The organism is Microbacterium sp. NPDC079356 (assembly GCF_049545465.1).
GTDB lineage: Bacteria > Actinomycetota > Actinomycetes > Actinomycetales > Microbacteriaceae > Microbacterium > Microbacterium gawkjiense.
Genome location: NZ_JBMWDN010000002.1, coordinates 280,815 through 336,077 on the forward strand (window position 1 = coordinate 280,815; position 55,263 = coordinate 336,077).

The 55,263-nt window shown below is 71.0% G+C and carries 51 protein-coding genes and 1 tRNA gene (1 of these 52 cut by a window edge); 26 read left to right on the forward strand and 26 right to left on the reverse strand.

What is annotated here, in order from left to right; translation table 11 throughout:
• Positions 1-26: 26 nt before the first annotated feature.
• The gene (locus ACPEH0_RS06175) at positions 27-1,268 is read right to left on the reverse strand and encodes an HNH endonuclease signature motif containing protein (protein WP_366213789.1); all 1,242 of its coding nucleotides are present in this window, start codon (positions 1,266-1,268) and stop codon (positions 27-29) included.
• A 551-nt stretch (positions 1,269-1,819) separates the two neighbouring features.
• Between ACPEH0_RS06175 and ACPEH0_RS06180 the strand changes: the two genes are divergently transcribed.
• Together ACPEH0_RS06180 and ACPEH0_RS06185 are read left to right on the forward strand one after the other, a co-directional pair.
• On the forward strand, positions 1,820-2,443 hold the full coding sequence (locus tag ACPEH0_RS06180) for a hypothetical protein (protein ID WP_366213788.1): 624 nt from the start codon (positions 1,820-1,822) through the stop codon (positions 2,441-2,443).
• A 61-nt stretch (positions 2,444-2,504) separates the two neighbouring features.
• Complete coding sequence (locus ACPEH0_RS06185) at positions 2,505-2,879, forward strand: VOC family protein (protein ID WP_366213787.1); 375 nt, start codon at positions 2,505-2,507, stop codon at positions 2,877-2,879.
• Here ACPEH0_RS06185 and ACPEH0_RS06190 read toward each other — a convergent pair.
• Complete coding sequence (locus tag ACPEH0_RS06190; protein WP_366213786.1) at positions 2,800-3,462, reverse strand: hypothetical protein; 663 nt, start codon at positions 3,460-3,462, stop codon at positions 2,800-2,802. The genes ACPEH0_RS06185 and ACPEH0_RS06190 overlap by 80 nt on opposite strands.
• 31 nt (positions 3,463-3,493) lie before the next feature.
• Complete coding sequence (locus ACPEH0_RS06195; protein ID WP_366213785.1) at positions 3,494-4,045, reverse strand: helix-turn-helix domain-containing protein; 552 nt, start codon at positions 4,043-4,045, stop codon at positions 3,494-3,496.
• A gap of 67 nt (positions 4,046-4,112) precedes the next feature.
• Here ACPEH0_RS06195 and ACPEH0_RS06200 point away from each other — a divergent pair, with 67 nt between their 5' ends.
• Positions 4,113-5,042 (forward strand): NAD(P)/FAD-dependent oxidoreductase, encoded by a 930-nt coding sequence (locus ACPEH0_RS06200; protein WP_366213784.1) that lies wholly within the window; start codon positions 4,113-4,115, stop codon positions 5,040-5,042.
• On the opposite strand, the gene ACPEH0_RS06205 is transcribed toward ACPEH0_RS06200, so the two are convergent.
• Both ACPEH0_RS06205 and ACPEH0_RS06210 read right to left on the reverse strand, forming a co-directional pair.
• Entirely contained in the window at positions 5,025-5,663 is a 639-nt protein-coding gene (locus ACPEH0_RS06205) for a YdeI/OmpD-associated family protein (RefSeq protein WP_366213783.1), read from the reverse strand. The genes ACPEH0_RS06200 and ACPEH0_RS06205 overlap by 18 nt on opposite strands.
• Before the next feature lie 33 nt (positions 5,664-5,696).
• Positions 5,697-6,398 (reverse strand): NRDE family protein, encoded by a 702-nt coding sequence (locus ACPEH0_RS06210; RefSeq protein WP_366213782.1) that lies wholly within the window; start codon positions 6,396-6,398, stop codon positions 5,697-5,699.
• A 42-nt stretch (positions 6,399-6,440) separates the two neighbouring features.
• On the opposite strand from ACPEH0_RS06210, the gene coaBC reads away from it, so the two are divergent.
• Complete coding sequence (coaBC, locus tag ACPEH0_RS06215) at positions 6,441-7,682, forward strand: bifunctional phosphopantothenoylcysteine decarboxylase/phosphopantothenate--cysteine ligase CoaBC (protein ID WP_359920053.1); 1,242 nt, start codon at positions 6,441-6,443, stop codon at positions 7,680-7,682.
• 179 nt (positions 7,683-7,861) lie between these two features.
• On the opposite strand, the gene ACPEH0_RS06220 is transcribed toward coaBC, so the two are convergent.
• Positions 7,862-9,946, reverse strand: a complete 2,085-nt coding sequence (locus ACPEH0_RS06220) for a S9 family peptidase (protein WP_366213781.1) — start codon at positions 9,944-9,946, stop codon at positions 7,862-7,864.
• A 44-nt stretch (positions 9,947-9,990) separates the two neighbouring features.
• Complete coding sequence (locus tag ACPEH0_RS06225) at positions 9,991-10,563, reverse strand: cysteine hydrolase family protein (protein ID WP_366213780.1); 573 nt, start codon at positions 10,561-10,563, stop codon at positions 9,991-9,993.
• Between the two features lie 129 nt (positions 10,564-10,692).
• Here ACPEH0_RS06225 and ACPEH0_RS06230 point away from each other — a divergent pair, with 129 nt between their 5' ends.
• A complete protein-coding gene (locus tag ACPEH0_RS06230; RefSeq protein WP_423719428.1) occupies positions 10,693-12,348 on the forward strand; it encodes a RecQ family ATP-dependent DNA helicase in 1,656 nt (551 codons plus the stop codon).
• A 211-nt stretch (positions 12,349-12,559) separates the two neighbouring features.
• On the opposite strand, the gene ACPEH0_RS06235 is transcribed toward ACPEH0_RS06230, so the two are convergent.
• Both ACPEH0_RS06235 and ACPEH0_RS06240 read right to left on the reverse strand, forming a co-directional pair.
• Positions 12,560-13,444: an aldo/keto reductase gene (locus ACPEH0_RS06235; RefSeq protein ID WP_366213778.1), complete on the reverse strand. Its 885-nt coding sequence runs from the start codon at positions 13,442-13,444 to the stop codon at positions 12,560-12,562.
• A gap of 80 nt (positions 13,445-13,524) precedes the next feature.
• On the reverse strand, positions 13,525-15,234 hold the full coding sequence (locus ACPEH0_RS06240) for a long-chain-fatty-acid--CoA ligase (protein ID WP_366213777.1): 1,710 nt from the start codon (positions 15,232-15,234) through the stop codon (positions 13,525-13,527).
• A 107-nt stretch (positions 15,235-15,341) separates the two neighbouring features.
• Between ACPEH0_RS06240 and ACPEH0_RS06245 the strand changes: the two genes are divergently transcribed.
• Together ACPEH0_RS06245 and ACPEH0_RS06250 are read left to right on the forward strand one after the other, a co-directional pair.
• Positions 15,342-15,860 carry a DUF2087 domain-containing protein gene (locus tag ACPEH0_RS06245; protein ID WP_366213776.1) on the forward strand — a complete coding sequence of 173 codons (519 nt, stop codon included), beginning with the start codon at positions 15,342-15,344 and terminating at the stop codon, positions 15,858-15,860.
• 64 nt (positions 15,861-15,924) lie between these two features.
• Complete coding sequence (locus ACPEH0_RS06250) at positions 15,925-16,992, forward strand: sodium:calcium antiporter (RefSeq protein WP_366213775.1); 1,068 nt, start codon at positions 15,925-15,927, stop codon at positions 16,990-16,992.
• A gap of 7 nt (positions 16,993-16,999) precedes the next feature.
• On the opposite strand, the gene ACPEH0_RS06255 is transcribed toward ACPEH0_RS06250, so the two are convergent.
• Positions 17,000-18,046 carry an LD-carboxypeptidase gene (locus ACPEH0_RS06255; protein ID WP_366213774.1) on the reverse strand — a complete coding sequence of 349 codons (1,047 nt, stop codon included), beginning with the start codon at positions 18,044-18,046 and terminating at the stop codon, positions 17,000-17,002.
• A gap of 117 nt (positions 18,047-18,163) precedes the next feature.
• Here ACPEH0_RS06255 and ACPEH0_RS06260 point away from each other — a divergent pair, with 117 nt between their 5' ends.
• On the forward strand, positions 18,164-20,221 hold the full coding sequence (locus ACPEH0_RS06260; RefSeq protein WP_423719441.1) for a PhoX family protein: 2,058 nt from the start codon (positions 18,164-18,166) through the stop codon (positions 20,219-20,221).
• 74 nt (positions 20,222-20,295) lie between these two features.
• Here the strand turns inward: ACPEH0_RS06260 and ACPEH0_RS06265 are convergent, their stop codons facing one another.
• Entirely contained in the window at positions 20,296-20,619 is a 324-nt protein-coding gene (locus tag ACPEH0_RS06265; RefSeq protein ID WP_366213772.1) for a TetR-like C-terminal domain-containing protein, read from the reverse strand.
• A gap of 175 nt (positions 20,620-20,794) precedes the next feature.
• On the opposite strand from ACPEH0_RS06265, the gene ACPEH0_RS06270 reads away from it, so the two are divergent.
• Positions 20,795-21,208 (forward strand): protein-tyrosine phosphatase family protein, encoded by a 414-nt coding sequence (locus tag ACPEH0_RS06270; protein WP_423719442.1) that lies wholly within the window; start codon positions 20,795-20,797, stop codon positions 21,206-21,208.
• A gap of 261 nt (positions 21,209-21,469) precedes the next feature.
• Here the strand turns inward: ACPEH0_RS06270 and ACPEH0_RS06275 are convergent, their stop codons facing one another.
• Together ACPEH0_RS06275 and ACPEH0_RS06280 are read right to left on the reverse strand one after the other, a co-directional pair.
• A complete protein-coding gene (locus tag ACPEH0_RS06275) occupies positions 21,470-21,742 on the reverse strand; it encodes an LPXTG cell wall anchor domain-containing protein (protein WP_366213770.1) in 273 nt (90 codons plus the stop codon).
• A 194-nt stretch (positions 21,743-21,936) separates the two neighbouring features.
• The gene (locus ACPEH0_RS06280; RefSeq protein WP_366213769.1) at positions 21,937-23,727 is read right to left on the reverse strand and encodes a DUF2207 domain-containing protein; all 1,791 of its coding nucleotides are present in this window, start codon (positions 23,725-23,727) and stop codon (positions 21,937-21,939) included.
• 36 nt (positions 23,728-23,763) lie between these two features.
• Here ACPEH0_RS06280 and ACPEH0_RS06285 point away from each other — a divergent pair, with 36 nt between their 5' ends.
• The gene (locus ACPEH0_RS06285) at positions 23,764-24,192 is read left to right on the forward strand and encodes a MarR family winged helix-turn-helix transcriptional regulator (protein ID WP_064003846.1); all 429 of its coding nucleotides are present in this window, start codon (positions 23,764-23,766) and stop codon (positions 24,190-24,192) included.
• 74 nt (positions 24,193-24,266) lie between these two features.
• On the opposite strand, the gene ACPEH0_RS06290 is transcribed toward ACPEH0_RS06285, so the two are convergent.
• Positions 24,267-24,716 (reverse strand): Hsp20/alpha crystallin family protein, encoded by a 450-nt coding sequence (locus tag ACPEH0_RS06290; RefSeq protein WP_253035427.1) that lies wholly within the window; start codon positions 24,714-24,716, stop codon positions 24,267-24,269.
• 139 nt (positions 24,717-24,855) lie between these two features.
• On the opposite strand from ACPEH0_RS06290, the gene ACPEH0_RS06295 reads away from it, so the two are divergent.
• Entirely contained in the window at positions 24,856-26,907 is a 2,052-nt protein-coding gene (locus tag ACPEH0_RS06295) for a prolyl oligopeptidase family serine peptidase (protein ID WP_366213768.1), read from the forward strand.
• Between the two features lie 45 nt (positions 26,908-26,952).
• On the forward strand, positions 26,953-28,389 hold the full coding sequence (locus ACPEH0_RS06300; protein WP_366213767.1) for a DUF3459 domain-containing protein: 1,437 nt from the start codon (positions 26,953-26,955) through the stop codon (positions 28,387-28,389).
• Between the two features lie 40 nt (positions 28,390-28,429).
• Here the strand turns inward: ACPEH0_RS06300 and ACPEH0_RS06305 are convergent, their stop codons facing one another.
• Positions 28,430-28,852: an organic hydroperoxide resistance protein gene (locus ACPEH0_RS06305; RefSeq protein WP_217529333.1), complete on the reverse strand. Its 423-nt coding sequence runs from the start codon at positions 28,850-28,852 to the stop codon at positions 28,430-28,432.
• A 13-nt stretch (positions 28,853-28,865) separates the two neighbouring features.
• Complete coding sequence (locus ACPEH0_RS06310) at positions 28,866-29,288, reverse strand: MarR family winged helix-turn-helix transcriptional regulator (protein ID WP_422880344.1); 423 nt, start codon at positions 29,286-29,288, stop codon at positions 28,866-28,868.
• Between the two features lie 92 nt (positions 29,289-29,380).
• Here ACPEH0_RS06310 and ACPEH0_RS06315 point away from each other — a divergent pair, with 92 nt between their 5' ends.
• From ACPEH0_RS06315 to ACPEH0_RS06335, 5 genes are all read left to right on the forward strand, one after another.
• Positions 29,381-30,019 (forward strand): DUF6584 family protein, encoded by a 639-nt coding sequence (locus ACPEH0_RS06315; protein ID WP_366213766.1) that lies wholly within the window; start codon positions 29,381-29,383, stop codon positions 30,017-30,019.
• Positions 30,020-30,852: 833 nt separating this feature from the next.
• On the forward strand, positions 30,853-31,821 hold the full coding sequence (locus ACPEH0_RS06320) for an AAA family ATPase (protein ID WP_366213764.1): 969 nt from the start codon (positions 30,853-30,855) through the stop codon (positions 31,819-31,821).
• A gap of 44 nt (positions 31,822-31,865) precedes the next feature.
• Entirely contained in the window at positions 31,866-34,271 is a 2,406-nt protein-coding gene (locus ACPEH0_RS06325) for a S8 family serine peptidase (protein ID WP_366213763.1), read from the forward strand.
• Positions 34,268-34,600, forward strand: a complete 333-nt coding sequence (locus ACPEH0_RS06330) for a hypothetical protein (protein ID WP_366213762.1) — start codon at positions 34,268-34,270, stop codon at positions 34,598-34,600. The genes ACPEH0_RS06325 and ACPEH0_RS06330 overlap by 4 nt, the downstream gene beginning before the upstream one ends.
• Entirely contained in the window at positions 34,597-35,133 is a 537-nt protein-coding gene (locus tag ACPEH0_RS06335) for a hypothetical protein (RefSeq protein ID WP_366213761.1), read from the forward strand. Before ACPEH0_RS06330 ends, ACPEH0_RS06335 begins: the two co-directional genes overlap by 4 nt.
• A gap of 718 nt (positions 35,134-35,851) precedes the next feature.
• On the opposite strand, the gene ACPEH0_RS06340 is transcribed toward ACPEH0_RS06335, so the two are convergent.
• From ACPEH0_RS06340 to ACPEH0_RS06360, 5 genes are all read right to left on the reverse strand, one after another.
• Positions 35,852-35,924, reverse strand: a tRNA-Arg gene (locus ACPEH0_RS06340).
• Between the two features lie 62 nt (positions 35,925-35,986).
• The gene (locus ACPEH0_RS06345; protein ID WP_366213760.1) at positions 35,987-36,631 is read right to left on the reverse strand and encodes an asparagine synthase; all 645 of its coding nucleotides are present in this window, start codon (positions 36,629-36,631) and stop codon (positions 35,987-35,989) included.
• 49 nt (positions 36,632-36,680) lie between these two features.
• A complete protein-coding gene (locus ACPEH0_RS06350; RefSeq protein WP_366213759.1) occupies positions 36,681-38,156 on the reverse strand; it encodes a serine hydrolase domain-containing protein in 1,476 nt (491 codons plus the stop codon).
• Positions 38,157-38,185: 29 nt separating this feature from the next.
• Positions 38,186-39,139: an aldose 1-epimerase family protein gene (locus tag ACPEH0_RS06355; RefSeq protein WP_366213758.1), complete on the reverse strand. Its 954-nt coding sequence runs from the start codon at positions 39,137-39,139 to the stop codon at positions 38,186-38,188.
• Positions 39,136-40,170 (reverse strand): zinc-binding dehydrogenase, encoded by a 1,035-nt coding sequence (locus ACPEH0_RS06360; protein ID WP_366213757.1) that lies wholly within the window; start codon positions 40,168-40,170, stop codon positions 39,136-39,138. Before ACPEH0_RS06360 ends, ACPEH0_RS06355 begins: the two co-directional genes overlap by 4 nt.
• A gap of 52 nt (positions 40,171-40,222) precedes the next feature.
• Here ACPEH0_RS06360 and ACPEH0_RS06365 point away from each other — a divergent pair, with 52 nt between their 5' ends.
• Positions 40,223-41,467, forward strand: coding sequence for an FAD-dependent oxidoreductase (locus ACPEH0_RS06365; RefSeq protein ID WP_366213756.1), 1,245 nt, complete (start codon positions 40,223-40,225; stop codon positions 41,465-41,467).
• A gap of 3 nt (positions 41,468-41,470) precedes the next feature.
• Here the strand turns inward: ACPEH0_RS06365 and ACPEH0_RS06370 are convergent, their stop codons facing one another.
• Entirely contained in the window at positions 41,471-42,313 is an 843-nt protein-coding gene (locus ACPEH0_RS06370; protein WP_366213755.1) for a sulfurtransferase, read from the reverse strand.
• 233 nt (positions 42,314-42,546) lie between these two features.
• On the opposite strand from ACPEH0_RS06370, the gene ACPEH0_RS06375 reads away from it, so the two are divergent.
• The 4 genes from ACPEH0_RS06375 to ACPEH0_RS06390 all read left to right on the forward strand — a co-directional run bounded on the left by ACPEH0_RS06375 (position 42,547) and on the right by ACPEH0_RS06390 (position 45,088).
• Complete coding sequence (locus ACPEH0_RS06375) at positions 42,547-43,005, forward strand: hypothetical protein (protein WP_366213754.1); 459 nt, start codon at positions 42,547-42,549, stop codon at positions 43,003-43,005.
• Between the two features lie 81 nt (positions 43,006-43,086).
• Complete coding sequence (locus ACPEH0_RS06380; RefSeq protein ID WP_366213753.1) at positions 43,087-43,545, forward strand: hypothetical protein; 459 nt, start codon at positions 43,087-43,089, stop codon at positions 43,543-43,545.
• Between the two features lie 204 nt (positions 43,546-43,749).
• Entirely contained in the window at positions 43,750-44,451 is a 702-nt protein-coding gene (locus tag ACPEH0_RS06385; protein WP_359920117.1) for a hypothetical protein, read from the forward strand.
• 1 nt (position 44,452) lies between these two features.
• The gene (locus ACPEH0_RS06390; RefSeq protein ID WP_366213752.1) at positions 44,453-45,088 is read left to right on the forward strand and encodes a hypothetical protein; all 636 of its coding nucleotides are present in this window, start codon (positions 44,453-44,455) and stop codon (positions 45,086-45,088) included.
• Positions 45,089-45,241: 153 nt separating this feature from the next.
• Here ACPEH0_RS06390 and ACPEH0_RS06395 read toward each other — a convergent pair whose 3' ends face one another.
• Positions 45,242-45,865, reverse strand: coding sequence for a TetR/AcrR family transcriptional regulator (locus tag ACPEH0_RS06395; RefSeq protein ID WP_366213751.1), 624 nt, complete (start codon positions 45,863-45,865; stop codon positions 45,242-45,244).
• 66 nt (positions 45,866-45,931) lie between these two features.
• Here ACPEH0_RS06395 and ACPEH0_RS06400 point away from each other — a divergent pair, with 66 nt between their 5' ends.
• From ACPEH0_RS06400 to ACPEH0_RS06415, 4 genes are read left to right on the forward strand one after another with little or no spacing between them, the layout of a single operon-like run.
• Positions 45,932-46,966 carry an agmatine deiminase family protein gene (locus tag ACPEH0_RS06400; RefSeq protein ID WP_366213750.1) on the forward strand — a complete coding sequence of 345 codons (1,035 nt, stop codon included), beginning with the start codon at positions 45,932-45,934 and terminating at the stop codon, positions 46,964-46,966.
• Positions 46,963-48,675, forward strand: a complete 1,713-nt coding sequence (locus tag ACPEH0_RS06405) for an amidase (RefSeq protein ID WP_366213749.1) — start codon at positions 46,963-46,965, stop codon at positions 48,673-48,675. The genes ACPEH0_RS06400 and ACPEH0_RS06405 overlap by 4 nt, the downstream gene beginning before the upstream one ends.
• The gene (locus tag ACPEH0_RS06410) at positions 48,672-50,033 is read left to right on the forward strand and encodes a pyridoxal phosphate-dependent decarboxylase family protein (protein ID WP_366213748.1); all 1,362 of its coding nucleotides are present in this window, start codon (positions 48,672-48,674) and stop codon (positions 50,031-50,033) included. Before ACPEH0_RS06405 ends, ACPEH0_RS06410 begins: the two co-directional genes overlap by 4 nt.
• A gap of 59 nt (positions 50,034-50,092) precedes the next feature.
• Positions 50,093-51,475: an aspartate aminotransferase family protein gene (locus tag ACPEH0_RS06415; protein ID WP_366213747.1), complete on the forward strand. Its 1,383-nt coding sequence runs from the start codon at positions 50,093-50,095 to the stop codon at positions 51,473-51,475.
• Between the two features lie 15 nt (positions 51,476-51,490).
• On the opposite strand, the gene ACPEH0_RS06420 is transcribed toward ACPEH0_RS06415, so the two are convergent.
• The 3 genes in view from ACPEH0_RS06420 to ACPEH0_RS06430 are tightly spaced (each overlapping or abutting the next) and all read right to left on the reverse strand, a layout consistent with a single transcriptional unit that may run on beyond the window.
• Positions 51,491-54,346 (reverse strand): FtsX-like permease family protein, encoded by a 2,856-nt coding sequence (locus tag ACPEH0_RS06420; protein WP_366213746.1) that lies wholly within the window; start codon positions 54,344-54,346, stop codon positions 51,491-51,493.
• A complete protein-coding gene (locus tag ACPEH0_RS06425) occupies positions 54,343-55,062 on the reverse strand; it encodes an ABC transporter ATP-binding protein (protein WP_311285274.1) in 720 nt (239 codons plus the stop codon). The genes ACPEH0_RS06420 and ACPEH0_RS06425 overlap by 4 nt, the downstream gene beginning before the upstream one ends.
• A protein-coding gene (locus tag ACPEH0_RS06430; RefSeq protein WP_253035664.1) for a PadR family transcriptional regulator crosses the window boundary here: on the reverse strand, positions 55,059-55,263 show its 3' portion. It continues 413 nt past the right edge of the window; 205 of the gene's 618 nt are visible here — the last part of the coding sequence; its start codon lies beyond the right edge, outside the window — the gene reads right to left on this strand; it ends in the stop codon at positions 55,059-55,061. Before ACPEH0_RS06430 ends, ACPEH0_RS06425 begins: the two co-directional genes overlap by 4 nt.

The window sequence follows — 55,263 nt, forward strand, 5'->3', positions numbered from 1 at the left end:
CCTGGCTTCGGTGCGTCCGCTGATCACTAGAACGGTGGTGGTCCGGGTGGGTCGGTGGTGAATTGCGGGATGCGGCGTTCGGGCCTCACGAGGTAGACCCGGCCTGCGGGTGAGGTCCATTCGAGTGCGCCGCCGGGTTTCGCTTTGATCTGCCAGTCGGAGTGGTGTTTGAGAGTGTGATGCCCGCGGCACAGCGGGGCGAGGTTGTCGGCGGCGGTGGTCCCGCCGTGGTGCCAGTCGATGGTGTGGTCGAGGTCGCACCTGTCCGCGGGGATGCCGCAGCCGGGTGCCATGCACCGGGCGGCCCGCCAGGTGACGAGCCGTCGGAGGTCGGCGGGTGGCCGGTACTGCTCGCGTCCGATGGAGAGGACGACACCGGTTTCGGGGTGGGTGAGCACCCGCATCCACCCGGTTGCCGCTCCGCACAGTTCGCGGGCGCGGTCGAGGGGGATCGGACCGACACCGTCGACCTGGGCGGCCGGGCCGTCACCGGTGAGAAGCGTCAGGGCGGGGACGGTGATCGCGACGGTGGGCCGGATGCCTCGCGCGGTATCGGGGAGCGCGTCGGTTTCGTCGTCGAGGAGCAAATCCCCGAACACGTCCGCCCGCTTCTGGTCCAAAGTGCGCTCGTCGTCGGCGGAATCAAAGGTTTTCGCGATCGCGGTGAGCCTGCCGGTGATCGCGTGTGCTTCGACTGCGGGCAGGTGCGCGGTCAGCCACGCCATCCCATCCACCCCCGCATCCACACGCACGTACCGGTGCGCGACGGCGGCGGCGTGCTGTTCGGCGAGGGTCGCTTCCTGCTCCCGGTCGACGATCCGTTTCATCGCGCGCCGGAACGGACCCGTCGGGAGCTCTTCCGCGAGCGACAGAACCTCCGCAACCAGCCCCGCGGTCACGTCGTCGAGCTGATCCAAACCGTCGACGATGATCGTCGCGTGGGTGTCGGTGATGTCCGCACGGCTCATCGCCTCCCACACCTTCGGGTACCGACGCAGCAGCGCGTGCCCGACACCCATCAACCTGCCCGCGGCGTGCTCGGTGATCCGCAACGCGGCTGCGACCTCGAGCCGCACCGACCGTTCCACGAACGCGACCGGCTCGTCCCGGCGGCGCGCGTCGGCGATCGCGTCATCCCACAACTCGACAATGCACGCGTACCGCTGCGCGGCGTGCACGGTGGCCATGTCGGCGCACATCACCACCCAGTCCAGCGTCGTCGGGATCCCCTCCGGGACCTCATCGCGACGATCGACTGAACTGGACATAGTCCCAGACTAGGAGGGGGTTCCGACATCGCTTTCGGCACCGTAGCCTCGCGCCCGATACCTCGAACCGACCGCCTCGCCACCCCGGCATCCCCGTCCCCTGTCACGAACTGCAGGCGACCGCGGCACGTTGCGACAGGCGAGCAAAACTCGCGCCACGCCACCCTCCCTCACCCGTCGCAAAGTGCCGCAGGCGACGGCGTGTTGCGACAGGGGAACGCCACCCCCGGCATCTCCTTCCCCGGATCGGCAGCGGACCTCGCCGCCACCGCGCCCCTGTCACGAAGTGCAGGCCACCGCGGCACGTTACGACAGGCGAGCGAACCTCGCCTCACGCCACCCTCTCTCCCCCGTCGCAAAGTGCCGCAGGCGACGGCGTGTTGCGACAGGGGAACGCCACCCCCGGCATCCCCTTCCCCCGATCGGCAGCGGACTTCGCCTCCACCGCTCCCCTGTCACGAAGCGCAGGCCACCGCGGCGTGTTGCGACAGGGGAACGCCGCCCCTGCCCGAACCACACCACACCGCGGCGGGACGCGCTAGCGTGCAGGCATGCGCGGACGCAGACTCACCTGGACGATCGGCGGCGTCGGACTGATCGGCGCGGGTGTCGCCGGGATGCTGCAGGGTGCCACCCTGGGAACGCCCCTCACCGACACGCTCGCCCTCCTCGTCGACATCCTGTGGGCAGCGTCGGTCCTCGTGTTCGCGATCGGCTCGTCGTCGCACGACAGCGTCACCGCGCGGAGGCCGCTCGGCACGATCGCGCTCATCCTCCTCGCGCTCTGGTCGCCCTCGATGCGGGTCGTCGGCCTGTTCCAGGACCCGACGAACCCGACGCCGATCGTCCCGTGGGAGGTCACGATCCTCGTCCCCCTCGCGCTCAGCCTCGTCGCCGTCGTTCAGATCGCACGCGCGGGCGTCGTCCCGCGCCGGTGGCGGTGGATGCCGGCCATCGCCCTCGGTGTGCAGGTGGCATCGGTCGCCCTCGGCCAGCTCCTCATGATGGATCAGGCGACCGCGATGCAGACCGTCGGACTCGCCTCCGCCCTCGGGATGATCGGCTTCCTCGCCGGCACCCTCGGTCTCGGCATCGTCGCGCTCCTCGCTGTCGCCTCAGAACGACCGGCATCCGTGCCCGTGTTCTCGTCGCCGAACGACTCACCTAACGACTGACCCCGGACAACTCCCAGCCGCAGCGGGACCCTGGTCGCACACCTCGGCGAAGGAGACGACCATGTTCCAGGTAGACGGCGCGTACAGCGGCTTCGCGGTCGACGACATCGATGCGGCGCGAGAGTTCTATGCCGACACCCTCGGCCTGAAGGTCGTCACGCTCGACAACGGCTTCCTGCAGCTCCACCTGGCGTCGGGAGCCGCTGTGCTCATCTACGCGAAGCCGCACCACGAGCCGGCCGGCTTCACGATCCTCAACTTCCCCGTCGACGACGTCGACGCCGCCGTCGACGAGCTCAACGCGAAGGGGGTCGAGACCGCGATCTACGACGACATGCCCACCGACTCGAAGGGCATCATGCGCGAGACGGGCGGCCCGGTGATCGCATGGTTTCGCGACCCGGCCGGCAACGTGCTCGCCGTGCACGAGCGCTGAGGATCAGGCCTCCCAGTACCCCACCGCGCACAGCAGCCGCGTTTCGTCGTCGGCACCCGCGGGCGGTTCGATCGCCGGCGGGAACACACCCCACTGACGCCACTCGTCGGCGTGCGGCACGACGTGCTCGTTCAACCGCGATGAGCTCGGGCGACAGGTGGAACGGGATGCCGAGCCGTTTCGCGATCAGCCACGCCTGGAACGCGCGGTAGGTCGCCAGGTGCGCGTACCCCTCGTCGGCGGGATAGTCGCCGTACTGGAAGCGGAACACCGTCCCGGGCTCGGCACCGTCGCGCACCGCAGCGGTCGCGGTGTCGTTCAGCCGGTCGTACGACGCGATCGGGTCGTCGCCGAGCAGATCCGCGTCCCGGAACTCGTCGCCGTCGGCGACCGACTTCCCGGCGAGGACATCGGGGACCCACGCCTCGTCGTACGCGTGCGCGAAGAGGATGTCGCGGAAGGTGGGGTCAGGGGTGGACGTCCACTCCTGCGGCGCCGGCTTCGACAGGTCGGCCGGGTCGATGCGATCGATGACGGAGCGCAACGCGGCATCCGCCTGGAGGAACAGCTCATCGGCTTTCATGGCGACACCGTACGACCGGCCCCCGACACCGTCATGCCCCGTGCACGTGGATGCGCTCGCCCGACGCGCTGAAGATGCTCACCACCTCGGCCGGGCCGTCCGAGCTGGCGCTGATGCTGTGCGGCAGGCGCGTGTCGAACTCCGCCGCCTCGCCCGCCCCGATGAGATGCTCCCGCCCGTCGAGCACGAGCCGGATCGTGCCGCTCAGGACGTAGAACCACTCCACCCCGTCGTGGACCTTCGGCGACGGCGCGGTACCGGAGGCGGGGAAGCGGATCTTGTACGTCTGCACCGGCGAGTGCTCGAGCGTGAGCGGCGCGACCACTCTGCCGTGCCGCCGCTCGGTCGCCCGCCGCACCCGCGGGTCGGCGGGCTCCCCGCGCACGAGGTCGTCGAGACGCAGATCGAGGACCGAGACGAGCGGAAGCAGCAGTTCGAGGGATGCCCGGCGTCGCCCGGACTCCAGCCGAGAGAGCGTGCTCGTCGACATCCCCGCCTTCGACGCGAGGTCGGCCAAGGTCCATCCGCGCTGCTGCCGCGCCGCGCGCAGCCGCGCACCGACCCGGCTAAGATCCATCACCATGCGGATCAGTTTGCCATTTCCGCAAGACCGTTTGCCGAAAGCACCGCCACCGACACAGGGTGGAGTCATGACAGACATCCGCTACGACGCCGTCATCGTGGGCGGCGGCACCGCCGGCCTCAGCGCCGCCCAGATGCTCGGGCGCGCCCGACGCCGCACCCTCGTGATCGACGCCGGTGCACCCCGCAACCGTTTCGCCGCGCACATGCACGGCGTCCTCGGTCACGACGGCCGCTCCCCCGCCGACCTCCTCGAGACCGGACGCGCCGAAGCACGCGCCTACGGGGTCGAGTTCCTCGACGGGGCCGTCCTGTCGCTCGCCGACGACGGTGACCGGATCACTGTCACCCACGAGCGCGGGGAGGTCTCCGCCCGGGGCGTCGTGCTCACGACGGGTGTCGTCGACGACCTGCCCGAGATCCCCGGGCTCCGCGAGCAGTGGGGGCGCGGCGTCTTCCACTGCCCGTATTGCCACGGCTACGAGGTCGCGGGCCGCCGCCTCGGCGTGCTCGCGACGTCGCCCGCGAGCCTGCATCAGATCGAGCTCATCCGGCAGTGGAGCGATGACGTGACGGCGTTCACGGCCGCGATGGGCGAGCTCGACGAGACGGTCGCGGGCCGCCTCTCGGCGCGCGGCATCCGGATCGTCACCTCCCCCGTCACCCGACTGCGCACCGAGGACGACGCGATCGTCGCAGCCGTGACGGCGGACGGGACCGCGCACCCGATCGACGCCTTGCTCACCGCGCCGACGCCCCGGCTGAGCCTCGCCTTCGCCGAGAACCTGGCCCTCGCCGTGTCCGACACCCCGGGCGAGGGGCTCCGTGTCGACATGCGCGGCGCCACCAGCCACCCGCGCGTATTCGCCGCCGGCAACGTCGTCACGCCGTTCGGCAACGTGCCGCTGTCAATGGGGCAGGGATCGATGGCGGGCGCCGGGCTCAACGCGGCGCTCGTGACGGAGGATGCCGCGGTCGCGTCACTCGCGCGCGGCTGACGCGGCGGCGGCGGCACGTGCCAGCCACGCGGGTGGCTCGCCGTACCGCTGGAACGGCACGAGCCGCCCGGCCGCGCAGTCCTCGACGAGCGTCGCGAGCCGGTCGGCGCGCGTCTGCTCGCGCTTGGCGCTCTGCACCCAGTTCGCGACCGCCCGCCGGTACGACGGTGTCGCGGCGTCCCAGAACGCCTGGGCGGCGGGGTTCGCGGCGAGGGATGCCGCCTGCTCCGCGGTCAGCTCGTTGCGTTGCTCGTGCGAGTAGACCCCGGTGATGTCGGCCGTCCGCTTTTCGTAGGCGGCCAGCCCGGCCGGATGCATCCGTCCCTCGGCGTGCAGGCGTTCGACGTGCGCGATGTTGACGGCGCTCCACACCGAGCGAGGTTTCCGCGGCGTCCACCGCTGGATGCGGGCGCCGTCGCCGATGCCGCGGCTGATCGAGTCGATCCACCCGAAGCGCAGCGCCTCGGGCACCGCGTCGGCCCACGTCAGCCCCTGACGCGGGTCACCCTTCTTGTAGAACACCGTCCACACCTCGGGAGCGGTCGCGTGGTGCGCCTCGAGCCAGTCGCCGAACTCCGTCGCCGAGGCGAAGAAGATCGGTTCGGATGCCGGTTCCACCATGCCCGCGAAGCTACCACCGGCATCCGACGCCGCTCAGCGCAGCTGCAGGCTGTTCCAGGCGCCGGGCTCGTCGAGCTCGCCGTAGATGACCTCGGCGCCGCCTGCGGAGACGGATGCGGCGCACACGAGCAGCGACAGCGTCGGATACCCGTGCGGCCGGTTGTCGCGGATGATCGCGCGGTCGTCGGTCGGGGGCAGCGCCGTCGTGCGCTCGAGGGCACCCAGCCAGTCCGCCACCCAGTCGTCGTCCGCCGGCGCGGCGAAGGCGTCGCGCCACGCGACGATCCGCGCCGTCTTCGGGTCGTCCACGTCGTCGTGCGCGATCATGTGCACGCCCGGGGCGAGGTCGACGGTGCGGACGGCGGCGCCGTCCCACATCGCGACGCGCGCACGACCGGGGGTCACCGTCAGCAGGTTGAAGCCGTGCGTCGGCGGCACCTCGGGCAGCCCGCGTCCGGCCGCGGCGTCGAGCACGATGTGCCCGCGCGAGCCGGTCGCGAGCGAGTCGTCGATGAGGTCCGCACGGTTGAGCACGACGGCGAGTCGCGAGGACGACGGTTCGGCCGCGAGCCAGGCGCCGCCCGCGCGGGTGTCGCGCACCCCGATGACACCGGGACGGTTCGGCCACCAGGCGCCGAGCGGATCCCATGCGCGCCCCGGGTCCTCGTCACGCACGGCGAGCAGGCGGATCGCCGCGGCGGGATCCTCCGGGACGTGGACGATGACGGTGCACATCGTTCCGGCCTTTCGCGTCCGACCCCGTGGGAGGATCGGACCATGTTCGTCGTCGTGGGCGTCTCGGGCGGCATCGCCGCGTACAAGACGGTGCAGGTGGTCCGTGCGCTGGTGACCAACGGGCACGAGGTGCACGTTGTTCCCACCGAGGACGCGCTCCGCTTCGTGGGGACCGCCACGTGGGAGGCGATCAGCCGCCATCCTGTCACGACGAGTGTGCACGACGACGTCGCCGAGGTGCGCCACGTCACCCTCGGCACCAGCGCGGACCTCGTGATCGTCGCGCCGGCGACCGCCAACACGCTCGCGAAGATGGCCGCCGGGATCTCCGACAACCTGCTCGGCGTCACCCTCCTCGCCACGACGGCTCCGGTCGTCGTCGCCCCCGCGATGCACACGGCCATGTGGGACCACGCCGCGACGCAGGCGAACATCGCCACCCTCCGCGAGCGCGGCGTGCACATCGTCGGGCCCGCCGACGGACCGCTGACCGGCGGCGACAGCGGCCTCGGCCGCATGGTCGAGCCCGACGAGATCGTCGCGGCCGCCCTCGCGGCCGTCGACGAGCAGACGACGGATGCCGGTGCCCCCCACGACCGCGATGACCTCCGCGACCTCGACGGCCTCCGCGCCGTCGTGTCGGCGGGTGGCACGCGCGAGCCGATCGATCCGGTGCGCTACCTCGGCAACCGCTCGAGCGGACGACAGGGCGTGGCCGTGGCGGTCGCGGCGGCCGACCGCGGCGCACGGGTGCACCTCGTCGCGGCGCACGTCGACGACGGCGTGCTCGGCGATGCGGAGCAGCATCCCGGCATCACGATCGAGCGCGCCGGGACGGCGGCGGAGCTCGACACGGCCGTCCGGGCTGCGGCGCCCGAGGCGGACGTCGTCGTCATGGCCGCAGCCGTCGCGGACTTCTCGGTGCCCGAAGTCTCGGACGTCAAGATCCGCAAGGAGGACGGCGCCGTCACCCTCCACCTCGTCGAGAACCCCGACATCCTCGCGGGCCTGGTCGAGCGCCGCCGGCCCGGGCAGACGATCGTGGGCTTCGCCGCCGAGACGGCCGACTCCGACGACGAACTGCGCCAACGCGGCGTCCGCAAGCGGGCGCGGAAGGGCGTCGACCTGCTGACCGTCAACCGCGTCGGCTGGGAGCAGGGCTTCGAGGCCACCGAGAACGCGGCGCTGTTCATCGACGGGACCGACGAGGTCGTCGCGGAGGCGTCGGGATCCAAGCGCGCCGTGGCCGACGCCCTGTGGGACGCCGTGCGTCGACTGCGCTGACACGCTGGAGGGGTCCGACGATCCGGGGACCCGGGGCGCCGCGTGCCGGCCGTCCAAGCGACCAGTTGCGTCCCCGGAACCGACGCCGCCGGCGTTCCGGGGACCCGGGATGCCGCGCCCCGGCATCCGACGCGACCAGTTGCGCCCCCGGAACACGCCCCCGCCGCGGCGCCCTCGCGTCAGCCGAGCCCGGCGACCTTCGGCGCGGGCTCGCCGTGCACGTGCTCGCCGAGGAAGCCGAACACCGTCTCGTACCAGACGACGGCGTGCTGGGGCTTGAGCACCCAGTGGTTCTCGTCGGGGAAGTACAGGAACCGGTGCACCGTCGTGCCGTCGTCCTCGCCGAAGTGCTCGTTGAGCTCCGACCAGAGGCGCAGGCTCTCGCCGATCGGCACGCGGTAGTCGCGGTCGCCGTGGATCACGAGCAGCGGTGTCGAGATGTCCTGCACGAAGCGGTGCGGTGAGTTCTCGATCATTCCCTCGGGCGTGAAGATCTCCTGCCAGTACGACGAGCTGTCGGTCGTGCCGGCGAACTGGTCGAGCGCCCACAGGCTCGCGTGCGTGACGATCGCGCGGAACCGATCGGTGTGGCCGGCGACCCAGTTCGCCATGTACCCGCCGAACGAGCCGCCCATCGCGGCGGTCTTCGTCTCGTCGATGTCGGCCCGTGCCACGACCTCGTCGGTGATCGACATGAGGTCGGTGTACGGCTTGGCGCCCCAGCTGTTCCAGCCGCGCGCGATGAACTCGAGGCCGTACCCGGTCGACAGGGCGGGGTCGGGCAGCAGAACGGCGTAGCCGCGGGCGAGGGCGAGCTGCGGGTTCCAGCGCCAGCTCCACGCGTTCCAGCTGTTCAGCGGCCCGCCGTGGATCCAGAGCAGCAGCGGAGCGGGGGATGCCGCATCCGCCCCCTCGGGCAGGAGCAGCCAGCCGCGCACCCGCGCACCGTCCTCGGCCGTCGTCTCGACCTCGGTCATCGTGCCGGCCGGTGTCGGCAGCGGAGCCGGGGTCGCGAGAGCGGTCACGGTGCCGTCGGGGTCGATGCGGACCGGATGCGGCGGCACCATCCACGACGAGCGGAGCGCCACGAGCGCACCCGTCGCGCGGTCGACCGACACGTTCGAGTACGCGTGGTCGTCGGTCGTCAGCTGCACGGGGGCGCCGCCGTCGAGCGGCACGCGGAACACCGGGCCGCGCCCGTCCTGGTCGGCCGTCACGATGAGCGCGGTGTCGTCGTGCGCCCATGCGATGCTCGTCGGCCAGCGGTCCCAGCCCTCGGCGAGGCGGCGCGGCTCGGAGCCGTCGATGCCGGCGACCCACAGCTCCTGATCGGCCGGACCGGTCGGGTCCGAGAACGCGGCGCGGCCGTAGGCGATCAGTCGGCCGTCGTGGCTGATCGCGGGCGACTCGAAGTACGTCGAGCGCTCCTCGAACAGGGTCGTGCGCTCGCCCGAGGCAACGTCGATCGAGACGATCGCGAAGCGCTCGGCGCGCCCCTGCGGAAAGCGCATCGCGGCGATGAGCGTGCGCCCGTCGGGGGTGAGCGCGGCGCCGGCGGTGTCGGCCGTGCGGCCGGGCGCGGGCGTCAAGTCGCGCGGGCGCGGGAGGGACGCGGGATACGGGGTCGTGGCATCCGGTTCGTCCTCCGCCGCGTCCGAGGCGGCGAACGAACGGACCGAGTCGGAGAGGTCGCCGAGGTCGAGCGAGAGCAGGTGCGGCTCGGCGGGGCCCAGGTCGTGATCCCAGTACCGCACCGGGTAGGTCGTGTGCAGGATCGCCGACAGCTTGCGCTTCTTGCGCTCGGCGCGCAGCGTCGCGTCGGCCTCGAACGAGTCGGCCGAGGGCAGCAGGTCGGCCGACAGGACGGCGACGGATGCCGCATCCGCGACGGCCGCGATCGCCGACACTCCCCCGGCCAGCCGTGTGATCGCTCGCGCGTCACCCCCGCCCGCGGGCAGCAGCCAGAGCTGCGCCGCGTCGTCGTCGCCGTCGCCCTCGGCGTCGGGGCGGGCGCTCACGAACAGCAGGTCGCCGTCCGCCGCGAACGCGGCGCCCTGCTCGCCCTTCGCCGACCGCGTGAGCCGCCGCGCCGAGCCGCCGCCTGTCGCGGGGACCTCCCACAGTGCGCGGTCGTACCCGGTCTTGTCCTTGTTCAGCGTCGCGACGGTGAGGACGGCGCGGGTGCCGTCGGGCGACAGCGCGACGGCGTCGACGCGGGGCAGGGCGATGTAGTCCTCGAGCGAGGCGAAGGGGGTATGCGGCATCCCTCCACGCTAACCGCGCACCCGCCGGGGCGACAGGACCCGGCTCAGCGCAGCAGGTGGGCGGTGGTCACGACCGTCGCGAACTCGCCGTCGAGGTTCGTCGCGGTGACCGCCGCCAGTGTCGCGGCCGGGACGACCGTGCCGTCGGGCGCCGTGCGGTCGAACGAGTGGGTCGCGTCGAGGGCGAAGTACACGTCGTACCCGAGGTTGCCGCCCACGCGCGCCGTGGTCTCGCAGCAGTGGTTCGTCGAGATGCCGGTCACGACGAGCTGCGCGATGTCATTCGCGCGCAGCCACGCGTCGAGGTCGGGCGACCCGTGGAACGAGGAGTTGACGCTCTTCGTGACGAGCAGATCCGGCGTGCCGGTGACCTCGGGCTTGAGGTCGTTGCCCGGCTGCCCGGGCCGCAACGGCGAGGCATCCGACGTCGAATCGTGCCGGACGAACACGACCGGCCACCCCCGCTCGCGCCACCGGGCCAGGAGCGCGGCGATGTTCGCCTCGCACGCCGGATTGTCACGCTCGCCCCAGTGGGCGGTGTCGTCGAACCCGCGCTGCACGTCGACGACGAGGAGGGCGGCACGGTCGAGGGCGAGGTCTCGCGGCGGGATCTGCACGCTCCGAGCCTGACATGGGGTGTCACCGAACGGCGGTCGGGATGCGGCGGGATCCTGCCAGGACTGGTGCCCGCGGCAGCGGGTGTCAAGGGTGTCCCCGGATGCCGCATCCTCGACGACCGTGGAGGGATGCCACGCCGCTCCACCTCTGCACCGTCCGCCCCCGATCGCGCCGAGGTCGAGCGCGTCGCCGCCGAGCGGTTCGGACTGACGCACCTGCGCCCGGCCCAGCTCGACGCGATCGAGGCGGCCGCCGGCGGGCGCGACGTGCTCGTGGTCTGGGCGACGGGATCGGGCAAGTCCGCCGTCTACCAGGTGACCGCGGCCCTGCGCCCGGGCGTGACCGTCGTGGTCTCCCCGCTCATCGCCCTGCAGGAGGACCAGCTCGCGGGGCTCGAGCACGCACCCGACGCCCCGAAAGCGGTCGCCCTCCACTCGGGTCGCGGCGAGAAGGCCCGCGCCGACGCGTGGCGCCGCCTGCGCGCGGGCGAGGCGACCTACGTCCTGCTCGCTCCCGAGCAGCTCGCCAACGACGAGGTCGTCGCCGAGCTCGCGAAACTCGACATCGCCCTGCTGGCCGTCGACGAGGCGCACTGCATCGCCTCGTGGGGGCACGACTTCCGCCCCGACTACCTGGCCCTCGGAGAGGTCGCGGCGCGGCTCGGGCGGCCCCCGATCCTCGCGCTGACGGCGACGGCATCCACTCCCGTCCGGGAGGAGATCGCCGCCCGTCTCGGGCTCGACGACCCCTCCGTGCACCTCGGCGACGTCGACCGGCCGTCGATCCGCCTCGGTGTGCGCCGTCACGGCGACGACCGCGAGAAGCGCGCCGCCGTCGTCGACGAGGTCGCGTCGCTGCCGGTCCCCGGGCTGCTCTACACCTCGACGCGACGCTCGGCGGAGCTCTACGCCGACGAGCTCGTCGGCCGCGGCAAGCGGGCGCGCGCGTACCACGCGGGCCTGCCGGCGAAGGAGCGCGCCGAGGTGCACCGGCAGTTCCTCTGCGACGACCTCGACGTCGTCGTCGCGACGAGCGCTTTCGGCATGGGGATCGACAAGGAGAACGTGCGCTTCGTCATCCACGCCGACGTCCCCGAGTCCATCGACGCCTACTTCCAGGAGCTCGGCCGCGCCGGCCGCGACGGCGAAGAGGCCCACGGCACCCTGCACTACCGCGCCGAAGACCTCGCCCTGCGCCGCTACTTCGCGACGAAGAACCCGGATGCCGCGGAGCTGCGCACCCTCATGCGCGCCATGTCGACCCGGGCCCGCACGAAGTCCGCCCTCGCGACGGACGCGGGCCTGTCACCCCGGCGCGTCACCGGACTGCTGACGCTGCTCGTCGACACCGGGTCGGCGCGCACGTCGAAGTCAGGTGTCTCGCTGCGGCGCAACCTCGACGAGCGCGCCGCCGTGAAGGCCGCGCTGGAACGGGTCGAGGAGCGCGAGCGCATTGAACGCTCCCGCATCGAGACGATGCGGGAGTACGCCGAGACGCGGCGCTGCCGACGGCAGGTGCTGCTCGGCTACTTCGGGCAGGACCTCGATGAGCCGTGCGGCAACTGCGACACGTGCGCGGCGGGAGCCGCCGACGCCGCGCGGGCCGCGGCATCCGCCTCCGACTCGGGCTTCGAGATTGACGAGAAGGTCTCGCACCGCGAGTGGGGTGCCGGCACCGTCGTCTCGATCGACGACGACCGGATGCGGGTGTTCTTCGACAGCGAGGGTTACAAGGTGCTGTCGCTCGAGATCGTCGAGCGGGAACACCTGCTCAAGGCCGGCTGACGTCCCGAGTGCAGGTCAGCCGGCGGCTTCGGGCCGCCACGGTCGCCACTTCTCGCCCTGAACCTGCACTCGGCACAACCACCGCGGCTCACCGCGGCCGACGCGTGCCGAGTACAGGTCAGGCGGCCGCATCAGGCCCGTACGGGCCCCGCAACGCACGCTGAACCTGCACCCGGCACACCCGACCGGACCCCGGAGGTCGAAGCCCGCCTCAGATGTCGATGCCGACCGCGGCGGAGCAGCGGGCGAGCTCGTCGGCCGAAAGCTCGAGGTTCCGCGCCTGGAACGAGTCGGTGATGGATGCCGGGCGGCTCGCCCCGGGGATGGGGATGACGGTCTCGCCGAGCGACAGCTCCCACGCGAGGACGACCTGCTGCGGGCTGACGCCGTGGTCGCGGCCGATCTCGGCGAACGCGGTGAACCGCTCGCCGACCGTGCCCGCGCCACCGATGCCGCCGAGGGGGCTCCACGGCAGGAAAGCGATGCCGTGCTCGACGCAGTACTTCAGCTCGCCGTAGCTGCCCGGGTGCCGCGGCGAGAACTCGTTCTGCACGCTCGTGAGACCTCCCTCGCCGAGCACCTCCTGCGCGATCTGGATCTCCTCGACGCTCGCGTTCGAGATCCCGACCGTGCGGACGAGGCCCTCCTCCTGCAGGGTCTTCAGGTTCTGCATGATCTCGCCGTAGACCATCCACCGGTCGGGCCGGTGGTACTGGTACAGGTCGATGACGTCGACCTGCAGGTTCTGCAGCGACTTCTGCACGGCGCGGCGGAGGTAGTCGAGCGAGCCGTCGCGCCCGAAGTCCTTCTCCGCGGTGCGCGTGATGCCACCCTTCGTGGCGACGACGATCGACGACCGGTCGCCGTCCCAGCCGGCGAGCGCGTCGGCGACGATGCGCTCGTTGTGGCCCATCTCGTCCCAGCTGGGCGCGTAGATGTCGGCGGTGTCGATCAGGGTGACGCCGGCGTCCAGCGCCGCCCGCACGGTCGCGACCGCGTCGTCGTGCGACGGGATGCCGTTGCCGTTCATCGAGACCGGCATGGCGCCGAGTCCGATGGCCGAGACGGTGAACGGTCCGAGAGTGCGCTGCGACATGGGTCTCCTTCGACGGGGTGGTGGGGGTGCGGCATCCACCCTGCCATCCACGGATGCCGGCGGCGAGAGGCCTTGACAGATCAGCGCGCGGTCAGCTGCTCGCGCACCTGACGACGCAGCACCTTGCCGATCTGCGACCGCGGCAGGTCGTCGAGCTGCACGACCTTGCGCGGCACCTTGTACGACGCGAGGTGCGAGCGGGCGAAGTCCTTGAGAGCGGATGCCTCGAACGCCGCCCCCTCCTTCATCACGACCGCGGCGACCACGTCCTCGCCGCCGGTCGGCCGCGGCACGCCGACGACCGCGGCGGACTCGACGTCGGGGTGGAGGGTGAGCACCTGCTCGACCTCGCTCGGGCTGACGTTGAAGCCGCCGGTGATGATGAGCTCCTTGACGCGGTCGACGACGGTGACGAAACCGTCCTCCGAGACCGTGACGATGTCGCCGGTGCGCAGCCACCCGCCGTCGAGGAGGACCGCGGCGGTGTCCTCGGGCCGGCGCCAGTACCCCTGGAACACCTGGGGTCCGCGGATGAGGAGCTCGCCCGCTTCGCCCGCCGGACGGTCGACGGTCGGATCGTCGGGGTCGACGACGCGTATGAAGGTGCTCGGGAAGGGCACGCCGACGGTGCCGGGGCGCCGCGTCGGGCCGATCGGGTTGCCGAGCGCGACGGGCGAGGTCTCGGTCATGCCGTAGCCCTCGACGAGCAGACCGCCCGTCGCCTCCTCCCACCGCGTCACCGTCGGGACGGGCAGGCTCATGGCGCCCGAGATCGCGAAGCGGATCGTCGAGAGGTCGACGCCCTTGCGGGTGCTCGCGCGCGACAGCGCGTCGTAGATCGGCGGGACGCCGGGCAGGAAGGTCGGCGGCGACTTCTTGAGCGCGCCGACGACGAGGTCGACGTCGAACTTCGGGAACAGCACGATGCGCGCGCCGATCGACACCGCGAAGGTGAGGCAGAGCGTCAGCCCATAGGCGTGGAACATCGGCAGGACGGCGTAGAAGGTCTCCTCGCCTTCGCGGAGCCCCGGCACCCACGCGCGCCCCTGCGCCGCGTTGGAGCGGAGGTTGCGGTGCGACAGGACGGCGGCCTTCGGCATCCCGGTCGTCCCGCTCGTCAGCTGAAGGAGCGCCGTGTCGTCGAGGACGGGGCGCGGGTGCTTATGCGAGAGGCGACGCGCCTTGGTGAACTGCGACCACCGGATGACGCCGCGCGCGGTGGGCTTCGAGGTCATCGCCTCGCGCCGCTCCCGCAGCGCCGGCACCGGCACCCGCAGGGCCGTGCGCATCGCCCACGGCAGCGCGTCGGTCATGTCGACCGCGACGATGGCGGCGGGGGCGACGTCGCTCGGGAACTCCGCAACGATGTCGGCGACCTTGTCCCAGACGATCGCGACGACCGCCTCGTGCACCTCGAACTGATGCCGCAGCTCGCGGGCGGTGTACGTCGGGTTGTGCTCGACGACGATCGCGCCGATCCGCAGCGCGGCGTAGAACGCGACGATGTGCTGGGGGCAGTTGGGCAGCACGAGCGCGACGCGGTCACCGGGCCCGACCCCGAGCTTGCGCAGCGCGTTGGCGGCGCGGGCGACCTGTTCGCCGAGTTCGGCGTAGGTGGTCTCGGATCCGAAGAACTCCGTCGCGACCTTGTTGCCGTAACGCTCCACCGCATGGTCGAGCAGATCCACGAGCGTCTCGTCGACGGGGTCGATGTCGTTCGGGACGCCGGGCGCGTACGCGGCCAGCCAGGGGCGGTCCTGCAGATCGGATGCCGGCGGTGTCGAAGTCATCGTCGTGTCCTCCTCGGTGTTCCGCCAGCGTAGGGCGGGTTTTCGGTGGGTCTCCTGTGCGTCTGCTACGCGCGAGAACGCTCACCGGGCGAGGTAGCGTTCTGAGCATGGGGACGGACGAACGACGTGAGGATGCCTGGCGTCCCCTCGTGGCGGCGCTCGCAAACGACCGCGTCCGTGAGGTGTTCGCGCGGCTGACGCTCGGCGCCGACGCGGACGAGGCGCTCGAGGGTCTGCCGCCGTCGCGCCGGCGTCACGTCGTCGAGACGATGCGACGCGCCGGTCTCATCACCGACGACCTGCGCGCCGACAGCGGAGCGTTCGCTCGCGTCCTCGCTTCCGCTCCGGCCCCGCCGAGGCCGACGGGCATCTCCCGCTACCTCTCGCGCGAGGGACGCCTGACCGGGTACCCGTCGAATACGGACGAACGCCGCGAACTGCTGACGCTGCTCGCCGCCCGCATCCTCGCCCCAGGCGAGGTCCTGGACGAACGCGGGATCAACGAGCGGCTCGAGGCGGTCACCGACGACGTCGCCGCCCTCCGCCGGCACCTCGTCGACCACGACCTCGTCGAGCGCACCCGGTCGGGCACCGAGTACGCGCTGGTCGTCGACCCGCCGTCGTAGCAGTCGCCCCGCCGGTGCCGTCAACCGGCATGCCGACGGCGCGCTCCGGGTGTTCACTGATGCGGTGAACTCGCTTCCGTTCTGGCTGGTCGTCGTCATCTTCGTCGCGGCCGCCGCCGTCGTGTGGGTCGCCGGCATCCAACTCTCGAAGACCACCGACGTGCTCGACGCGCGCTGGCACATCGGCAGCGCCTTCGGCGGACTGATCATCCTCGCCGTCGCGACGAACCTGCCCGAGATCGCCATCACGGTCAGCGCCGCCGCGGCGGGCAACCTCGGGGTGGCGGTCGGCAACATCCTCGGTGGCATCGCACTGCAGACCGTCGTCCTCGTCGTGCTCGACGCGTTCGGCCGCCGGGGCCGCGGAGTGAAGCCGTTGACCTACCGCGCGGCATCCCTCGTCCTCGTGCTCGAGGGGCTCGTCTTGGTGGCCGTGCTCGCCGCCGTCGTGGCCGGCAGTCAGCTGCCGGAAGGGCTCGTGGCCCTGCGCCTCACCCCGGACGTGGTCCTCATCACCGCGCTCTGGATCGCGGGTCTGCTGCTCGTGCAGCGCGCGGGCCGCCACCTGCCCTGGAGCGGCAGCGGAACCGCCGACGGCGCCTCACCGCACACCCCCGGGCATAGGCGCTCGAAGCCGCAGCACCCCCACAAGAGCCGGCCGACGTGGCTCGTCGTCACGATCTTCCTCGTCGCCGCGGCCGCGACCCTCGGCGCCGGCGTCGTCCTCGAGCGCGCCGGCGACGCCATCGCGGAGGACATCGGGCTCTCGGGCGTCCTGTTCGGCGCCACGTTCCTGGCTCTCGCGACCGCGCTGCCCGAGATCTCGACCGGTTTGCAGGCGATTCGCCAAGGCGACGACAACCTCGCGATGAGCGACATCTTCGGCGGCAACGCGTTTCTCCCGGTTCTCTTCCTCATCGCGACAGTCATCTCGGGGCAGGCGGTCCTGCCGCGCGCGGGTGCGACGGACATCTACCTCACCGCCCTCGCCGCCCTTCTGACCCTGCTCTACGTCATCGGGCTCATCCTCCGCCCTTCGCGGCGGGTGCTCGGGATGGGCGTCGATTCGCTGACGGTCCTCGTGCTCTACGCCGTGGGGATCGCCGGACTGTTCGCCGTCGCCTCGGGCTGACCCAGGCTCAGTCGTACGACGCGAACACACGCCGCTCGACACCGTCGAGGCGCATCGTTCCGCCGTACGGCACGATCCATTGCGGACGGGTGTGCCCGAACGGCACGCCGACGCAGACGACGGCGTCGGGGTTGTACCGGGCAACCAGCCTGGTGACCACCTCGCGCTGCGCCTCGCGGCGCGCGCGGCGCGTCTCGGCATCCGGCTCGTCGCCGAACGTGCTCACGGGCGGACGCGCGACGAGGACACCGGCAACCGCGTCCAGGACTCCGCGCTCCCCCAGCGCGCGGACCCAGCGCGAGACGAGACGGGGCGAGGGCAGTTCCTCGCTCGTCTCCAGCAGGAGGATGCCGCCGCTCACGTCGTCGAGCTCCGGCATCCGCCCCGCCAGGGCGATCTCGTCGAGCACGTCGAGGCACCCGCCCCACGTGCGACCTTCCACGACCCGCGCCGGTCCGGACCACGACCACGGCTCGGTCGGGACGCGATCGCCGAACGAAGTCAGCGCCCGCGGGTCGAGCCAGTCGACGCCGGTGTCCTCGGACTCGCCCGGCTCGGTCAGCTCGAGTTCGCCGCCGTCGAACAGCGCGGCGCGCAGCGACTGCAGATGGATGCCGTCGATTCCCGGTCCTGCGCCGATGTGAACCTGCGTCGATCCGCCGTAGCAGCCGGGGATGCCCGCCTGCCAGAGGGCATTCAGCAGGTGCGTGTTGTCGCTGTACCCGACGAAGGGCTTCGGGTCGGCGAGCGCGCCCGCGAGGTCGACGTGCGGCACGACGGTGATCTGGTCGTCGCCGCCGATGCTCGCGAACACGGCACGGACGTCGGATGCCGCGAACGCCGCCATGACGTCGGCCGCGCGGGTGCGCGGGTCGGCACCCAGCATCCGCGTCGTCGAGAACTCGACGGGCTCGAGTTCCAGCTCGTCTCGGATGCGGCGGAGCGCCTGCTCGTGCACTGCGGGCGCGAAGCCGGGGGCGGCGAACGACGGCGACAGTACAGCGACGCGGTCGCCCCGGCGCAGTTTCGGGAGGGGCCGGAACGAGGCGGGCATGACCTCATCGTGGCATCCGCGCGGCCGTCACCCGGTGTTCACCGGCGATTCACTCCGACGCAGGGACGCCGACGGATCCTGGAACGGATCTGCACGAGAGGACCCCCTGTGACCACTGTGGAACCCCCCACCTCCCGCACGACGCTCCCCCTCGCGGCCCACGCCGTCGGCAAGCGCTCGGCGGTGACCTGCCAGTTCAAATGCGCGAACGCGTGCGTCGGCCCGGAATGCAACGGGTCCGACAACCCGACGTTCCGCAGCATCGCCGAGATCGCGCTGTCGCGTCGCATGCTGATCGGCGCCGCCGCCGCGAGCGCGGTCGTCGTCGCCACCGACGCGTTCGGCGTCCTCACCCCCCAGGCCGCATCCGCCGCCACGACGGGCGGGGCGGTCGAGTCCCACTGGGGCTGGAATCACCACAGCCTGCCGTTCCAGCCGATCGCTCCGGTCCCGGCATCCGTCGACGCGCTGACGGTCCCGAAGGGCTGGACCTGGTCGCCGATCATCCGCTGGGGCGACCCGCTGTTCTCCGACGCGCCCACGTTCTCGCTCGACGCGCAGAGCCCGGCCGCGCAGGAGCGCCAGTTCGGCTACAACAGCGACTACCTCGACATCCTCGCCGACCGCAGCGGCAAGACGGGTGTGCTCGTCAACAACCACGAGTACGTGAACCCGAACATCATGTTCCCGCCGACGACGGATGCCGCCGAGCTCCGCCGTCGCGGCGAGGTCTACAAGGCGGCGCAGGGCATGTCCGTCGTCGAGATCACGCGCCGTCGTCGCGGTGCCCCCTGGCGCTACGTCGTCGACGGCCGCCGCAACCGTCGGATCACGGTCGAGACGGTGTTCGAGCTGACCGGTCCCGCCGCCGGTTCGGACCTCGTGACCACGGCAGCCGACCCCGAGGGCCGATGGATCAAGGGCACGCTCGGCAACTGCGCCGGCGGCACGACGCCGTGGGGCACGATCCTCTCGGGCGAGGAGAACTTCAACGGGTACTTCGCCTGGGCCGCCGACACGGCGGGCCAGAAGCGCTACCAGGCGAGCTCCTCGCGCACGACGTCGACGGGCTGGGAGCAGTACGACCCCCGCTTCAACTCGTTCGACGCCGGCTACGTCAACGAGCCCAACCGCTTCGGATACATCGTCGAGATCGACCCCGAGGACCCGACGTCGACGCCGAAGAAGCACACCGCGATGGGGCGCTTCAAGCACGAGGGCGCGAACGTCACCGTGGCCGAGGACCGCCGCGTGGTGGCCTACATGGGCGACGACGAGCGCAACGACTACCTCTACAAGTTCGTCTCGAAGAACCGCATCAGCTCATCACGCAAGAAGAACATGACGCTGCTGTCGGAGGGCGACCTGTTCGTCGCCCGCTTCCGCGGCGACTCGCCGGCGGGCCAGATCGACGGCTCGGGCACGCTGCCCTCCGACGGCGCCTTCGACGGCACCGGCGAGTGGGTCGCCCTCACCCGCAACGGCAAGAGCGTCGTCCCGGGCATGACGATCGAGGAGGTGCTGGTCTACACGCGGCTGGCCGCCGACAAGGTCGGCGCGACGAAGATGGACCGCCCCGAGGACGTGCAGCCGAGCCCGCGCACCGGCAAGGTCTACGTCGCGCTGACGAACAACACCGACCGCGGCAAGACCTCGATGGTGGATGAGGCGAACCCCCGCACGGGCAACCGGTACGGTCACGTGATCGAGATCACGGAGCGCCGCGGCCAGGCCGGGACGAGCTTCGGCTGGAGCATCCTGCTGCAGTGCGGCAACCCGTCCGATCCGAGCACCTACTTCGCGGGCTACCCGAAGGACAAGGTGTCGCCGATCTCGTGCCCCGACAACCTCGCCTTCGATGAGGACGGCACGCTCTGGATCTCCACCGACGGCGCCCCCAGCACGATCGGGTTCAACGACGGACTGTTCCGCGTGCCGCTCGAGGGTCGGGAGCGCGGGCACGTGCAGCAGTTCCTCGCGGTCCCCCGCGAGGCCGAGACGTGCGGACCCGTCATCCACGCACGCGAGAAGCTCGTCTTCGTCGCGGTGCAGCATCCCGGCGAGGACGGGACGGTCGCGGCTCCCACGTCACTGTTCCCCGACTACGGGTCGACGCGACGGGGCGACGTCCCGAACGTGCCGCGCCCGTCGGTCGTGCAGGTCTACCCGGCCTAGGCTCCGCCGCAGCGCACCAGGGCTCGCACCCGCTCCGGGTGCGAGCCCTCGACGGCGTCCGAGGCGCGATGGCCTCAGTGCACGCCGGGCCACCACTCCGGCATCAGCCGGAAGATGCGGGCCTCGGCGGCTGCGGCATCCGTGTCGTCCTCGCGGATCCAGACGTCTATCACGCCGACCAGGCCCCCGGCGATGAAAGCCGCGGCCTCGTCGCGGTCGCGCGGGGACCGCGGTGCGTCGCGGACACCCGCCTCGGCGAGTTTCTCCAGGGCGATGTGGGCGCGTCGGCGCAGGCTGTCGCTGAGCGCGGCATGCAGCGCGCCGCGGGCTGAGGACTCGAGCAGGGCGCGGTAGAGGTCGCGGCGCCCGGCGAGCCACTCGAGCAGGCGGCGGGTCACCGCGTGGTAGACGCGAGCCGCATCCGCTTCGGTGGCGATGTCCGCACCCCTCGATCCGCCACCGGCACTCGTTATGCCAGACAACTTGTCAGTAGTCGACGAGCAGTGTGCGCAGCCCGCACGCAACCAAACGGCCGCCCGGCAGGATGGACGCATGCATACGTGGGATCCGATGATGGCTGGGGTTGTCGAGCTTCCAAACGGTCGCACCGTGCGGGGTCGATCCCTGAGGGCAGGCCCACCGGTTGGCGATGAGGTGCCCGACTTCGGGATCTATCTGACCGCGAAGCCGCACGCTGAGGCTTGGGAATCCCGATGGGTTGCCTGGCCGGACTTCCGTGTGCCGCGAAGCGCGACCGATGCGGTTGCAGCGATCGAGGAGGCGTTCACCCGATCAGCCCGAATGAAGGTCGAAATCGCGTGCGGAGGTGGACGGGGACGAACAGGAACGGCTATTGCAATCCTCGCGCGCTACAGCGGTGTCCCCGCAGAGGAAGCCGTGGAATGGGTGCGCACGCACTATCGATCCGGCGCCGTGGAGACACCGTGGCAGAGGCGATTTGCGGGGCAAGTTGCGATCACACGCTGATCCAGCGGTTCTGATGACAGACGATGAGTCTCGCCGAGTCTCTCATTGACTAAGGACAATCGGACACCAGCGCACCCCTTGCCCGCCCATCACAAATTGATAACAAGAAACCCTTGCCACCGTTATCTCGTCGTTATACATTCGTTGCACGGTAGATGTTTTGCTGTGGCAGCTACCGACATGTGATTGCAGGACACTCTTGGTGCAAAGGGACAAGGGCCGGCTGGATGCCTCTCCAGCCGGCCCTTACTGCGTGACGTGTCAGACGGTCGCGCTCCGACGGCGGCGCATCACCAGCAGGGCGCCGAGCGCGAGCAGCGCCGCACCTGCACCGCCTGCGATCCACACCGGACCCGACTGACCGCCGGCCGACGCGAGCTCGTCGCCGACGGCGACGACCTCTTCCGCGGCCACAGTGACAGAGGCCCAGCCGACCAGCTCACCCGACTCGTCGACGACGGCCACCCGGTGACGGCCCTCGTCGAGGTCGGCCTGCAGCGCGAAGCTCGCCGAGCCGGCGGCATCCGCCGTCACCCAGCCGAGCGCGGTGGGAGTCGAGTAGAGGAAGCCGTCGTAGCGCTCCCCCGCGGTCAGGCCCGAGACGACGCGATCGCCGCGGACGGATGCCTGGATGCCACCTTCCGCCGCAGCCGGCAGATCGTCACCGTTCGCGACCGGAGCGCTCGAACGCAGCGTGACGGCGTGGTTACCGTCCGACGTCGGATCGATCAGACCCCGCCGCCACCGCCGCCGCCTCCTCCGCCGCCGGCACTCCCGCCGCCGCTGGACCCGCCCGTCGACGCGGACGAGGTCGATGCCGCCGACAGCGACCCGATGCTCGACGAGAACGAGGCCGCATCGAAACCGCCGGTGCCCGCGTACCAGACGGGCGCCGCGACGCCCGCGGAGGCGTAGAGCACCGCGAGGTGAACCGCCCACTGCTTCTCCTGCCCGAACACGACCGCGTACGGAAGCAGGCGCTCGTAGAGGTCGAGCATCACGCGCGGATCCCCGGTGTCGACGGGACGGCGCTCCGCACCTCGGGGCGATTGCAGCATCCGGATGCGGTCCGCCTCCGCCCATTCGATGAACTGACGCAGCCCCGCGAGATGGTCCCTCACCTCGGCGCCGCTCTCCGTGAGCGGTTTGCGGGCGATCATCCCGATCACCACGACGGCCACCGCGATTCCGCCGAACAGCCCGATGAGCGGCCACAGCGGATCGACCGCCCGATCGGACAGCGCGATCGTCGCGATGACGAGGAGGGCCACGAGCACCGCCGCGACGACAGCCGGGACCGCTCGCACCCAGGCGGGGACCTCGCGTCGGAAACCGCGATCGTAGAGCGCCGACTCGGCATCCTTCAGGATCCGCTGCGCCGTCGAGGAGAGGCGCGTGTCCGAGGTGCCGAACTCGAAACGGTCGCCCGTCCGGCCGTCGGGGAACAGTCCCGTCAGGAGCGCGCGACCGTCGGCGTCGGCGCGCCCGGGGTCCACCAGTTCGGCGACGAGCTTCGCGGACCCCCACCGGGGCTTCTCCCCCTCGGTGATGCGGATGGAGCCGACGATGGCCTGCTCGAGCACCTCGGCGGGGATGGCCTTGCCGGTCTTCTGCAGCAGCACCGCCGCGTGCAGCGCGTCGACCCCCGCGGGCGGTTCGGATTCCGCGATCACCGTCGGCCTGCCGGCTTCGTCGGAGAGGTGGCGGCGCCGCAGCCACAGCGTCCACCCCGCGACCCCGACGAGGCCCGCACCGGCAGCGGCGTGCCCCCAGCCCAGCGGTGTGCCGAGGTATGAGGTGTCGAGCGGCTCGAAGGTGCCGTCGGCGAACCCGACCGCGAAGGTCAGAGATTCGCGGGGGCCGAGCTCGGCCTGCCGCGCGACGATCGTCGCGCCCGAGGAGGACGTGTCGATGTCGATGGCGTCGCACGGCGTCTCGGCCCCGAACGGTCCGGCATAGCAGGCGAGGGAGCCGGCGGCATCCGCGATCTCGCCGTCCAGATGCAGCCTCACCGTCACCTCACCGAACGGCTGCGCCCAATCGAACCCGTTCACGTCCCAGTAGAGCTCGAGCCCCGTGTCGGGGAACTCGCGCGTCACGTTGTCGAGGGTGTAGGTGAGGACGAAGGTCTGGCGACCATGGACGTAGTCCTCGGATCTCGCCGTCACGACCAGTCCGTCCTCGCCATCGTCGGTCTCGACGACCTCCCACGGGTCGCCCTCCGCGTCCACCGCCGATTCGAGGCTCGGCCGCAGCGGCTGACCGTCGTACTCGTCGGGGATCACCCGTCGGATGCCGCGGTTCTGGTCGGTCTCGGGGAACCGCGCCACGAGCTCCTCGACCACCCGCATCCGACTCGTGCCGTCCTCGGCGCGGGTCAGCGCGTAGTCGACGGTCAGACTGTCGAAAGAGAAGTCCTCGACGTCGGCGTTCGCCGCCGAGGGAGCGCCGACGAGGACGCCGAGCGCGACGGCGACGACGGCTCCGGCACGGGCGAGACGACGGGACCAGGGCTGCACGCGGTCAACCCTACGAGCGACGCTACAGTTGACGCCATGACCGACCGCCGCCTCGCCATCGCTGCCTGGGAGAGCCTCTTCCGCGCGCAGCACGAGGTCCTGGCGGAGATCTCACGGGACTTCGAGGACGACGATCTCTCGAGCGCCGAATACGACGTGCTCCTGACCGTCACGCGCTGCGAGGGTCACACCGCGCGACTGCGCGACGTGACGGCGAACATGCTCATCAGCCAGCCGAGCGTGTCGCGCCTGGTCGACCGGATGGTGGCGCGCGGGCTCGTCGCGAAGTGCCCCGACCCCAACGACGGCCGCGGCGCCGTGCTGCGCGCCACGGAGCAGGGCGCGGCGATGTTCCGCCGGCTCGCGACGACGCACGGCCGCACCATCGCCGAGCGGATGTCGGTGCTCACCGACGACGAACTCGCTGAGCTCGAGCGGCTCACCGCTCGCCTGCGCGGCGTCTGACGACACAAAAATCGCCCCGCACCCGAGACGGGGTGCGGGGCGATCGTCGTCTCATCGCCGGAGCGGTGCGCCGATCACTGGTCGATCGGCTGCGGCTCGCTCTCGCGGGTGGTGATGGTCGGGGACGAACCGTCGGCGACGACCTCGACCTTGCGCGGCTTGGCCTTCTCGCTCACTGGGATGGTGACGGTCAGCACACCGTTGTTGTAGGTCGCGGTGATCGCGTCGGTGTCGATGCCCTGGCCGAGGTTCAGCTGGCGGAGGAAGCTCGCGGTCTCACGCTCGCGCGTGATCCACTTGACCCCCTCGCCCGACGACAGCGTGCGCTCGGCGCGGATGGTCAGCAGCTGGCCGTCGACGTCGATGTCGACCGAGCCCGGGTCGATGCCGGGGAGGTCGGCGTTCAGCACGTAGTGGTCGCCGTCGCGGTACAGGTCCATCGGCATCCGTCGCGGGCCGCGGCGCGTGTCGAAGAGCGTCGACGCCAGGCGGTCGATTTCACGGAACGGGTCGTAGGTCGCCATGATTCTCTCCTTTGTCCAAGTGGTCTGAAAGTTGAGCCCCTGCGGCTCAAGTACGTCCAGATTAGCACTCCCGCATGGAGAGTGCCAATGGTTCTCGCACGGCGAACGACGCGGCGGAGGTGCCCCGTAGGCTGACCGCATGAGCGCCCACGAGATCGCCCCCGAGCCCGCCGACCCGTTCCTCTGGCTGGAGGAGATCGACGGATCCGCGGCTCGCGCGTGGGCCGCGGAGCGCACCGCCGAGACCGAAGGCGCCTATGCGGGCGCTGCCCGCGACGCGCTCGAGACCAGGCTCACCGGCATCCTGCAGGACCCCGACCGCCTCGTCGTCCCGAGTCGTCACGGCGACCTCATGTACGACCTGTGGCGGGATGCCGACAACCCGCGCGGCCTCTGGCGCCGGACGTCCCTCGCCGCCTTCACGGCGGGCACTCCGGACTGGGAGGTCCTGCTCGACGTCGACGCACTGGGCCGCGAGGAGGGAAGGACCTGGGCCTTCGCCGGCGCGACGCACGGGCCGGCCGGCAGCAGCCGCGCGCTCGTGCGCCTGAGCCCCGACGGCGGAGACGCCGCCGTGGTGCGCGAGTTCGATCTGGAGACCCGCCGCTTCGTCGAGGACTCCCCCTTCGCCCTCGACGCGGAGAAGTCCATGATCGCGTGGGTCGACCGCGACACGCTGCTCGTCGCCACGGCCCTGCACGGCGGCGGCGTCACGGACTCGGGCTATCCGATCACCGCCCGTGCCTGGCGCCGCGGCGAATCGCTCGAGGACGCGCCGCCGATCCTCACGGGTGTCCCGTCGGACGTCGGCGTCTTCGCGCACGTCGACCACACCGGCGGCGCGGCGACGCCGATCGTCGTCATCGCGCACGACTTCTTCCACTCCGAGGCGTGGGTGTGGGACGGCGCCGAACCGCACCTGATCGCCGTGCCGCAGGACGCGCACGCCGACGTGCACGGCGACCTGGTCGCCGTCCGGACGACGACGCCGTGGCGCATCGGCGACACGACGCATCCGTCGGGCACCCTCCTGCTCGGCCCCCTCGAGACCGTGACGAGCGGGGACGGGTCGGACCTGCGCGTCGCGTTCGCGCCGACCGACACCGCGGTGCTCGAGTCCTGGGCGTGGACGAAGACCCGCCTCGTGCTGACGATCCTCGACCGCGTGCAGAGCCGGCTGGTGTCGCTCGACCCGGCGACGCTGACCGGTGTCGAGCTCGACCTCGGGCTCGGCGACGACGACCTCTTCAGCGCGAACGTCGCGACGGCGGACGACGACGAGGACGACCAGCTCTGGGTCGTCGCGCGCGGCTTCCTCACACCGCCCACCCTGCTCGTCCTCGACCCGGGCGCGGAGCCGCGGGTCGTCGACCGCAGCCGCGCGACCTTCGACGCGACGGGTCTCGTCGCCGAGCAGCACTGGGCGACGTCGGCCGACGGCACCCGGGTGCCGTACTTCGAGGTCGGCCCCCGCGAGCGGCACGGCGCACTGCCCGTGCTGATGAACGGCTACGGCGGCTTCGAGCACGCGCTGACGCCGGAGTACCCGACGATCGTGGGCCCGGCCTGGCTCGAGCAGGGCCGGGTGTACGTCGTCGCGAACATCCGGGGCGGCGGCGAGTTCGGCCCGGAATGGCACCTCGCGGCCCTCCGTGAGAACCGCCACCGCGCGTACGAGGACTTCGCCGCTGTCTCGCGTGACCTCGTCGCCCGCGGCGTCTCGACCCCCGACCGCATCGCCTGCCACGGGCGCAGCAACGGCGGGCTGCTCGTCGGCAACATGCTGACCCGGTACCCCGACGACTTCGGGGCGATCGTCTGCGGCGTCCCGCTCCTCGACATGCGCCGGTACACGCGCCTGTCGGCCGGCGCGAGCTGGATCGCCGAGTACGGCGACCCCGACGACCCCGCCGACTGGGAGTTCGTGAAGACCTTCTCGCCGTACCACCTCATCGAGCCCGGGCGGCGGTACCCGGCATCCCTCATCTACGCGGCGGCCAGCGACGACCGGGTCGGGCCGGTGCAGGCGCGCAAGATGGCGGCGCGGTTGGCGAACGAGACGGATGCCGAGGTGCACTACCTCGAGCCCGTCGAAGGCGGTCATGCGGGCACCATCGACGCGGCGGCCACCGCGGCGCTGCATGCGACGATCCACGCGTTCCTCGACAGCACGGTGGGCCGCGCCGGCTGAGGCGGGAACGCCCGCCCTCTACGCTGGGAGCGGGAGGTCCACCGCATGAGCACCATGGGGGCCGTCGAGGACGAACTCGCGGCCACGCTGTCGACCGTCGCGGAGCGCACCCGCGTCGACGAGGCCGCGGCGGACCGCATCCGTCGGCACCTTCCCGCGCTGCACGACGCCCTCGCCGAGCGGGCGGACTCCTCGTCGTCGCTGCTGGCCGACCTCGTGACGGCAGCGGTGGTGGCGGCGAACGGTCGCTCGCTCGAGCTCAAGGTGCACGGTGAGCAGCGCGCGGCGCACGCGCCGATGTCCCGCTCGCGCTACGCCCTCGGCGCGGTGTGCTTCGCGGATCGCTACGCCGGCAACCTCGCCGGGCTCCGCGACGAGATCCCGGCGCTGCGCGAACTCGGCGTGAGCGTGCTGCACGTGCAGTCGCCGTTCGCCCGGCGCGAGGACGGCACCGCCGACCTGCGCCGCGGCGACCCCGGACTCGGCTCGATCGACCGACTCTCCGACCTGGCGGCCGAACTGCGCCTGTCGGGGATCGCCCTGGCCGTCGACGTCCCCGCCGCCTCGGATCTGCGCGTGTTCGTCGACGATCTGCTGTTCCTGGCCGGCCGCGGCGTCGAGGTCTTCCTCGTCCCCGACCGCGAGACGGCGGCGGTCATCGCCCCGGTGCTCGCGATCGGTGCGCCCGGGGTCGAGGTGCTGCCGGCATCCCCCGGGTCCGCGCCGCTGTGGCAGGCGTTCGCCACGGGGGACGCCGCTCCCCTGCAGCACGCGCTCGAGCGGCGTGACGGACGCAGCGACGTCGTCGCCCTCCGCGACGCCGACGCAGTCGCGTGGCAGACGGATGCCGCCGAGCTCACCGCGCGTTACACCGACGGCTCCGGCTTCGGCCGGGGGATCGCGACCGACGGCGGCGTCGCGGGGACCACGGCCTCGCTCGCCGGCGTCGAGGCCGGCGACCCGCTCGGCGAGGCGCGAGTGGTGCTGGCCCACGCGCTCCTGCTGAGCCTGCCGGGGCTGCCGATGCTGTGGCTCGGCGACGAGGTGGGCCAGCTCAACGACCCGACGTTCCGCGACGATCCGGAGCGACGCGACGACGCACGGTGGACGCACCGGGGCCAGAAGCCGCGGGACCGCTACGCCCAGATGACGGATGCCGCCACCTCGGCCGGCCGGCTCCGGCGCGACATCACGAAGCTCATCGCGGTGCGTCACACGACGCCGGAATTCGACGGGGCGCGCCTGATCGGTTTCGACGTGCCGGCGCCGTCGGTGGTGGGCTACCAGCGACCCGGCGAAGGGACCGTCGTGCTGGTGCTGGCGAACGTCGCCGCGGAACCGGTGCACGTACCGGCCGTGACGCTGTCGGGCTTCGCGCCGACCGCCCACGATCTCGTCGAGGGTGTCGACGTCGGAATCGACGAAGGGCTCACGCTGCCCGCCTGCGGATTCCGCTGGCTGCGCGTGAGCCCTGTCGCCTGAGTCTCGCCCTCTGAGGCCGGCCCTCTGGGACCGGCGGAGCTCAGTCCTCGACGACCGTGACGGTGACCTCGATGTTGCCCCGGGTGGCGTTGGAGTAGGGGCAGACCTGGTGCGCGGCATCCGCGAGCGCCTGCGCCTGGTCGTGCGGGAGGTTGGGGATGACGACCTCGAGCTCGACGGCGAGGCCGAATCCGCCCTGGCCGTTCGAGCCGATGCTGACGCGCGAACCGACGCTGGTGTCCTCGAGCGTCACCTTCTGCTGGCGCGCGACGGACTGCAGGGCGCTGTGGAAGCACGCCGCGTAACCGGCGGCGAAGAAGAGCTCGGGGTTCGGAGCGCCACCGGCACCGCCCATCTCCTTGGGCACACGCACGTCGGTGTCGACGAGGCCGTCGACGGTGCGGACGTGCCCGTTGCGGCCGCCTCCGGTCGCGAGGGCTTCTGCGGTGTAGAGGGCTTCCATGGGGGTCCTTTCGTCAGGAGGCGATCGCCTCGTCGGTGGTGCGCATGACGCGGTTCAGGTCGTGGACCACGTCGAGCAGCATCCGCGCCTTCTCTTCGTTCAGCCCGGTGCAGCGCGCGATCTCCGCGCCGACGACGGACAGCTCCGAGCGGAGAGTGCGGCCGTCGTCCGTCAGCGCGACCTCGACGACACGCTCGTCGTGGGGGCTGCGCGAACGGGAGACGACACCGCGCGCTTCGAGGCGGCGGATCAGCGGCGAGAGGGTGCCCGAGTCGAGGAAGAGCTCTTCGCCCAGTTCCTTGACCGACCGGGGCTCCTGCTCGCCGAGGGCGACGATGACGAGGTACTGCGGGTACGTCAGCTTCCACGGCGCGAGCACACGCCGATAGGCCTGCGTGAACGCGTGGCTGGCCGAGTACACCCCGAAGCACACCATCTGCTCGATCGCTCTCATACGACAATGGTTGCACGCAATTGAGTTGTGCACAACTTGACTGCTGCAGAGTCAGTCACCGCAATACTGATCGGATGACGACGACGGATGCCGCGGGTCGCCCGGAGAAGCCGGGTCGCCTCAGCAGCGCTGCGCGCCCCCTCCGGCATGCCCTGGAGCGCTCTCCTCACGACACCGCGCTGCGATCGACTCTCATCGAGCTCTACCGCGAAGGGGGCGCACGCGATCAGGCCGGGCGGTACGCCGTCGCAACCCCGGACGCCGACCCGAGGGATGTCACGGCCTACCTGCGTTGGGCGATCGCGCAGGGCGCGGACGAGAAGCGCGTGCGGGAGTTCAGTCTGCTGGACGACGACGCCACCCTTCCCGACGGCTTCGCGGCGGACCTCTCGTCAGGCAACGTCCGGATGACGCCCGCGGAGCGATGGGCGGACCGCGGCGAGACAGCAATGTTCATCGGGCTGGCTTCCCTGTTGGTCGCCCTGGTCGCGACCTTCGCCGCCGTGACGTTCTGGGCGTCCGTGGCACCGTTCGTCGCACACCTTTCGTCTCGCTTGACGGCGCTCGCGTGGGGCGTGTCGTTCGCGGCGTTCGCGGTCGCGAGCTGGCTCGACCGCAATCGGCGAGCAGCCGCGGTGAAGGGGGCGGCATCCGTCGCCTTCGTCCTCATCGGCGTGACCGGGCTGATCAGCCTGGCCACGAGCGGGCCGTGATCCCGGACCGCCTAAACAGGTAAGGCCCCGCCGAAGCGGGGCCTTACCTGGACTGTCTCAACACAGTGTGCGCCCGAAGGGACTCGAACCCCTACCCTTCTGATCCGTAGACCGGACGGTCACAGACTCGACTCGCGCTATTGCGAGGCCGGCGGATGCAGGTGCACACATCCGTGCACACATTCGCGACCTGGGTGAAGAGCCTTCCCTGGTCCGCCACTCTGCGGCACGGAGGGATCCCATGCGAGCACAGCCCGGGAGCGCGGTCTCAAGGAGCCGGCGCGTCCCACTCCACCACGGTGCGGCGGTCACTGAAAACGTCGAGCGGGCGTGGACGGCTTCAGCGTGCGATGCCGAGGGCGAACAACGGGGAATGTCCCTGGCCGTGGGCAGCATGAGCCACAGTTGACGATCGCCAGCTCTCGCACCAAGCCATTCTTCCGGCGGCGCGCATAGGGGCTCAGAAGGGGGACAATTGTCGGATCATCCGTGGGGGTGGAGGGGCGCCGTCGACAGTGGGCCGTCAAGGGACCTCATCACTGCGCTCAGGTCCAGGTGCATCGCGACCGCCAGTTGCACCACGGTGAACAATCCAGGATCAAGGGTTCGACCGTCCTCGATGGCTTGGATGTTCGATGCGGACACCCGGGACCGTCGGGCCAGCTCGGCACGTGAAATTTTTAGTACTTCTGTGCGCTGCTTCTTGAGAAGTTCACGGAGCTGTCGGGACCTCTCGGACAGTACGAAGTCCTCGCGCCTTGCTCTTCCAGCCACCGCTCAAACTTATCAAAGAAATATTAATTCGCCTATCACTGGTGTGTTAGGGTCGGTCCATGGCTGGTAGGCACCTGCGCGACATGATCGCGGCGTACGGGGAGAGGGACGATCTGAAGTTCCGCCGCGCAGCCCAGGCGATCATCCAGGAAGAGGAGGCCAAACGGCACACCGTTCTCGCGAAAGAGCTACGCGCGGTGCTCGCCGCGAACGCCGGCGTCGGCGCCAACGAGGTGCTCGTCACCCCGGACCCGCCCGTCGACCGTGACAGTTCACTGCCGCTAGCTCGGGTGACGCACCCGGATCGACTGCTAGGCGATCTCGTGCTCGCGGAGCCGACCAGGGCAGCGCTCGGGCAGATCGTGAGAGAGGTGCGGAACTGGCCGACTCTGGACCGCGCCGGTTTGCCGCGACGCAACCGGATCCTCTTGTCAGGGCCTCCCGGGTGCGGGAAGACGTCGGCAGCCGCAGCCCTGGCCCATGAGCTGGGACGACCATTGGTCACGGCTCGTGTTGAGGGGTTGATCTCGAGCTACCTCGGTGAGACCGCCGCGAACCTTGCTAACCTCTTCGCGTTCGCGTCGACCGGCGCGTACGTGCTGTTTCTGGACGAATTCGACAGTCTCGGAAAGATGCGGGAGGACCTCTCCGATCACGGTGAACTACGCCGCGTGGTGAACGCGGTGCTCCAGCAGATCGACGCGTACAGCGGACCTTCTCTAATCGTCGCGGCAACCAATCATTCGCAGATCCTTGACGCGGCACTGTGGCGACGGTTCGACTCTGTTGTGGAGCTCGGACTGCCCAGCCGTGATCAGGTCGTCGAGCTCCTTCGCCGACAGTTGCTCGGCAACGGACTGGCTGATGCGATGCAATACGCCGACGAACTGGCGACATTCCCGCATGCAGCGACAGAGTTCTTCGCGAACTCTGCGAAACGCCACGCCTTGCTCGACGAGCGCACGGCGGTCAAGTCATCGGACTTGGCGTTCGCTGCCCACGAGGTGCTGTCGCGGCCCTGGGCCTGAGAGCACCGGTGCTTGGGCACCCGGCCAGGCGATAAAGTCAGCCCATGGCCGACCATCTCCAACTGCCTGGGCTCATCCCTCTGCCGACCAAACGGGTCAACGTACAATTCGATCCCGACGACGAACCCCGCGATCGTGGACAGCATGCCACAACGTTGCGCGGCGTCCTCGAAGGCCTCGAGTCGGTAGGGGCGTTTCCGTCCCGCATCGACGAGTACGGGAGAGTCGACCCCGACGAGGAGTGGGATGTCGGCGAGCTGGTCATCAAGTTCACTGGGGTGCAGCCGTTCGACAACACTGCGTTCAAGAGCCTTGGGCTGGTCCCGCTGGCAGTCACCGACGACAAGCGGTATTTTGCGCTTACCGACGCAGACGCACGAATCGCGCTGGCGCGGCTGGTGGGACGCTACGCCGACCTGAACGATGACCTCGATGAGGTCGCCAAGAACCTTCAGGCGGAGCTCGCCAAGATCGAGGGCATTGAACTGTACGGGGCGGAGGATCGGCTGGCGCCCGATGTGGCCGGCTGGTCGGGTGAGGACGCTGAGCTGATCGACGTCGACGTGGCGGTGTGGCCGACGTCACTGGAACGTCAAAGCGACAGCCGTCGCGGGCAGGAGCGGGTAGCGCGACTGGTCGAGTTCGTCGAAACGCATGCGCAACGGGACCCACGGGTCCGCGTACTGGCAGTTGACGACCGCGACCCGGACCGGCTGCTGGTGCATGCCCGCGTAGACGCGCGCACTCTCGAGGCGCTCGCAAGTCATCATTTGGTCGAACGAATCCGGGGGCCGCTACACGTAGCGGTCACCAGTCAGGACCTGCAGGCGGTCGTCTTGCCTGCCGACCCGCTGCTGCCGGAAGGCGCGGCGATCGGCATCATCGACGACCTGGTCGTCGAGTCCCACCCGTGGCTTAAGGACGTCGTCGTCGAGCAGCGCTCGTTTCCCGACGAGCACACCCTCGGGGAGCCGACTCGGCACGGCACGCAGGTCGCAGGGGTCGCCGCATGGGGGAACGTCCGCAAACTGCTGGACCCCGATTTCGACGGGCAGCCTCACCCGCTGTATGTCGCACGCGTCGCGCAAGCCAACGAAGACTTCGACGCGCAGGTCTACGGCAACGCCTCCGAGCAGTTCGCCGAGGCCTTGGACTGGCTCGCCTCGCACCAGGTAAGGGTGGTCGTGCTCGCCTTGGGGGAGTCTTATGCGGACAACGGCCCGCTCACCTCGGACCTGTCGGCCACCATCGACGAGAAGGCCCGGGAGCACCGGATGGTGATCGTCACCAGCGCCGGCAACTTCCGTGCCGCCGACGCTGTCGAGCTCGCCACCTACCCGTCGTTCCTGCAGGCCGACGAGGCGAAGGTCTCCGCGCCAGGCACCGCCGCCCTATCCCTGACGGCGACCGCGATCGCTGACGACGATGTCGTCGACCGAATCGCCCGACCGCATGCGGTGGCTGTGGCCAAGGCCGGCGGTCACGCCCCGTTCGGCCGGATCGGGCCGGTACCGTCGTCTAAGGCGGCCGGCCGGCAGAAGCCCGAGGTCGCCGCGAACGGCGGCAACTGGGCCATTGATCAAGCCACCGGCAATATCATCTCCGATGCGGCCGAGTTAGCCGTCACCACCCTCATCCCGCCACTGAACGGCCGTTTGTTTGGATCGGCTACCGGCACGAGCCTTTCCGCACCGAAGGTCGCACACGAGGTCGCCCGGATCGCGACCCGCTACCCCGACGCTGGCCCCAACCTACTGCGTGCCCTCACCGCACTCAGCGGCGGACACCGGCCACGCCCGGGCGATCCGGCGGCGCCGTTCCACTCCTCCACCTACGGCGTCCCCGACGCCAGCGACGTCCTCGAGAGCGTTGGCAACCGCGTCTTCTTCACCTTCGAGGGGGTGATGGCGACCAATAGCCATGTGATCCTCGAACTGCCCATCCCCGAGGTGTTCGCACGGGGAGCATCCTCCCGGGAGATCCGGGTCGCGCTCGCATTCGATCCGCCCTTGCGCCGCAGCCGCAAGGACTACATCGCGGGCCGGATGGAGTTCGCGTTCATCCAGCGCGAAGGCCTAGACGATATCCGGGCAGCGTATGCCCGGCAGCCGAAGAAGGCGGAACGAGACGCGGACCCGACCTTGACGCTCACCGACAGCCTGCCCGGACGCAAGCTGTTCCCGGCGAAGACCACGTTCTACAGCGACACATTGATGCGAAGGTCCTACTTCAGTCCTAGCAGCGGCTGGGACCCGAACGACGAAGACTACTTCCTGGTGATCACCCATGAGCACAGTCGGTGGACCCCGGCGCAGAAGAAGGCGTACACTGCGCAGGAATTCGCGGTGGCGGTCGAGATCTGCGATCACGGCCGACTCGATCTGGACCTGTACACCGAGGCGCAATTGCTGCTGCAGCAGCGCGTGGCGGCACGCGTCGGAGGGGCGTGATGGGCTACACACATAAGGACCTGGTGTGGAACGAGTTAGCTGTCGAGGTGTGCGACGACGAAGTGCTGCAGGGCAACAAGTTCACTCTGAAGGGCGTGGTGTCCAAGGAGGCGCACATCTCCGGTCACTGCCCGTATTGCTACGGAGAAATCGAGTTTCACCGCAAGCTGAAGTTGCTGCCGGCAAGCCCCGGCGGTACCACCGGTCAGGGCAGCGGAAGAAGAACGATGGATATCACGGTGACCTGCACCTGCGCGTTGGATCATCCGAATCGTCCTGAGGGTGAACGTGGCTGTGGCCGCTCGTGGGTTGCGACGGCCGTGAAATGAACCGGGGCTGGCGGTCCACCGGCGGACGAGCGGCGACTGATGCTGAAGTCCAGGAAGCCAAGCGGCTGGCAGAGGTCGCTCGGCACCAGCTCCCGTTCGTCCGCGCCGCTGCCACGAACTGGCGCAACAGCGTCGGGCTCGGTGGTGTGCTCGCACTGGTGCTCACCACCGTCGCTGCCCCCGACGCAGTCGCACAACTCGACGCTCAGGCCCGGTTCAACACCGGCTGGCTGCTCGGGATCGGCGCATTGCTCACGTTCGTGTCCCTGGCACTGGCAATGTACTCATCCTTCGGCTGGGTGCGCCCGGCGGCGGTCGGGCGCACTGGCACCTTGCGCGCGTGGGAGGAGCGTGAGGTTCGGATCAGCGGATGGTTCCTGTCCATTTCGATGATCCTTGCCGTTGTCGCGCTGGTCGCGCTGTCCTGGTCGGTTGGGGTCATGGTCTTCGATGTGCCACCCCCATTCGACTTTCCCGGATGGGATTCCGCACCCGGATCCAGCCCTGACGGCGCGAAGGCTCCGTCCGAGTGATCGAACTGTCGCGGTGGACTTCGTTCGCCGTTGTCGGCCACCCGACCGATATGCGTGGGGTCCCGCCCGTCGGCGTGCTCAGAGCCACACCCTAACGTTCGAGCGGCCCCATGGTTTGCGTTCGGTCCGTGGCAGGTCGGAGCGGGCAGTGCGCATGCCGCAATCGAATGGCGGCTCGAGGGGTCACGCGGACGTTGCCACGGGTGGTGCGCTCAGAACTTCCGTTGCCCATGTTCACCGGGAGATGTGAGTGTGGACACGGTTCGGTCAGAGCCACTCACGCTGACGGACGCTCGAACTTAAGCGCTCGCTGCGAAGACCGCGTTCAACTGGCCCCGCATCGCCAGAACATGATCTCGATGCTCGACGGACCTGATCTTCGGGTCGCCTGCCCGCCACGCGTAAAGTCCTCATCTTCAGCACGCTCGATGATGTTTAGGTGGATGCCGGAGCCGGCCCTAACCGATGCCCAGTCCGGGCAGGCCAACCGCGACCATCAGCTCGGATGGGATCGGCACCGCAGGCAGCTCTTGCTCTGCAGCGCAGGAGATCGGCACGTCCCAGGGCCGATCAGCGGCATCCGCCCTACAGAACGCAGATCTTCTGCAGAGTGCAGATCTCCTGCAGAGCGCAGGGCACCGGGCACCGGGCACGGTCGGCGGGAGAGAAGAAAGGCCCCGCCGAAGCGGGGCCTTACCTGGACTGTCTCAACACAGTGTGCGCCCGAAGGGACTCGAACCCCTAACCTTCTGATCCGTAGTCAGATGCTCTATCCATTGAGCTACGGGCGCATGGCCTGTTTCCGGGCCGAGGAACAGCATACGTCACCGCGGGCCGCATCCGAAATCGAGGCCTACTCGAGCTCGCCCGGATCGATCCCGCCGGGGCCCGCCTCGAGGATCGGCTCGGGTTCGACGCCCTCGTCGCGCAGCGCCTGCTGCTTGGCGACGCTGCGTCGGTGCGCGCGGAGTTTGGGCAGGTCGACCAGGCGCAGCGCCTGCATGCGGGCCACCCGCATCCGCTCGTAGTCGGCGTCGAGGTCGGGGCGCGCCGCCGTGATCCGCAACGAACGGTCGATGTTCTTCGACACCTCTGCCCATGCCGCGTCCCGCGCGTCGACGACGAGCTTGCGCAGCTCCTCCTCGTCCTCGGCCCGGGCGCGCAACTCCTTCGCGACGTGCAGCGACTGCTTGCGGCGGCGACGGAGGTTGCGGACGTCGCGACTGCGGTAGTCGTGGGTCCCGCTCGAGTCGGAGTAGCGCGTGCGCGCCGCCTTGCGCTCACGGTCGGTGCGGGCGGCATCCGCTTCAGCCTCTTCGGCGAGAGAGACCAGGATGTCGCGGGCATCGCCGAGAAAGCGCTCCGGATCGAAGTCGTCACCGTCGACGAGGATGTCGACGAGGATGCGGTTCTTCAACGCCAAACGCGTCGCCGCGGACGCGATGTAGAGCCCCTCGGCGACGACGTCCCGGGTCCTGACCCGCTCATTGTCCGTCACGCTCACCCCTCACCGACGATTCTACCGAGGCAGGCGCAGCGGATGCCGGTCAGCCGAGCGACGGCAGCGCGTGACCGGCCGGCCCGTCGCCGCGCAGCGGCGGGAACCGCCACGCGATCGAGGCCGGGCCGCCGGGGGCGATGTCGACGAGGAGCGAATGCGGTGTCTGGATCATGCGCAACCGGGCGTGCCACGCACCGTCCGCGTCGACACCCGCGACGGCGCGGAAGGGCACCGCATCGAGCCCGTCGGCGGGCGCCGGCCACTCCCCCTCCGCCCACGTTCCGCGACCGACGGGAAGAGTCACATCGAGAGCGTCTCCGAGGAACCGGAGAGTCCACCCGTCGCCCGTCTCGGCGACCTCGACGCGCTCGGCACCCGGCACGGCCTCACCGAATGAGAACGGGCCCACGACCGGCGACGACACGTCGGCGTCGAAAGTCCCCGCGAAGCCCGCGCCGGTGTCGTCCGGCAGCGGGAGCGCCAGCGACGAGAGCCGCGCCGCGAGTGCCGCATCGGCCTCGGCGGTGCCCGCCCCCGTCATCGCGGGGCGCAGGTGCGTCGTGATGAGGCTCAGCAGCTCCTGCATGTCGATCGTCTCGCCGGTCGTGACGATCACGGCATCCTCTTCGGGCCACACGATGATGAACTGGCCGTACGCCCCGTCGCCGCGGAAGCCGTGCCGGTTCATCCAATACTGGAACCCGTACCCCTGCTGCCAGTCGATCGGCTCGGGTGCGCCGGGGCCGCGGTGCGCGGTGTCGTTGTCCATCTGCTTCGACGTGGCGGTGGCGACCCACTCGGGGTCGAGGATCTGCTCACCCTGCCAGCGGCCGCCGTCGAGGACGAGCTGCCCCGTCTTGGCGAGCGATTCGGTGAAGACGTGGATGCCGCTGAAGCCCATCTCGACGTCGCCGAGCATCATCCACTGCGCCTCGTGGATGCCGAGCGGCTCGAGCAGACGCGGACGCAGGTAGTCGAGGATCGTCCCGCCCGTCGTCTTGGCGACCAGGCGCCCGACGCCGTAGATGGTCGGCTGACTGTAGGCGAAGACGCTGCCCGGCTCGCGCTCGGGCGGAACGCGGAAGAATCCGGCGAGCACGTCGCCGCCCGCACCCTCCGCCGCGGCTGCGGCACGGTCGAGCGCCTCGCTCTCGTGCCCGCTCGACATCGTCAGCGCGTGACGCACGAGGTATCGGCGGTACTTGTCGTCGACGTCGTCGGGAACCAGCTCGGGGAAGTGGTCGATCATGACGTCGTCGAGTCCGAAACGCCCCTCCGCGACGGCGAGACCGGCAGCGGCGGACGTGAATGTCTTCGACAGCGAGTACACGAGGTGCTTCAGATCGGGCGCGAACGGCGCCCACCATCCCTCGGCGATCACGTTGCCGTGGCGCAGCACCATGAGGCTGTGCATCTCGGCCTCGGTCTGCCCGACGGCGTCGAGCAGGCGCTCGACACCGGCAGCATCCACCCCCTGCGCGGACGGGGTGGACCGGGGCAGGGAGGAGGACGTCGACGTCATGTCGCCATCCTAGGGATGACGACGCAGGGTCAGATCGCGACGATGCGCCACGACGCCGAGAACTCGGCGCCCGGCTCGAGCACCAGCAGGCCCGCGTCGTAGTCGTACGAGGCCGCGTTGAACGCGTCGGGCGCGCACGTCATCGGCTCGACGGCGACACCGTTGCGGTGCGCCGGGTTCGCCGGCCCGTCGGGCTTGTCGCCCGTGTAGACCTGCACCCACGGGCACTCCGCACCCCAGGTGACCTCGACGCCGACACCCGACGGGTCGGTCAGGCGCAGGACGGCCGTCCCGGCGGCATCCGTCTCGAGGTCGGTGAACGCGTGGTCGAGCTGCACGTCGCCGAGCGGACGGGGCGCGCGCCGATCGAACCGCTCGGGGTCGTGGTCGGTCACCGGGTGCAGCGCGACGGGGCTGAGCCGGTCGGGCGTGACTTCGAGGACGGATGCCGCGGGCAGCGCGAGCGTCCATTCGTCGAGCGGCGCGGGGCCGGCCTTCAGGTACGGGTGCGGGCCGGTGCCGAACGGTGCGGGCCGGTCGCTGAGGTTGCGTGCACGCACCGTCTGCGTGAGCCCGTCCTCGCCGAGGGCGTACGTCGTCTCGACGCGCACACGCCACGGGTACCCCGACTGCGGGACGACGGTCGCGCCGAGGGTCACCGCGCTCTCGGTGCCCGAGACGCGCTCGAAGTCGGCCCACGAGAGCAGGCCGTGGAGGGCGTGCGAGCGCTCGGGTTCGGTCAGCGCCGCCACGAGCTCCTGGCCGTCGAAGGTGTACGTGCCGTCGACGATGCGGTTCGGCCAGGGGGCGAGCGTCGTGCCGCGGTAGTCGGGGCGCACCTCGTCGGCGTCGAACGGGACGATGAGGTCGCGGCCGTCGTGGCGGAGGACGCGCAGCGAGGCGCCGGTCGAGGCGATGACCGCCTCGTACGGGCCGAAGCGAAGGGTGTGCTGGGTGCCGGAGAGCGGCAGGGCGGAGGTCACGGGCGGAGCATCACTTTCAGGGCGGCGCGGTCATCCATCAGGCGGTAGCCGTCGGCGGCTTCGCCGAGGCTCAGTTCGCGATCGAAGACGGCCCCGGGGTCGACTGTACCGTCGAGGACGCCCGGCAGGAGGTCGTCGATGTAGGCCCGCACCGGTGCGACGCCGCCGGTGACCGTGACGTTCTTCTCGAACTGCACCCGCTGCAGCGGCGCGTCGGCGTACTGGGGCACGCCGACGCGGGTCACGGTGCCGCCCGCGCGCACGGCGCCGAGCGCTTGCTCGTACGCCGGCAGGTGACCGACCGCGTCGATGACGACGTGCGCGCCGAGGCCGCCGGTCAGCTCGCGGACGGCGGCGACGCCCTCGTCGCCGCGGGCCGCGACGACGTCGGTCGCGCCGTAGCGGCGGCCCAGGTCGGTGCGCGCCTCGTGACGCCCCATGAGGATGATGCGCTCCGCCCCGAGCCTCTGCGCAGACAGCACGGCGAGCAGCCCGACGGCGCCGTCGCCGATCACGACGACGTCCTTTCCGGGTGCGACACCGCCGGTCACAGCGGCGTGCCAGCCCGTGCCGTAGACGTCGCTGAGGGTCAGGAGGCCCGGCATCCGCGGGTCGTCCTCGGCGACGTCGACCCGATACAGGGTGCCGTCGGCGAACGGGGCGCGCCGACGCTCGGCCTGCGCACCGCCGGCGCCCGTGGGCACCGAGAGGCCCGCGAAGCGGCACGAGGTCTGCAGACCGGCGCGGCAGAACTCGCACGCGCCGCACGAGAAGACGAACGGCACGATGACGACGTCACCGGGCGCGACCGTGCGGACGTCGGCGCCGACCTCCTCGACGACGCCGATCATCTCGTGCCCCATCGAGCGACCCCGTTCGGACGGGGTCATCGAGTGGTACGGATGCAGGTCGCTGCCGCACACGCACGCGACGACGGTGCGGAGGACCGCGTCGGTGGGCTGTTCGATCCGGGGCTCGGGGGCGTCGATCACGCGGACGTCACCGGGACCGTACATATACGCAGCTCGCATCCTTGAATTCAACTACGGATGCCGGGGCGACGCGCTGTGCGAGGCTGTCGCCATGGCCGCACTCCACGATGTCGCCGTCATCGGCGCGGGCCTCGCCGGGCTCCGCTGCGCGACGCTGCTCGCCCGCGCCGGACGCGACGTCGTCGTCCTCGACGCGGCCGACGACGTCGGCGGTCGGCAGCGCACCGACCGCGTCGACGGGTTCCTGCTCGACCGGGGGTTCCAGGTCGTGAACCCCCGCTACGACGCGCTCGCCCGCGCGCTCGACCCCGCGAGCCTCGACCTGCGCCCGTTCCCCGTCGGGGTGCGTGTCGTGCGCGGCGGACGGTCGGACGTCCTCGCGCATCCGCTGCGGCATCCCGAGCTCCTGCCGGCCACCGTCGCGGGTGCGCTGTCGGGACTCGTCCCGGCGCGGGATCTCGTGGCCGCGGCGCGGTGGCTGGTGCCCGCCCTCGTCGATCCCACGTCGATCGCGGACGGCCCCGACGAGACGCTGCACGAGGCCTGGGACCGCGTCGGGCTGACCGGGCGGTTGCGACGATCGGTCCTCGAGCCGTTCCTGTCGGGCGTGCTCGCCGACGACGGTCGCGCCACCTCAGCGGCGTACGCGACGCTGCTCGCACGCCTGTTCGCGCTCGGGCGTCCGGGCGTGCCCGCAGCGGGTATCGCGGCGCTCCCCCGGCGTCTCGCCGAACTCGCTCGGGAGGCCGGCGCGCAGGTCCGCCTCTCGCATGCCGTCACCGGCGTGGACGCGAGGGGCGACCGCGTCGAGGTGACGGTCACCGGCGCGGAGACGATCGCGGCACGCGAGGTCGTCGTCGCCGTGGGAGGCGAGGCGGTGGCGAAGCTCGTAGACCTTCCCGCACCGCCGATGCGCGGACTGCAGACGTGGTGGTTCGGCACGGGGCCGGAGGCACCGGCATCCGCTCTGCTCGCGGTGGACGGCGAGCGCTCTGGCCCGATCGTCAACAGCGTCGTGATGTCACGGACGGCCCCCGCCTACGCGCCGGCCGGCCGGCACCTCGTGGCGGCGAGCTGCCTGCTGGGCAGCGGTGCCGACGAGCGTGCCGTGCGCGCCCACATGGAGCGGATGTGGGGCGGCGAGGCGCGGAGCTGGGAGCTGCTGCGTCGCGACGACATCCCCCACGCGCTGCCGGCTCTGCCTCCGCCGCTGCGGCACGCGTCGCCGGTGCGGCTGTCCGAGCGGGTCATCGTCGCCGGCGATCACCGCGAGACGCCGTCGATCGCGGGCGCGCTCGTCTCGGCTGAGCGCGCGGCCCGGGCCGTCCTCGGCTGAGCGTTACGGGCGGTCGCCGGTCGCGACCGGGCGGTCGGGGTGGTTCGCCCACTGGCTCCACGATCCGCCGTAGAGCGCCGCGTCGATGCCGGCGAGGCTCAGCGCGAACGCGGCCTGCGCGGCCGACACCCCCGAGCCGCAGCTGACGCCGACGGTCGTGTCGTCCGTGACGCCGAGCGCCGCGTAGCGCTCGCGCAGGTGCTCGGGCGAGAGGAAGCGCCCGCGCTCGTCGACGTTGCCGCCCGTCGGCGCGTTGACCGCGCCGGGGATGTGCCCCGCCCGCGGGTCCATCGGCTCGACGTCGCCGCGGTAGCGCTCGGGCGCACGCACGTCGAAGAGGATCCCGGACGCCGGCAGTGCCGCCGCCTCGTCGATGTCCAGGCGCGGCAGGTGCCCCGGCGTCAGCGCGACGTCGCCGCGAGCCGCGTGCACGGGGCCCGACTCGAGCGGGAGCCCGGCGTCGCGCCACGCCCCGAGGCCGCCGTCGAGCACCCGGACGTCGGGCACACCGGCATCCGTCAGCACCCACCAGGCGCGCGCGGCGCCGAACGTCTGCCAGTCGTCGTAGACCACGACGGTGTCGCCCGTGTCGACGCCCCAGCGCCGGGCGGCGGTCTGCAGGTCGGCGATGTCGGGGAGCGGATGCCGGCCGTCCTCCGGCGCGCCATGGGCGGCGAGCTCGTCGTCGAGACTCACGTACACCGCGCCGGGGATGTGACCCGCCTCGTAGTCGGCCCGGCCGTCGGGCCGGTCGAGCCGCCACCGGACGTCGAGGACCGTCAGCGGCGCGGCATCCCGCATCATCCGCTCGAGCTCGTGGGGGTCGATCAGTCGCGCGCGAGTCATGGCTCGACCCTACGACCGCCCGCGCCGCCACCCCGTCGGCGAGCCGACGCGAACGGCATCCATCCGGCGCGGGTGACCGCCGCTTCCGTCGGGTCGCGAAGCGAATGGGGAGTTCTCCCCCTTCCCCTCTCGCACCTCGCGCGCAGGTCTACGGTCGGTCCGGACACCCCCGCGATCGCGAAGTTGCATGGCTCCGAGATTAGGATCGTGCGAGTGCTCCTGCAGGAGGTTCCGTGACGACGCCGACGCACATCGTGCAGCTCAACGGGTTCGCGCGCTCTCCCCTGGTGGACGTGGCCCGTCCGTACGAGGACCAGATTCGGTTCTCCGTCCGGCGGATGGACGGCGCGAAGCTGTGGGCGTACAGCCTCTGGCGTGCACCGGACGGGGCCGACCTGTTGGCGGAGATTCCGTTCTCCGAGGGGTACATCCAGTGCGCCGGGGATGCCGAGGGGGTGACCGTCGAGGTCCGCGTGGTCGACGAGGCGGGCACGGCCCACCAGTACACCGTTGGCAAGCCGACCGGCGGCGACGAGTCGGAGCCGACCGAGACGATCCGCTGGGACGAGGGGCGACACAGCGCGAAGGTGCACCCGCACGAGGTCTTCACCCTCGACGAGGCGGCCGAGCTCTTCGTCGCCTACTATCGCGACAACCACGTGCCCTCCGACCACACCCTGCGCGAGATCTGATCGTCGCCGAGCCGACGCCACCGGCATCCATCGCCACCCGATGACCGCCGTTCCTGTCGGGTCGAGACGAAAGAAGGACCCGTGACCACGCCGACGCACATCCTGCAGGAGAACGGCTCGAGCAGGTTCCCTCTGATCGACGCTGTCCGTTCCTTCGAGGACCAGATCCGGTTCACCCTGACGCAGATGGACGGCACCTCCTTCTGGGCGCTCAGTCTGTGGCGTGCGCCCGACGGGGCCAACCTGCGCGCGAGCCTGCCCCACTCGGACGAGTACATCCAGTGCGCCGGGGATGCCGCGGGTGTGACCGTCGAGGTCCGCGCGGTCGACGAGGCAGGCACCGTCCACCAGTACACCGTCGGCAAGCCGACCGGCGGCGACGAGTCGGAGCCGACTGAGACGATCCGCTGGGACGAGGGGCGACACAGCAGGAAAGTGCACCCGCACGAGGTCTTCACCCTCGACGAGGCCGCCGACCTCTTCGTCGCCTACTATCGCGACAACCACGTGCCCTCCCACCACACCCTGCGCGAGATCTGACCGACGCCGAGCCGACGCCACCGGCATCCATCGCCACCCGATGACCACCGTTCCCGTCGGGTCGAGACGTCGCAGATGGTCGCGCGACGGGCGGGGAGGCGACCATCTGCGACGCCTCGCGAGCGCGGCGGAATGGGGCCTTCTCCCCATCGCCGTCGGGGTGACCGCTCGCTACTGTCGACGGCGGAGGTGGTACCCGTGGGGATGATGTTGCCGAATGAGCTGATCTGGATCATGGACAAGATGGGGCTGGAATGGCCCGACATCGACGAGGACGAGGTCCACAAGGCGGCTGACCTCGTGCGCGGCTACCGCGACGACATGGAGTCGATCATCCAGGCCGTCGACAGCCGCGTGAACGGCGACCTGGCCACGGCGCTGCAGGGCAACGCGGGCACGGCGCAGGTCGAGGGATGGAACCGCAACCGTTCCGACAACATGCAGAAGCTGCTCGACGTGCTCGGCCCCGCCGCGACGGGCATCGACATCGCGGGCGGCATCGTCCTCGCGATGAAGATCAAGGTCATCGCCGAGGTGACCCTGACGCTCATGCAGCTCGTCCCCCTGCTCGCCGCGGGTCCCTTCGGCGCCGGCGGCGCGGCGGTGCTGCTGCTCGCGCGCAAGAAGCTGCTCGCCATGGCGATGGAGGCGACGATCGAGCAGGTCATCAACGAGGTGCTGCCCCTCGCCGTCGAGCCGCTCGTCGAGCAGGTCCCGGTGATCGTCATGGCTCTCATGGACGCGCCCGTCGTGGAGGGCGCCGTCGGAGACGTGGACGAGTTCGAGGCCGACATCGAGGCGCTCGAGGCGGCCGCCGACGAGATGGATGCGCAGGCCCTCGACATCGAGGACCGCACCGATCGGCTGCTCGCGGACCTTGCCAACCTGCAGATCTCGGGAGACTGACATGACGATGAAGAGCCTCATGCGCGAGATCGTCGACGCCGTCGACGGCGCCGGCCGCGAGTTCAAGAAGGGGTTCGGCAGCGCGTTCCGCAAGCGCGGCGGCAAGCACCGCGCCGACGCCGCCCGCATCCGCGGCACGGATCGACGAAACGCCGCCGACGCGGGCAAGCACCGTCGCGACGCCCCAGTGGCCAGCCACGCCAAGAAGTACGACCTGCTCACCGACGTCACCCGCGGCCGTCAACAGCTCGGCCACACCGGACGCCACGCCGCGCCCGACTACAACGTCGCGAACGACCTCGGGACCTCGATCGGCAAGGCGGTGCGCGAGACCCCCGGCGAGGTGGGCAAGGAGGTGCTCGGCACGCCGAAGAAGATCCCCGGTCAGATCGTCGAGGAGCTGTACGAGGACGCCATCGGGCAGGACAACCCGGATGCCTACGGGCAGACCAGCAGTGGGGACATGGAGTTCCTCGCCCCCGCCGGCGAGGCGGCCGAGCTGCGCCGCCTGAGCCGGGGCGCCCTCGAGCAGCGCTTCGACCTCCCACCCGGCACGCTCGACGGCGCGACGTTCGAGGTCCGCCCCGTCCCCGGCACGAACTTCGTCACCCTCGACATCTCGCGCCCCGACAGCTGACGCCGACCTCGAGCCGACGCCACCGGCATCCGTTCACGGTGGATGACCGCCCTTCCCGTCGGCTCGAGGCGTCGCAGATGGTCGCGGCGGGTGCGGCGGGGCGACCATCTGCGACGTCTCGACGTCTCGACGTCTCGACGTCTCGGCGGCGAGTCAGCCGTGCAGCGCGCCGGGCGCGACGCCGAGCAGCGCGGCGAGCGCGCGGCGGGTGAGGTCGGCGCGCGAGGGATCGTCGCGCCAGCGGACGAGGCCATGGGCTCCGAGGCCGTCGATCATCGCGAGCAGGTGCCAGGCGACGGCATCCGCATCGACCTCCGCGAACTCGCCCCGCCCGGTTCCGCGCACGATCTCGGCGGCGAGCGCCCGCTGCCACGCGTCCATCTCGGCGCGCACGCGTGCAGCGAGCGCCTCGTTGCGCGCGCCGAGCGCCCAGCCCTGGACCCAGACGAGCGTGACGGCGCTCGGCTCGTCGCCGAGGACGGTGTCGAGCAGGATGCCGAGCCGCGCCGTCGCGGCATCCGTCACCCTCATCGCGGCCACGACGGCGCGCAGCTCGTCCGCGACGACGGCGCCGAACGCCTCGGCGACGAGCGCGTCCATGCCGTCGGCGTGGTGCGCGACGAGTCCGGGGGCCACGCCGACGCGCGCGGCGACGGCACGCAGCGTGACGGCGTCGAGACCGTCGGCGAGCGCGATCCCGCGCGCCGCGGCCGCGATCTCGTCGCGGCGTTCGGCGGGGGTCTTACGCCGCCGGCGGACGGTTGACGCCTGCGTCATGGACTCGATACCCTCCCCTTGTTGATCAAACGATCAATAAGCTACCCGACACCCGAGGGAGACGCCATGGCCTGGCGGATGCCGAGCGAGACCGCCCCGCACGAGCGCACGTGGATGGCGTTCCCCCGAGAGGGTCTCACCCTCGGCGACACCGACGCCGAACGCGAAGAGGGGTACGCCACCTGGATCGCCGTCGCGGCCGCCGTCGCGCGGTTCGAGCCGGTCACGATGGTCGTCGATCCGACCGAGACGGCGCGCGCACGCCGCATGCTCCCCGGCGAGGTGACGCTCCTCGAGGCCCCCGTCGACGAGTACTGGATGCGGGACCACGGCCCCACCTTCGTCGTCGACGACGAGCGCCCCGGCGTCCTCGGCGCGGTCGACTGGATCTTCAACGGCTGGGGCGCGCCCGACTGGGCGCAGTGGCAGGATTCCGCGGCGCACGCGCGCCTCATCGCCGCCGAGGTAGGGGCCGAGCTCGTCTCGTCCGTCCTCGTGAACGAGGGCGGCGGCATCCACGTCGACGGCGAAGGAACCGTGCTGCTCACCGAGACCGTGCAGCTCGACCCGCGGCGCAACCCGTTCGCCGACCGCGCCCGCGTCGAGGCCGAGATGGCCCGCACGCTCGGTGCCGCGAAGGCGGTCTGGCTGAGCCGCGGCCTGACCCGCGACTACGACGAGTTCGGCACGAACGGGCACGTCGACATCGTGGCGACGATCCCCTCGCCCGGCCGCATCCTGCTGCACGATCAGCGCGACCCGGCGCACCCCGACCACGCCGTCACCGCGCAGCTGCGCACCGAGCTCGAGGGCCAGACGGATGCCGCCGGTCGCCGCTTCGAGATCGTGTCGCTCCCCGCCCCCGAGACCCTGACCGACGCCCACGGGCCGGTCGACTGGAGCTACGTCAACCATCTCGTCGTCAACGGCGGCGTGATCGCGTGCGGCTTCGGCGAGGAGAAGGCCGACGCGCAGGCCCGCGCGACCCTGGCCGAGGCGTACCCGGGCCGCGAGGTCGTCACGGTCGACGCCCGCGGCCTGTTCGCCCGAGGCGGCGGCATCCACTGCATCACCCAGCAGCAGCCGGCGGTGACGGCATGATCGACGTCGTCGAGGCGCCGATCGCCGACCTGCGCGCCGCCCTCGAGTCCGGAGAAGCCACGGCGGTCGAGCTCGTCGACGCCTACCTCGCGCGCATCGACGCGTACGACGGGCCCGACACCGAGACGGCGCTGAACGCCGTCGTGGTCCGCAATCCCGACGCGCGAGCCGAGGCCGCGGCATCCGATGCGCGTCGCGCCCGCGGTGAGACCCTCGGCCCCCTCGACGGCATCCCCTACACGGCGAAGGACAGCTACCTCGTGCGTGGGCTGACCGCCGCGGCCGGCTCCCCCGCGTTCGCGGAGCTCGTCGCCCAGCGCGACGCGTTCACGATCGAGCGCCTGCGCGCGGGCGGCGCGATCTGCCTCGGTCTCACGAACATGCCGCCGATGGCGAACGGCGGCATGCAGCGCGGCGTGTACGGCCGCGCCGAGAGTCCGTACAACGCCGAGTGGCTGACCGCCCCGTTCGCCTCCGGCTCGTCGAACGGGTCCGGCACGGCGACCGCCGCGAGCTTCGCCGCGTTCGGCCTCGGCGAGGAGACGTGGTCGTCGGGCCGCGGGCCCGCGTCGAACAACGCGCTCTGCGCCTACACGCCCTCGCGCGGTGTCATCTCGGTGCGCGGCAACTGGCCGCTCGTCCCGACGATGGACGTCGTCGTGCCGCACACCCGCACCATGGCCGACCTGCTCGAGGTGCTCGACGTCATCGTCGCCGACGACACCGAGACCCGCGGCGACTTCTGGCGGGTGCAGCCGTGGGTCGAGCTCCCCGCGGCGTCGGAGGTGCGGCCCGCGTCGTACCTGGCACTCGCGGAGGGTGCGTCGCTCGCGGGGGTGCGGTTCGGCATCCCGCGGATGTACATCGGCGAGGACCCGGATGCCGGCACCGGCACCGGCATCGGCGGTCCGACGGGTCAGCGGATCGAGACCCGCCCGTCGATTCTCGCGCTGTGGCGCGCGGCCCGCGCCGACCTCGAGGCCGCGGGCGCGACCGTCGTCGAGGTCGACTTCCCCGTCGTGAGCGAGTACGAGGGCGACCGCGCGGGAGCCTCGACCATCCGCGACCGCGTCCCCGAGGGCTACCTGCAGCGCGAGATCGTCGACCTGTCGGCGTGGGCGTGGGACGACTTCCTCGACGCCAACGGCGACCCCGCGCTCTCGACGCTCGCCGACGTCGACGGCGCCGCGATCTTCCCCCACCCGCCGGGTGCGCTCCCCGACCGCTACACCGGGTTCGACGACGACATCGCCGAGTACCCCGACTGGGTGCGCGCCCACCCGGGCGCGGGCCTCGACGACATGCCCGAACTGGCCGACGGCCTCCGTGCCCTCGAACGCGTCCGCCGCACCGACCTGGAGGAGTGGATGGATGCCGCCGGCCTCGACGCCGTCGTCTTCCCCGCCGTCGCCGACGTGGGTCCCGCCGACATGGACGTGAACCCGGCCTCGGCCGACCTCGGCTGGCGCAACGGCGTCTGGATCGCCAACGGCAACCTCGCCATCCGGCATCTCGGCATCCCGACCGTGACCGTGCCGCTGGGCACGATGAGCGACATCGGGATGCCGGTGGGCCTCACAATCGCGGGCCGCGCCTACGACGACACCGCGCTGCTGCGCCTGGGCGTAGCCTTCGAACGTCTGGGCACCCGCCGGACCCGACCGCCGCGCACACCCGCGCTCCCCCGCACGACCTCGGAGAACCGATGACCCAGCCCGCCCGTATGCACGACGTGACCGACGAGACCCGTCAGATCGTCGACCTCGTCCTCGACTACTCGCGGCAGCGGCTGCTGACGGACGACAACCCGCTCGACAAGCCGTTGCCGCCCGCCGAGCTCGCCCGCCTGGCCGGCGTGACGATCACCGAGCAGGGCATCGGGGCGCGCAAGGCGCTCGGCGTCTTCGAGCACGTGCTCGCTCCCGCGTGCATCACGACCGACGACCCGCGGTACCTGTCGTTCATCCCGAGCGCGCCGTCGAAGGCGGCTGCCGCGTTCGACCTCGTCGTCTCGGCGAGCGCGCTCTACGGCGGCTCCTGGCTCGAGGGCGCGGGCGCCGTCCACGCCGAGAACGAGGTGCTCCGGTGGCTCGCCGGCGAGTTCGGACTGCCCGCGACGGCCGGCGGCGTGTTCGTGCAGGGCGGCACCCTCGGCAACCTGTCGGCGCTCGTGGCCGCACGCGAGACCGCGCGGGACCGCGGCATCCGTCCCGACCGTTGGCGCGTCGTCTGCTCGGCCGAGGCGCACTCGTCGATCGCGTCGGCGGCCCGCGTGATGGACGTCGAGGTCGTGCCCGTGGCTCCGGATGCCGGGGGTGTGCTCCACGGCGACGCGGTGCGAGCCGCCCTCGAGGAGCACGGCGACAGCGTCTTCGCCGTCGCGGCGACCGCGGGCTCGACGAACTTCGGGATCGTCGACGACGTCGCCTCGGTCGCCGAGGTGACCCGCGAGTTCGGGGTGTGGCTGCACGTCGACGGCGCCTACGGCCTCGCGGCTGCACTCTCACCCGAGGCCCGGCACTACTTCGCCGGCATCGAGCACGCCGACTCGCTCATCGTCGACCCGCACAAGTGGCTGTTCGCCCCGTTCGACGCGTGTGCGCTGCTGTACCGCGACCCCGAGCTCGGCCGCCGCGCGCACACGCAGCACGCGGAGTACCTCGACACCCTCACCGAGACGAGCGACTGGAGCCCGTCGGACTTCGCCGCGCACCTCACGCGACGGGCCCGCGGACTGCCGCTGTGGTTCTCGCTCGCCACCTACGGCGCCGAGGTCTACCGCGAGGCGATCACGTGCTCCATCTCGCTCGCCGAGCGCATCGCCGCCGAGATCGAGTCCCGCGAGGAGCTCGAACTCGTGCGCCGTCCGCAGTTGAGCGTCGTCGTCTTCGAGCGCCGCGGCTGGAGCAAGGAAGACTACACGGCCTGGTCGAACCGCCTGCTCGACGACCAGCACGCCTTCGTCACGCCCTCCAGCCACGCCGGCCGCACGAACGCCCGCTTCGCGATCCTCAACCCCCGCACGACGTTCGAGGACCTCGTCGGGATCCTGGACACCATGCGCTGACACGATGCGCTGACACCCGGCATCCGCCCACCACCCACATCGACGCACCGGAGGAACCCATGGCACCATCCGAGACCGACCTGCAGGCGATGGCCCGCGACCATCTGTGGCTGCACTTCGCGCGGCAATCGTCGATGACCGAGGGATCGGGCGTCCCCATCATCGTGAAGGGCGACGGCCACCACATCTGGGATGCGAGCGGCAAGAAGTACATCGACGGGCTCTCGGGGCTGTTCGTCGTCGCCGCCGGCCACGGCCGCACCCGCCTCGCGCAGGCGGCCGCCCGGCAGGCCGAGGAGCTCGCGTTCTTCCCGATCTGGTCGTACGCTCATCCGTCCGCGATCGAGCTCGCGGACCGACTCGCGCACCTCGCTCCCGGCGACCTCAACCGCGTCTTCTTCTCTACCGGCGGCGGCGAAGCGGTCGAGACGGCGTTCAAGCTGGCCAAGCAGTACTGGCGGCTGCAGGGCAAGCCCACGAAGCATAAGGTGATCTCGCGTTTCGTCGCCTACCACGGCACCCCGCAGGGCGCTCTCGCGATCACGGGTCTGCCGGGCATGAAGTCGATGTTCGAGCCGGTGACACCGGGCGGCTTCCGCGTGCCGAACACGAACTGGTACCGCGCGGCTGAGCAGGGCTTCACCGGCACGACCCCCGAGGAGTACGGGACCTGGGCGGCCGACCGCATCGAGGAGGCGATCCTGTTCGAGGGAGCCGACACTGTCGCGGCGGTCTTCCTCGAACCGGTGCAGAACTCGGGTGGATGCTTCCCGCCGCCGCCCGGCTACTTCGCGCGCGTCCGCGAGATCTGCGACCGGCACGATGTGCTGCTCGTCTCGGACGAGGTCATCTGCGCGTTCGGCCGCCTCGGCGAGTGGTTCGGCGCCGACCGCTACGGCTACCAGCCCGACATGATCACCTTCGCGAAGGCGGTCACCAGCGGGTACTCGCCGCTCGGCGGCACGATCATCAGCGACCGGATCCACGAGCCGTTCGCGCACGGGACGACCTCGTTCCCGCACGGCTACACCTTCGGCGGGCACCCGGTGTCGACGGCGGTCGCGCTCGAGAACCTCGACATCTTCGAAGAGGAGGGGCTGCTGCAGAACGTGCGGGAGAACTCCCCCGCGTTCCGCGCGTCGCTCGAGCGCCTGCTCGACCTGCCGATCGTCGGCGACGTCCGCGGCGACGGCTATTTCTTCGGCATCGAGCTCGTGAAGGACAAGGCGACCAAGGAGACCTTCGACGACGCCGAGTCCGAGCGGCTGCTGCGCGGATTCCTCTCGAAGGCCCTCTTCGAGGCGGGGCTCTACTGCCGCGCCGACGACCGCGGAGACCCCGTCATCCAACTCGCCCCGCCGCTCACGATGGGGCCGACGGAGTTCGACGAGATCGAGGGGATCCTTCGCAGCGTGCTGACCGAGGCATCCGCTTGGCTCTGAATCGGCGAGCGGGGCTCACGCGATGACGTTGCGCCGTGTGAGCTCGGGCTCGCGCGGCGGCACGAGCCAGTTGACGAGCGCGATGCCGAGCGGCAGGGCGAGCGCCAGCGCCCCGAGCAGCCACCACGGGATGTCGGCGAGGTTCATCGGCTCGAATCCGGTCTGCGACTGCAGCCAGAACCCGACCGGGGGCAGGATGCCGGCGGTCGCGCCGGCGAAGGTCCCGAACCCGGCGATCACGAGCCCCTGCCACAGCCCGATTCGACGGCGGAGCCCCGGCGTCCCCCCGACCGCGGCGAGCGTCGCATCGTCGGGGCGCCGCTCGAACCGCGCCAGCCCGAGGGCGACCGCGCTCGCACCGAGGACGAGGACGGCCACCGCGGCAAGGAGGGGGACGAGCCAGACCGCGGCGCTGGTCGGGCCGGTCTCCCGCCAGATCCCGACCTGATACTCGTCCGTGTCGAGACTGCCCGACAACGCGTTCAGCCGGTCCTGGGAGTTCATGTCGGATCCCTCGGGAAAGACCGCGAGCACCTGTCGGGGAACCACGGTCATCCCCCATTCCGCAGCCGTCGCGGGTGCGACTGCGGCGACGATGTTCTGGTGGGGTGCAGTCACCTCGATCGCGGGCGCGGTGCGCTCCCACTTCGGGTCGGCGACATCGTCGCCCGACCAGACGTTGCTGGGCATCCTGCCCTCGTAGGCATCGCGGGCACTCCACGCGCCCACCTCGACCTGACCGTCCATGACGTAGCGGTGGTCGACGACGATGACGGCCCCCGCCGCGTACGCGGCGCGCTGGTCCTCGGTGAGCGTGATCCCCGTCGTCACCTCGAGGTCGTCCGCCGCCACGACGGAGAGGTTGTCGGTCGCGCTTCCGCGGTAGGTGAAGCCCTGCGAACCTGCGACATCCGTAGAGACGAGTGACCGGGGTGGTGCGATGAGCATCACGTGCTGCACATCAGTCGGGATGTCGGCCACCGTTTCGGCGAAGTACAGCGGTTGCTCGCCGCCCACGACGCCGATGGCCGTCGCCCCCGAGGATGCGAAGAGGCGATCGGTCGCCTCCACCGCTTCCTGCACCTGCTCACCGGTCAAGAAGGGATCACTCATCGTCGAGATGTCGGCGACGACGGTCCCCACCGGCGCGCTGTAGCCGTAGTTGCGGGCGGACTGCTCGGCCGTCATCATCCCCATCCCGACAGCGAAGACACCGACGAACACGGTCGCGCCGATGGCCGCGAACGCGGGGACGGTACGTGCACCGTTGGCGACGGCATCCCGCGACGCGAGCCGCGCGGCGAGGCTGATGCGGGAGAGCAGACGCGACGCGAGCCAGAGCAGCCACCGTCCCGACACGAGGATGCCGACTTGAGCCAGGATCGGGCCGCCGACGATCCCCGCGGTGGGGAGCCACCGCAGTGGCGAGTCCCACGGATTCGTGTCGCTGATGGCGACCGCGCCCGCGGCGATCCCGGAGAGGATCGTCACCGCCACTCCGATGATGATGAGGAGGGACCCCCACAGCGGCCTTGCGGCGGTGACCGTCATCGGTCGCCGCGCCCCGCGCAGCGCGGAGATGGTGTCGGACTTGCCGACGGCCCGAGCCGGCAGCCACGCCGAGGCCGAACCGACGAGGACGGCGAAGGCCAGCACACCGAGGAGCAGCAGCCAGGGCACGTGGAATCCCCAGAACGACGTCGCGGATCCGTTGTCGAGGAGGCGCATGAGGATCGCGGCCCCACCGACACCGACAGCGAGGCCCAGGACGCCGGCAACGAGGCCCAGCACGGCTCCCTGGAAGAGGACGATGCGACGCAGATCGCGAGGCTCGGCGCCCACGCTCGCGGCGATCGCAAGAGCGCGCTGCTGGCGGCGGGCGCTGACCGCGAAGGCCGCACCGGCGAGCATGACGACCATGTAGCCCGCCGCCAGACCACCGCCGCCGATCCCCGCCGCGAGGGCGAGCTCGCGCTGCAGATCCCGCTCCGCGGAGGTAGGGATGGAGAAGTCGTCGAACGGCCGATCGAAGGGGGGCGGATCGAGCACCAGCTCTCGCGCATACACCCCGAACCCCGCCGCGTTGAGCGCGCTGAGCCGATCCGCATCGATGGCGGCATCCGGCAGGAAGGAGCGGATCGGGCTGTACCTGTCTGCGTCGAAAAAGGCGACGACGAGGTCGGCGTCCGCGGCGGTGGCATCGTCGAAGGTCCCCGTGACGGTGAATGCCTCGCCGTCGACGAGGGACAGTGTGCCGCCGATCGTCAGCCCCGCCCGTTCGAGCACGGCAGGCGTCACCAGGACCTCGCCGCCGTTCGACGGCGCGCGCCCCGCGACGAGCGCGTACGCCCCCGCGAACCGTTCGTCTGACACGTTCCCCGCCACGGCGCGCGCGCGGGCGTTGCCAGCGACCGTCTCGATGCGTTCCTCTCCGAACGAGAGCGGCACGATCTCGGTCCCGGGTGCGAGCGCAGACGTCGGATCCGAGGGAAGGTCCGCCGTACTCGACCCGTCGGAACCACCCCACTGCGAGGCGTTCCCGTACTCGTACGGGTCGTCCGGCGTCTGCCAGAAGCCGGACTCCGCCGGCCACAGCGGCTCGACCCACGCCGACATCTTCCCGAGCTCCACGGCGACCCGCTCGGCGGGTGTGGCGAACGTGCTCGAGACCATCACCGCGACCCCCGCCATCCCGGCGATCGGCAGGGCGATGAGCGACAAGATCAACAGCGACGACACCCACGTGCGGCGCACCTGACGACGTGCGATGCGCGCCGAGACGCGCAGGCGGGCTGTGCGCGAGGGCTTCGGGCGCTCGACGCGACGGCGGGTACCGGCATCCGCTCGGGGCCGGTCCTGCACGGCGGTCATCGCGCGTCCGACAGGAGCGCGTCGGCGCCGCGACGCTGCGACTCGTCGACGATGCGGCCGTCGCGCAGGAACACGATGCGGTCCGCCCACGCCGCATGGCGCGGCTCGTGGGTGACGAGGATGCCGGCGGCCCCCTGGTCGACGCGGTGGCGGATCATCTTCATGACCGCCTCGCCCGTGACCGAGTCGAGCGCGCCGGTCGGCTCGTCGGCGAGGATCAGCCGGCGGCCGCCGACCACCGCGCGGGCGATCGCGACGCGCTGCTGCTGACCACCCGACAGGTCGTCGGGGTAGGCGTCCACCTTGTCCTCGAGACCGACCGAGGCGAGCGCATCCCGACCCGCACGGCGCGCCACCCGGGCTCGGAAGCCGTCGAGCTCGAGCGGCAGCGTCACGTTCTCGACGGCCGTGAGGGTCGGGATGAGATTGAAGTCCTGGAACACGAATCCCAGCGAGCGCCGCCGCAGCTGCGCCAGATCGCGACGCGTCGCCGTCGAGAGGTAGGTCCCCTCGACGACGACCTCGCCGCTGGTGGGCTTCTGCAGCCCGCCCGCGATCGACAGGAGCGTGGATTTGCCCGAACCGGACGCTCCCATGATCGCGACGAGCTCGCCCTTGTCGACCGTCAGGTCGACGCCCGACAGTGCCGAGACGCTCGTCTCGCCCTCGCCGTACTGCTGTGTGACCCCCACCAGCTGCAGGACGGCGGCGCTCACCGCACGACCGCCTCGGCGTTGCCCGCCTCGGATCTGGCAGGCCTCCCCCGCTTGGGTGTCTCGGTGGACAGCTCCAAACCCATCGTGTGATGAGGATGCCGCGCGAGCCGCTGCTCGGTGTGGTCGAGCCATCGCACCTCGGCCTCGGCGGAGAAGATCATCGAATCGACCACGAGCGACCACGCGAGTTCCTCGGGGCCG

What these genes read in the sequence shown, in the direction of transcription:
- ACPEH0_RS06175 (WP_366213789.1), bottom strand. Translation starts at nt 1,268, where the DNA reads ATGTCCAGTTCAGTCGATCGTCGCGATGAGGTCCCGGAGGGGATCCCG.
- ACPEH0_RS06180 (WP_366213788.1), top strand. Translation starts at nt 1,820, where the DNA reads ATGCGCGGACGCAGACTCACCTGGACGATCGGCGGCGTCGGACTGATC.
- ACPEH0_RS06185 (WP_366213787.1), top strand. Translation starts at nt 2,505, where the DNA reads ATGTTCCAGGTAGACGGCGCGTACAGCGGCTTCGCGGTCGACGACATC.
- ACPEH0_RS06190 (WP_366213786.1), bottom strand. Translation starts at nt 3,462, where the DNA reads ATGAAAGCCGATGAGCTGTTCCTCCAGGCGGATGCCGCGTTGCGCTCC.
- ACPEH0_RS06195 (WP_366213785.1), bottom strand. Translation starts at nt 4,045, where the DNA reads ATGGTGATGGATCTTAGCCGGGTCGGTGCGCGGCTGCGCGCGGCGCGG.
- ACPEH0_RS06200 (WP_366213784.1), top strand. Translation starts at nt 4,113, where the DNA reads ATGACAGACATCCGCTACGACGCCGTCATCGTGGGCGGCGGCACCGCC.
- ACPEH0_RS06205 (WP_366213783.1), bottom strand. Translation starts at nt 5,663, where the DNA reads ATGGTGGAACCGGCATCCGAACCGATCTTCTTCGCCTCGGCGACGGAG.
- ACPEH0_RS06210 (WP_366213782.1), bottom strand. Translation starts at nt 6,398, where the DNA reads ATGTGCACCGTCATCGTCCACGTCCCGGAGGATCCCGCCGCGGCGATC.
- coaBC (WP_359920053.1), top strand. Translation starts at nt 6,441, where the DNA reads ATGTTCGTCGTCGTGGGCGTCTCGGGCGGCATCGCCGCGTACAAGACG.
- ACPEH0_RS06220 (WP_366213781.1), bottom strand. Translation starts at nt 9,946, where the DNA reads ATGCCGCATACCCCCTTCGCCTCGCTCGAGGACTACATCGCCCTGCCC.
- ACPEH0_RS06230 (WP_423719428.1), top strand. Translation starts at nt 10,693, where the DNA reads ATGCCACGCCGCTCCACCTCTGCACCGTCCGCCCCCGATCGCGCCGAG.
- ACPEH0_RS06235 (WP_366213778.1), bottom strand. Translation starts at nt 13,444, where the DNA reads ATGTCGCAGCGCACTCTCGGACCGTTCACCGTCTCGGCCATCGGACTC.
- ACPEH0_RS06240 (WP_366213777.1), bottom strand. Translation starts at nt 15,234, where the DNA reads ATGACTTCGACACCGCCGGCATCCGATCTGCAGGACCGCCCCTGGCTG.
- ACPEH0_RS06245 (WP_366213776.1), top strand. Translation starts at nt 15,342, where the DNA reads ATGGGGACGGACGAACGACGTGAGGATGCCTGGCGTCCCCTCGTGGCG.
- ACPEH0_RS06255 (WP_366213774.1), bottom strand. Translation starts at nt 18,046, where the DNA reads ATGCCCGCCTCGTTCCGGCCCCTCCCGAAACTGCGCCGGGGCGACCGC.
- ACPEH0_RS06270 (WP_423719442.1), top strand. Translation starts at nt 20,795, where the DNA reads ATGGCTGGGGTTGTCGAGCTTCCAAACGGTCGCACCGTGCGGGGTCGA.
- ACPEH0_RS06285 (WP_064003846.1), top strand. Translation starts at nt 23,764, where the DNA reads ATGACCGACCGCCGCCTCGCCATCGCTGCCTGGGAGAGCCTCTTCCGC.
- ACPEH0_RS06290 (WP_253035427.1), bottom strand. Translation starts at nt 24,716, where the DNA reads ATGGCGACCTACGACCCGTTCCGTGAAATCGACCGCCTGGCGTCGACG.
- ACPEH0_RS06295 (WP_366213768.1), top strand. Translation starts at nt 24,856, where the DNA reads ATGAGCGCCCACGAGATCGCCCCCGAGCCCGCCGACCCGTTCCTCTGG.
- ACPEH0_RS06300 (WP_366213767.1), top strand. Translation starts at nt 26,953, where the DNA reads ATGAGCACCATGGGGGCCGTCGAGGACGAACTCGCGGCCACGCTGTCG.
- ACPEH0_RS06305 (WP_217529333.1), bottom strand. Translation starts at nt 28,852, where the DNA reads ATGGAAGCCCTCTACACCGCAGAAGCCCTCGCGACCGGAGGCGGCCGC.
- ACPEH0_RS06310 (WP_422880344.1), bottom strand. Translation starts at nt 29,288, where the DNA reads ATGGTGTGCTTCGGGGTGTACTCGGCCAGCCACGCGTTCACGCAGGCC.
- ACPEH0_RS06315 (WP_366213766.1), top strand. Translation starts at nt 29,381, where the DNA reads ATGACGACGACGGATGCCGCGGGTCGCCCGGAGAAGCCGGGTCGCCTC.
- ACPEH0_RS06320 (WP_366213764.1), top strand. Translation starts at nt 30,853, where the DNA reads ATGGCTGGTAGGCACCTGCGCGACATGATCGCGGCGTACGGGGAGAGG.
- ACPEH0_RS06325 (WP_366213763.1), top strand. Translation starts at nt 31,866, where the DNA reads ATGGCCGACCATCTCCAACTGCCTGGGCTCATCCCTCTGCCGACCAAA.
- ACPEH0_RS06335 (WP_366213761.1), top strand. Translation starts at nt 34,597, where the DNA reads ATGAACCGGGGCTGGCGGTCCACCGGCGGACGAGCGGCGACTGATGCT.
- ACPEH0_RS06350 (WP_366213759.1), bottom strand. Translation starts at nt 38,156, where the DNA reads ATGACGTCGACGTCCTCCTCCCTGCCCCGGTCCACCCCGTCCGCGCAG.
- ACPEH0_RS06360 (WP_366213757.1), bottom strand. Translation starts at nt 40,170, where the DNA reads ATGCGAGCTGCGTATATGTACGGTCCCGGTGACGTCCGCGTGATCGAC.
- ACPEH0_RS06365 (WP_366213756.1), top strand. Translation starts at nt 40,223, where the DNA reads ATGGCCGCACTCCACGATGTCGCCGTCATCGGCGCGGGCCTCGCCGGG.
- ACPEH0_RS06370 (WP_366213755.1), bottom strand. Translation starts at nt 42,313, where the DNA reads ATGACTCGCGCGCGACTGATCGACCCCCACGAGCTCGAGCGGATGATG.
- ACPEH0_RS06385 (WP_359920117.1), top strand. Translation starts at nt 43,750, where the DNA reads ATGATGTTGCCGAATGAGCTGATCTGGATCATGGACAAGATGGGGCTG.
- ACPEH0_RS06390 (WP_366213752.1), top strand. Translation starts at nt 44,453, where the DNA reads ATGACGATGAAGAGCCTCATGCGCGAGATCGTCGACGCCGTCGACGGC.
- ACPEH0_RS06395 (WP_366213751.1), bottom strand. Translation starts at nt 45,865, where the DNA reads ATGACGCAGGCGTCAACCGTCCGCCGGCGGCGTAAGACCCCCGCCGAA.
- ACPEH0_RS06400 (WP_366213750.1), top strand. Translation starts at nt 45,932, where the DNA reads ATGGCCTGGCGGATGCCGAGCGAGACCGCCCCGCACGAGCGCACGTGG.
- ACPEH0_RS06405 (WP_366213749.1), top strand. Translation starts at nt 46,963, where the DNA reads ATGATCGACGTCGTCGAGGCGCCGATCGCCGACCTGCGCGCCGCCCTC.
- ACPEH0_RS06410 (WP_366213748.1), top strand. Translation starts at nt 48,672, where the DNA reads ATGACCCAGCCCGCCCGTATGCACGACGTGACCGACGAGACCCGTCAG.
- ACPEH0_RS06415 (WP_366213747.1), top strand. Translation starts at nt 50,093, where the DNA reads ATGGCACCATCCGAGACCGACCTGCAGGCGATGGCCCGCGACCATCTG.
- ACPEH0_RS06420 (WP_366213746.1), bottom strand. Translation starts at nt 54,346, where the DNA reads ATGACCGCCGTGCAGGACCGGCCCCGAGCGGATGCCGGTACCCGCCGT.